60 protein-coding genes and 1 tRNA gene (2 of these 61 only partly in view) are annotated in these 53,187 nt (G+C 63.4%); 29 read left to right on the forward strand and 32 right to left on the reverse strand.

What is annotated here, in order from left to right:
* On the forward strand, positions 1–1,692 hold the 3' portion of the coding sequence (locus HWQ56_RS20935) for a response regulator (protein WP_158155566.1). The gene continues 630 nt to the left of window position 1, outside the view; only the last 1,692 of its 2,322 coding nucleotides appear in the window; its start codon lies beyond the left edge, outside the window; its stop codon occupies positions 1,690–1,692.
* On the opposite strand, the gene HWQ56_RS20940 is transcribed toward HWQ56_RS20935, so the two are convergent.
* The 3 genes from HWQ56_RS20940 to msrB form a co-directional block, all read right to left on the reverse strand.
* On the reverse strand, positions 1,649–2,122 hold the full coding sequence (locus HWQ56_RS20940; protein WP_158155567.1) for a MarR family winged helix-turn-helix transcriptional regulator: 474 nt from the start codon (positions 2,120–2,122) through the stop codon (positions 1,649–1,651). The genes HWQ56_RS20935 and HWQ56_RS20940 overlap by 44 nt on opposite strands.
* On the reverse strand, positions 2,119–2,604 hold the full coding sequence (locus HWQ56_RS20945; protein WP_158155569.1) for a glutathione peroxidase: 486 nt from the start codon (positions 2,602–2,604) through the stop codon (positions 2,119–2,121). The genes HWQ56_RS20940 and HWQ56_RS20945 overlap by 4 nt, the downstream gene beginning before the upstream one ends.
* A 116-nt stretch (positions 2,605–2,720) precedes the next feature.
* A complete protein-coding gene (gene msrB, locus HWQ56_RS20950) occupies positions 2,721–3,122 on the reverse strand; it encodes a peptide-methionine (R)-S-oxide reductase MsrB (RefSeq protein ID WP_158155571.1) in 402 nt (133 codons plus the stop codon).
* Between the two features lie 166 nt (positions 3,123–3,288).
* On the opposite strand from msrB, the gene HWQ56_RS20955 reads away from it, so the two are divergent.
* Positions 3,289–4,500: a pyridoxal phosphate-dependent aminotransferase gene (locus HWQ56_RS20955; protein ID WP_158155573.1), complete on the forward strand. Its 1,212-nt coding sequence runs from the start codon at positions 3,289–3,291 to the stop codon at positions 4,498–4,500.
* A 266-nt stretch (positions 4,501–4,766) separates the two neighbouring features.
* Positions 4,767–5,654 carry a protease HtpX gene (gene htpX, locus HWQ56_RS20960; RefSeq protein ID WP_158155575.1) on the forward strand — a complete coding sequence of 296 codons (888 nt, stop codon included), beginning with the start codon at positions 4,767–4,769 and terminating at the stop codon, positions 5,652–5,654.
* Between the two features lie 71 nt (positions 5,655–5,725).
* Here the strand turns inward: htpX and HWQ56_RS20965 are convergent, their stop codons facing one another.
* Positions 5,726–6,379 (reverse strand): thiopurine S-methyltransferase, encoded by a 654-nt coding sequence (locus HWQ56_RS20965; protein ID WP_158155577.1) that lies wholly within the window; start codon positions 6,377–6,379, stop codon positions 5,726–5,728.
* A 103-nt stretch (positions 6,380–6,482) separates the two neighbouring features.
* On the opposite strand from HWQ56_RS20965, the gene HWQ56_RS20970 reads away from it, so the two are divergent.
* On the forward strand, positions 6,483–7,250 hold the full coding sequence (locus tag HWQ56_RS20970) for a DODA-type extradiol aromatic ring-opening family dioxygenase (RefSeq protein WP_158155579.1): 768 nt from the start codon (positions 6,483–6,485) through the stop codon (positions 7,248–7,250).
* A gap of 543 nt (positions 7,251–7,793) precedes the next feature.
* Here the strand turns inward: HWQ56_RS20970 and HWQ56_RS20975 are convergent.
* Together HWQ56_RS20975 and HWQ56_RS20980 are read right to left on the reverse strand one after the other, a co-directional pair.
* The gene (locus HWQ56_RS20975) at positions 7,794–9,458 is read right to left on the reverse strand and encodes a DEAD/DEAH box helicase (protein WP_158158933.1); all 1,665 of its coding nucleotides are present in this window, start codon (positions 9,456–9,458) and stop codon (positions 7,794–7,796) included.
* Positions 9,459–9,830: 372 nt separating this feature from the next.
* Positions 9,831–10,532, reverse strand: a complete 702-nt coding sequence (locus HWQ56_RS20980) for a spermidine synthase (protein ID WP_158158937.1) — start codon at positions 10,530–10,532, stop codon at positions 9,831–9,833.
* 178 nt (positions 10,533–10,710) lie between these two features.
* On the opposite strand from HWQ56_RS20980, the gene HWQ56_RS20985 reads away from it, so the two are divergent.
* Positions 10,711–12,057, forward strand: a complete 1,347-nt coding sequence (locus HWQ56_RS20985) for a class II 3-deoxy-7-phosphoheptulonate synthase (RefSeq protein WP_158158935.1) — start codon at positions 10,711–10,713, stop codon at positions 12,055–12,057.
* Positions 12,058–12,132: 75 nt separating this feature from the next.
* Here the strand turns inward: HWQ56_RS20985 and HWQ56_RS20990 are convergent, their stop codons facing one another.
* Entirely contained in the window at positions 12,133–13,341 is a 1,209-nt protein-coding gene (locus HWQ56_RS20990) for a winged helix-turn-helix domain-containing protein (protein WP_176571691.1), read from the reverse strand.
* 57 nt (positions 13,342–13,398) lie between these two features.
* On the reverse strand, positions 13,399–13,635 hold the full coding sequence (locus tag HWQ56_RS20995) for a DUF1127 domain-containing protein (protein ID WP_233270889.1): 237 nt from the start codon (positions 13,633–13,635) through the stop codon (positions 13,399–13,401).
* A gap of 93 nt (positions 13,636–13,728) precedes the next feature.
* On the opposite strand from HWQ56_RS20995, the gene HWQ56_RS21000 reads away from it, so the two are divergent.
* The 3 genes from HWQ56_RS21000 to HWQ56_RS21010 all read left to right on the forward strand — a co-directional run bounded on the left by HWQ56_RS21000 (position 13,729) and on the right by HWQ56_RS21010 (position 15,832).
* On the forward strand, positions 13,729–14,583 hold the full coding sequence (locus HWQ56_RS21000) for a LysR substrate-binding domain-containing protein (RefSeq protein ID WP_176571693.1): 855 nt from the start codon (positions 13,729–13,731) through the stop codon (positions 14,581–14,583).
* Between the two features lie 132 nt (positions 14,584–14,715).
* Positions 14,716–15,189 (forward strand): MarR family winged helix-turn-helix transcriptional regulator, encoded by a 474-nt coding sequence (locus tag HWQ56_RS21005; RefSeq protein ID WP_158156525.1) that lies wholly within the window; start codon positions 14,716–14,718, stop codon positions 15,187–15,189.
* Between the two features lie 223 nt (positions 15,190–15,412).
* Complete coding sequence (locus tag HWQ56_RS21010) at positions 15,413–15,832, forward strand: organic hydroperoxide resistance protein (RefSeq protein WP_176571694.1); 420 nt, start codon at positions 15,413–15,415, stop codon at positions 15,830–15,832.
* A 526-nt stretch (positions 15,833–16,358) separates the two neighbouring features.
* Here HWQ56_RS21010 and HWQ56_RS21015 read toward each other — a convergent pair.
* Both HWQ56_RS21015 and earP read right to left on the reverse strand, forming a co-directional pair.
* Positions 16,359–16,928 (reverse strand): elongation factor P, encoded by a 570-nt coding sequence (locus HWQ56_RS21015; protein ID WP_027977430.1) that lies wholly within the window; start codon positions 16,926–16,928, stop codon positions 16,359–16,361.
* A 47-nt stretch (positions 16,929–16,975) separates the two neighbouring features.
* Positions 16,976–18,109, reverse strand: coding sequence for an elongation factor P maturation arginine rhamnosyltransferase EarP (earP, locus tag HWQ56_RS21020; protein ID WP_176572458.1), 1,134 nt, complete (start codon positions 18,107–18,109; stop codon positions 16,976–16,978).
* Positions 18,110–18,222: 113 nt separating this feature from the next.
* Between earP and HWQ56_RS21025 the strand changes: the two genes are divergently transcribed.
* The 3 genes from HWQ56_RS21025 (at position 18,223) to HWQ56_RS21035 (ending at position 19,915) form a co-directional block, all read left to right on the forward strand.
* Positions 18,223–18,591 carry a hypothetical protein gene (locus tag HWQ56_RS21025; RefSeq protein ID WP_176571695.1) on the forward strand — a complete coding sequence of 123 codons (369 nt, stop codon included), beginning with the start codon at positions 18,223–18,225 and terminating at the stop codon, positions 18,589–18,591.
* 1 nt (position 18,592) lies between these two features.
* The gene (locus HWQ56_RS21030; protein WP_176571696.1) at positions 18,593–19,075 is read left to right on the forward strand and encodes a GreA/GreB family elongation factor; all 483 of its coding nucleotides are present in this window, start codon (positions 18,593–18,595) and stop codon (positions 19,073–19,075) included.
* Positions 19,076–19,165: 90 nt separating this feature from the next.
* Complete coding sequence (locus tag HWQ56_RS21035) at positions 19,166–19,915, forward strand: 3-oxoacyl-ACP reductase family protein (RefSeq protein ID WP_176571697.1); 750 nt, start codon at positions 19,166–19,168, stop codon at positions 19,913–19,915.
* On the opposite strand, the gene HWQ56_RS21040 is transcribed toward HWQ56_RS21035, so the two are convergent.
* Positions 19,867–20,787 carry a LysR family transcriptional regulator gene (locus HWQ56_RS21040; protein ID WP_158159205.1) on the reverse strand — a complete coding sequence of 307 codons (921 nt, stop codon included), beginning with the start codon at positions 20,785–20,787 and terminating at the stop codon, positions 19,867–19,869. The genes HWQ56_RS21035 and HWQ56_RS21040 overlap by 49 nt on opposite strands.
* Positions 20,788–20,892: 105 nt before the next feature.
* Between HWQ56_RS21040 and HWQ56_RS21045 the strand changes: the two genes are divergently transcribed.
* The 3 genes from HWQ56_RS21045 to fabI all read left to right on the forward strand — a co-directional run bounded on the left by HWQ56_RS21045 (position 20,893) and on the right by fabI (position 23,631).
* On the forward strand, positions 20,893–22,116 hold the full coding sequence (locus tag HWQ56_RS21045) for an MFS transporter (RefSeq protein WP_176571698.1): 1,224 nt from the start codon (positions 20,893–20,895) through the stop codon (positions 22,114–22,116).
* Positions 22,117–22,164: 48 nt separating this feature from the next.
* Positions 22,165–22,530: a hypothetical protein gene (locus HWQ56_RS21050; protein ID WP_176571699.1), complete on the forward strand. Its 366-nt coding sequence runs from the start codon at positions 22,165–22,167 to the stop codon at positions 22,528–22,530.
* A gap of 306 nt (positions 22,531–22,836) precedes the next feature.
* On the forward strand, positions 22,837–23,631 hold the full coding sequence (gene fabI / locus HWQ56_RS21055) for an enoyl-ACP reductase FabI (RefSeq protein ID WP_176571700.1): 795 nt from the start codon (positions 22,837–22,839) through the stop codon (positions 23,629–23,631).
* Here fabI and HWQ56_RS29150 read toward each other — a convergent pair.
* Positions 23,578–23,844: a DUF1203 domain-containing protein gene (locus HWQ56_RS29150; protein ID WP_245217794.1), complete on the reverse strand. Its 267-nt coding sequence runs from the start codon at positions 23,842–23,844 to the stop codon at positions 23,578–23,580. The genes fabI and HWQ56_RS29150 overlap by 54 nt on opposite strands.
* Positions 23,845–24,166: 322 nt before the next feature.
* Between HWQ56_RS29150 and HWQ56_RS21065 the strand changes: the two genes are divergently transcribed.
* On the forward strand, positions 24,167–24,775 hold the full coding sequence (locus tag HWQ56_RS21065; protein WP_176571701.1) for a DMT family transporter: 609 nt from the start codon (positions 24,167–24,169) through the stop codon (positions 24,773–24,775).
* A 168-nt stretch (positions 24,776–24,943) separates the two neighbouring features.
* Here the strand turns inward: HWQ56_RS21065 and HWQ56_RS21070 are convergent, their stop codons facing one another.
* From HWQ56_RS21070 to HWQ56_RS21080, 3 genes are all read right to left on the reverse strand, one after another.
* Complete coding sequence (locus HWQ56_RS21070; protein WP_176571702.1) at positions 24,944–25,291, reverse strand: type II toxin-antitoxin system ChpB family toxin; 348 nt, start codon at positions 25,289–25,291, stop codon at positions 24,944–24,946.
* Positions 25,288–25,542, reverse strand: a complete 255-nt coding sequence (locus tag HWQ56_RS21075) for an AbrB/MazE/SpoVT family DNA-binding domain-containing protein (protein ID WP_176571703.1) — start codon at positions 25,540–25,542, stop codon at positions 25,288–25,290. Before HWQ56_RS21075 ends, HWQ56_RS21070 begins: the two co-directional genes overlap by 4 nt.
* A gap of 355 nt (positions 25,543–25,897) precedes the next feature.
* A tRNA-Ser gene (locus HWQ56_RS21080) sits at positions 25,898–25,987 on the reverse strand.
* 271 nt (positions 25,988–26,258) lie between these two features.
* Between HWQ56_RS21080 and HWQ56_RS21085 the strand changes: the two genes are divergently transcribed.
* The 3 genes from HWQ56_RS21085 (at position 26,259) to HWQ56_RS21095 (ending at position 28,833) form a co-directional block, all read left to right on the forward strand.
* Entirely contained in the window at positions 26,259–26,948 is a 690-nt protein-coding gene (locus HWQ56_RS21085; protein ID WP_158156716.1) for a crotonase/enoyl-CoA hydratase family protein, read from the forward strand.
* A gap of 119 nt (positions 26,949–27,067) precedes the next feature.
* The gene (locus HWQ56_RS21090) at positions 27,068–27,787 is read left to right on the forward strand and encodes a lysophospholipid acyltransferase family protein (protein WP_158156718.1); all 720 of its coding nucleotides are present in this window, start codon (positions 27,068–27,070) and stop codon (positions 27,785–27,787) included.
* A gap of 74 nt (positions 27,788–27,861) precedes the next feature.
* On the forward strand, positions 27,862–28,833 hold the full coding sequence (locus tag HWQ56_RS21095; protein WP_158156720.1) for a magnesium and cobalt transport protein CorA: 972 nt from the start codon (positions 27,862–27,864) through the stop codon (positions 28,831–28,833).
* A 31-nt stretch (positions 28,834–28,864) separates the two neighbouring features.
* Here the strand turns inward: HWQ56_RS21095 and HWQ56_RS21100 are convergent, their stop codons facing one another.
* Positions 28,865–29,575 (reverse strand): amidotransferase, encoded by a 711-nt coding sequence (locus tag HWQ56_RS21100; protein ID WP_158156722.1) that lies wholly within the window; start codon positions 29,573–29,575, stop codon positions 28,865–28,867.
* Positions 29,576–30,186: 611 nt separating this feature from the next.
* Here HWQ56_RS21100 and HWQ56_RS21105 point away from each other — a divergent pair.
* Complete coding sequence (locus HWQ56_RS21105; protein WP_158156724.1) at positions 30,187–30,597, forward strand: rhodanese-like domain-containing protein; 411 nt, start codon at positions 30,187–30,189, stop codon at positions 30,595–30,597.
* Positions 30,598–30,675: 78 nt separating this feature from the next.
* Here HWQ56_RS21105 and HWQ56_RS21110 read toward each other — a convergent pair whose 3' ends face one another.
* The 9 genes from HWQ56_RS21110 to HWQ56_RS21150 all read right to left on the reverse strand — a co-directional run bounded on the left by HWQ56_RS21110 (position 30,676) and on the right by HWQ56_RS21150 (position 38,734).
* Positions 30,676–31,479: a transglutaminase family protein gene (locus HWQ56_RS21110; RefSeq protein WP_158156726.1), complete on the reverse strand. Its 804-nt coding sequence runs from the start codon at positions 31,477–31,479 to the stop codon at positions 30,676–30,678.
* A complete protein-coding gene (locus tag HWQ56_RS21115; RefSeq protein ID WP_158156728.1) occupies positions 31,476–32,426 on the reverse strand; it encodes an alpha-E domain-containing protein in 951 nt (316 codons plus the stop codon). Before HWQ56_RS21115 ends, HWQ56_RS21110 begins: the two co-directional genes overlap by 4 nt.
* A 12-nt stretch (positions 32,427–32,438) precedes the next feature.
* The gene (locus HWQ56_RS21120) at positions 32,439–33,848 is read right to left on the reverse strand and encodes a circularly permuted type 2 ATP-grasp protein (RefSeq protein WP_158156730.1); all 1,410 of its coding nucleotides are present in this window, start codon (positions 33,846–33,848) and stop codon (positions 32,439–32,441) included.
* Positions 33,849–34,068: 220 nt separating this feature from the next.
* The gene (locus tag HWQ56_RS21125; protein WP_027977410.1) at positions 34,069–34,410 is read right to left on the reverse strand and encodes a ribonuclease E inhibitor RraB; all 342 of its coding nucleotides are present in this window, start codon (positions 34,408–34,410) and stop codon (positions 34,069–34,071) included.
* Between the two features lie 217 nt (positions 34,411–34,627).
* Complete coding sequence (locus HWQ56_RS21130; RefSeq protein ID WP_158156732.1) at positions 34,628–34,864, reverse strand: hypothetical protein; 237 nt, start codon at positions 34,862–34,864, stop codon at positions 34,628–34,630.
* A 195-nt stretch (positions 34,865–35,059) separates the two neighbouring features.
* Positions 35,060–37,138, reverse strand: a complete 2,079-nt coding sequence (locus HWQ56_RS21135; RefSeq protein ID WP_176571704.1) for an LTA synthase family protein — start codon at positions 37,136–37,138, stop codon at positions 35,060–35,062.
* A gap of 230 nt (positions 37,139–37,368) precedes the next feature.
* Positions 37,369–37,560 carry a PLDc N-terminal domain-containing protein gene (locus HWQ56_RS21140; RefSeq protein ID WP_176571705.1) on the reverse strand — a complete coding sequence of 64 codons (192 nt, stop codon included), beginning with the start codon at positions 37,558–37,560 and terminating at the stop codon, positions 37,369–37,371.
* Positions 37,561–37,617: 57 nt separating this feature from the next.
* The gene (locus HWQ56_RS21145; RefSeq protein ID WP_176571706.1) at positions 37,618–38,148 is read right to left on the reverse strand and encodes a hypothetical protein; all 531 of its coding nucleotides are present in this window, start codon (positions 38,146–38,148) and stop codon (positions 37,618–37,620) included.
* Between the two features lie 61 nt (positions 38,149–38,209).
* Positions 38,210–38,734 (reverse strand): ankyrin repeat domain-containing protein, encoded by a 525-nt coding sequence (locus tag HWQ56_RS21150; RefSeq protein ID WP_158156740.1) that lies wholly within the window; start codon positions 38,732–38,734, stop codon positions 38,210–38,212.
* A 338-nt stretch (positions 38,735–39,072) separates the two neighbouring features.
* On the opposite strand from HWQ56_RS21150, the gene HWQ56_RS21155 reads away from it, so the two are divergent.
* The gene (locus HWQ56_RS21155) at positions 39,073–39,351 is read left to right on the forward strand and encodes a DUF3509 domain-containing protein (RefSeq protein WP_158156742.1); all 279 of its coding nucleotides are present in this window, start codon (positions 39,073–39,075) and stop codon (positions 39,349–39,351) included.
* 137 nt (positions 39,352–39,488) lie between these two features.
* On the opposite strand, the gene HWQ56_RS21160 is transcribed toward HWQ56_RS21155, so the two are convergent.
* The 3 genes from HWQ56_RS21160 to aroC are packed head-to-tail and all read right to left on the reverse strand — an operon-like array spanning position 39,489 to position 42,291.
* Entirely contained in the window at positions 39,489–40,034 is a 546-nt protein-coding gene (locus HWQ56_RS21160) for a 1,2-dihydroxy-3-keto-5-methylthiopentene dioxygenase (RefSeq protein WP_158156744.1), read from the reverse strand.
* Positions 40,031–41,200 (reverse strand): MFS transporter, encoded by a 1,170-nt coding sequence (locus HWQ56_RS21165; RefSeq protein WP_176571707.1) that lies wholly within the window; start codon positions 41,198–41,200, stop codon positions 40,031–40,033. Before HWQ56_RS21165 ends, HWQ56_RS21160 begins: the two co-directional genes overlap by 4 nt.
* Entirely contained in the window at positions 41,200–42,291 is a 1,092-nt protein-coding gene (gene aroC / locus HWQ56_RS21170; protein ID WP_158156748.1) for a chorismate synthase, read from the reverse strand. The genes HWQ56_RS21165 and aroC overlap by 1 nt, the downstream gene beginning before the upstream one ends.
* 135 nt (positions 42,292–42,426) lie before the next feature.
* Here aroC and HWQ56_RS21175 point away from each other — a divergent pair, with 135 nt between their 5' ends.
* Positions 42,427–43,380 (forward strand): alpha/beta hydrolase, encoded by a 954-nt coding sequence (locus HWQ56_RS21175; protein WP_176571708.1) that lies wholly within the window; start codon positions 42,427–42,429, stop codon positions 43,378–43,380.
* Positions 43,381–43,480: 100 nt separating this feature from the next.
* Positions 43,481–44,281, forward strand: a complete 801-nt coding sequence (locus HWQ56_RS21180; protein WP_176571709.1) for a hypothetical protein — start codon at positions 43,481–43,483, stop codon at positions 44,279–44,281.
* 890 nt (positions 44,282–45,171) lie between these two features.
* On the opposite strand, the gene prmB is transcribed toward HWQ56_RS21180, so the two are convergent.
* Entirely contained in the window at positions 45,172–46,080 is a 909-nt protein-coding gene (prmB, locus tag HWQ56_RS21185; RefSeq protein WP_158152694.1) for a 50S ribosomal protein L3 N(5)-glutamine methyltransferase, read from the reverse strand.
* A gap of 189 nt (positions 46,081–46,269) precedes the next feature.
* On the opposite strand from prmB, the gene HWQ56_RS21190 reads away from it, so the two are divergent.
* From HWQ56_RS21190 to HWQ56_RS21210, 5 genes are all read left to right on the forward strand, one after another.
* Positions 46,270–46,860 carry a cysteine hydrolase family protein gene (locus tag HWQ56_RS21190; protein WP_158152693.1) on the forward strand — a complete coding sequence of 197 codons (591 nt, stop codon included), beginning with the start codon at positions 46,270–46,272 and terminating at the stop codon, positions 46,858–46,860.
* A gap of 133 nt (positions 46,861–46,993) precedes the next feature.
* Positions 46,994–47,314: a hypothetical protein gene (locus HWQ56_RS21195; RefSeq protein ID WP_158152692.1), complete on the forward strand. Its 321-nt coding sequence runs from the start codon at positions 46,994–46,996 to the stop codon at positions 47,312–47,314.
* A gap of 35 nt (positions 47,315–47,349) precedes the next feature.
* On the forward strand, positions 47,350–47,907 hold the full coding sequence (locus HWQ56_RS21200) for a Smr/MutS family protein (protein WP_176571710.1): 558 nt from the start codon (positions 47,350–47,352) through the stop codon (positions 47,905–47,907).
* 70 nt (positions 47,908–47,977) lie between these two features.
* The gene (gene folE, locus HWQ56_RS21205; protein ID WP_158152690.1) at positions 47,978–48,523 is read left to right on the forward strand and encodes a GTP cyclohydrolase I FolE; all 546 of its coding nucleotides are present in this window, start codon (positions 47,978–47,980) and stop codon (positions 48,521–48,523) included.
* 16 nt (positions 48,524–48,539) lie between these two features.
* Positions 48,540–48,908: a glutaredoxin domain-containing protein gene (locus HWQ56_RS21210; RefSeq protein WP_176571711.1), complete on the forward strand. Its 369-nt coding sequence runs from the start codon at positions 48,540–48,542 to the stop codon at positions 48,906–48,908.
* Between the two features lie 71 nt (positions 48,909–48,979).
* Here the strand turns inward: HWQ56_RS21210 and HWQ56_RS21215 are convergent, their stop codons facing one another.
* Together HWQ56_RS21215 and HWQ56_RS21220 are read right to left on the reverse strand one after the other, a co-directional pair.
* Positions 48,980–49,576 (reverse strand): glutathione S-transferase family protein, encoded by a 597-nt coding sequence (locus HWQ56_RS21215; RefSeq protein WP_158152688.1) that lies wholly within the window; start codon positions 49,574–49,576, stop codon positions 48,980–48,982.
* Positions 49,577–49,585: 9 nt separating this feature from the next.
* Positions 49,586–50,755, reverse strand: coding sequence for an aminotransferase-like domain-containing protein (locus HWQ56_RS21220; protein WP_158152687.1), 1,170 nt, complete (start codon positions 50,753–50,755; stop codon positions 49,586–49,588).
* A gap of 81 nt (positions 50,756–50,836) precedes the next feature.
* On the opposite strand from HWQ56_RS21220, the gene HWQ56_RS21225 reads away from it, so the two are divergent.
* Complete coding sequence (locus tag HWQ56_RS21225) at positions 50,837–51,271, forward strand: MarR family winged helix-turn-helix transcriptional regulator (protein WP_158152686.1); 435 nt, start codon at positions 50,837–50,839, stop codon at positions 51,269–51,271.
* Between the two features lie 120 nt (positions 51,272–51,391).
* On the forward strand, positions 51,392–52,582 hold the full coding sequence (locus HWQ56_RS21230; protein ID WP_176571712.1) for a benzoate/H(+) symporter BenE family transporter: 1,191 nt from the start codon (positions 51,392–51,394) through the stop codon (positions 52,580–52,582).
* A 73-nt stretch (positions 52,583–52,655) separates the two neighbouring features.
* Here HWQ56_RS21230 and HWQ56_RS29510 read toward each other — a convergent pair whose 3' ends face one another.
* Positions 52,656–53,187 carry the 3' portion of a methyl-accepting chemotaxis protein gene (locus HWQ56_RS29510; RefSeq protein WP_425331976.1) on the reverse strand. 341 nt of this gene lie beyond the right edge of the window, so 532 of the gene's 873 nt are visible here — the last part of the coding sequence; its start codon lies off the right edge, out of view — the gene reads right to left on this strand; its stop codon occupies positions 52,656–52,658.

Consider the following 53,187-nt stretch of genomic DNA (forward strand, 5'->3'; position numbering starts at 1 on the left):
CCCGGCCACGAGCACGACGAAATAGGCGTGCTCGTGCGCGCGGCCAACCAGCAGTTCGTCAGCATGAGCACCGAGATCCAGCAACGGCGCACCGCCGAAAACCGCCTGACCGAGTACCTGGCCGAGCTGGAAAACATTGTCTCGGCGCGCACCACTGAGCTCAAGGCCAGCAACATCCGCCTGAGCCTGTCCAACGAGGAACTGGAAAACGCCCGGCGCACCGCCCTGGACATGGCCCAGGCGCGCGCCGCGTTCCTGGCCAACATGAGCCATGAGATCCGCACCCCGCTCAACGGCCTGCTGGGCATGATCGCCCTGTCACTGGACAGCCCCCTGACCGCTGAACAGCGCCAGCAGCTGTCCATCGCCCATGACTCGGGCAAGGTGCTGGTGGAACTGCTCAACGACATTCTCGACCTGTCGAAATTCGACGCTGGCCAACTGGAACTTGAACGTATCCCGTTCGACCTCGGCGCCCTGGTGGAAGACACCGCCAACCTGCTGTCTCAGAACGCCGCGCCGAGCGTGGAATTGACCTGTCTGATCGCCCCGACCTTTCCCTCCATGGTACTGGGCGACCCGACGCGTGTGCGGCAGATCGTCAGCAACCTGCTGTCCAACGCCTTGAAGTTCACCCGCTTCGGCCGTGTCGACGTGCGCCTGAGCACCTACCCCGGCGGCGTCAGCATCGAGGTGTGCGACACCGGCATCGGGATTGCCCAGGAAGCCCAGGTCAAGATTTTCCAGCCTTTCACCCAGGCGGGCGCCGGCATCACCCGCCAGTTCGGCGGCACCGGCCTGGGCCTGGCGCTGACCAACAACCTGTGCGAGGCTATGCAGGGCCGCCTGAGCATCAGTTCCGAAGCCGGTTTCGGCAGCCGCTTCAGCGCCGACCTGCCGCTGCTGACCCATACCCCGGCGATCACGCCGCCGCCGCTCAAGGGCAATGTGCTGGCCATCAGCCCCGCCAGCAGCGGCCTGGCCGAACTGCTGGAAAACCTGTTGCCCGGCTGGGGCCTGGATTACCAGCGCCTGGGGACCGACGCACCGCTGGAAGGTCTCAAGCCGGACCTGTTGATCACCGACTGCCTGGACTGCCTGTTCGGCCTGCGCCCGGCCATCGACGCGCCGATTCTGCTGGTGACCGCGTACGGCAATTTCCTCCCCACCGAACAGGCCACGGCCCTGAGCCCCCTGCAACAGCAGGCGCGCCCCCTGGCCCGCAACGCCTTGTACCAGACGCTCAGGCGCACCCTGCTGGGCGACGAGCCGAGCCAGCAGCAAGCCTTTGAGCGCGGCGAAGTACCCCAGCGACGGGCGCGCATCCTGTTGGTGGAAGACAACCCCGTCAACCAGCTGGTGGCCAAGGGCATGCTCAGCAAACTGGGCTGCGAGGTGACGGTGGCGGCCCACGGGGGCGAGGCGCTGGCCGCGCTGGAAGACCGCGAGTACGACTTGGTACTGATGGACTGCAACATGCCGGTGATGGACGGCTATGAAGCCAGCCGCCGGATACGCCAGAGTGGCCGCTGGCCGCAGATGCCCATCGTCGCCCTGACCGCCAACGCCATGCCCGAGGAACGCGAGCGCTGCCGCGCCGCGGGCATGAGCGACTACCTGGCCAAACCGTTCCGGCGCGAAGAGTTGATCACCCTGATCGACCACTGGGTGCCGATCCCCCCAGCGTCGTGAGCCTGGCCAGCAGATGCTCAAGGCCGGCTTGCAGCGGTTGCAACTCGTTGAGGTCCAGGCCGCTGGCGCAGATCAGCTGCTGGCGCAGCTCGCTTGCCCTTCCATTCAAGGCCAGGCCCTCGGCACTCAGGCTCAGGTGCACCTCGCGCTCATCCTGGGCCGCACGACGACGCCTCACCAGGCCCATCTGCTCGATACGCTTGAGCAACGGCGTCAAGGTGCCGGAGTCCAGCATCAGCCGCTCCCCCAGCGCCTTGACCGTCGGCTGCTCAGGCTGACTTTCCTGCCACTCCCACAACACCAGCATGGCCAGGTATTGCGGGTATGTAAGGCCCAGGGCATCGAGCATGGGCTTGTAGCCACGGGTCACGGCCCGGGAAGCGGCGTACAGCTTGAAGCACAGCTGGTCATCCAGCAGCAGGCCGTTCATTTGAGCAAGGCTTGGATCTCGCTATCCAGCTCCTGAGGCTTGGTGGTCGGGCCGAACCGCTTGACCAGCTTGCCGTCCTTGCCGATCAGGAATTTGGTGAAATTCCACTTGATACCTTTGGAACCCAACAGGCCCGGCGCCCGTTGTTTCAGCTGCACGAACAGCGGGTGGGCGTCAGCGCCGTTGACGTCGATCTTTTTGAACAGCGGGAAGCTGACCCCGAAGTTCAGCTCGCAGAACTGTGATATTTCACCGTCGCTGCCCGGTTCCTGCTTGCCGAACTGATTGCAGGGAAAGCCCAGCACCACCAGCCCCTGCTCCCTGTAGTCCTGCCATAGCTGCTCCAGGCCTTTGTACTGGGGGGTGAAGCCACATTTACTGGCGGTATTCACCACCAGGATGGCCTTGCCGTGGAAGTCGGCCAGGGTCTTCTGCTCCCCGGTGATGGTGGTGCAAGGGATATCCAGCAAAGCGTCGGTCATGGCAGGTGCTCCTCGGAATGAGAAAACAACCATAGCGCGCAATTCAATTGCACACAATTTATTTACCCGGTCTGCACCCCGCAGGGGCTGACTTGCCAGCCCCTGCGGGCCACGGGTTACTCAGCGGCGCGAGGTACCAGGTTCAGGCACACCGAGTTGATGCAGTAGCGCAGCCCGGTGGGCGGCGGACCATCCGGGAATACGTGACCCAGGTGGGCATCGCAAGTAGCGCACGTGACTTCAGTGCGGATCATGCCATGGCTGGTGTCGCGAATCTCGACCATGGCGCTGTCTTCGATCGGGGCGTAGAAGCTGGGCCAGCCGCACCCGGAGTCGAACTTGGTGGTCGAATCGAACAGCGCGGCATCACAGCACACGCAATGGTAGACGCCATCGGTCTTGGTGCTGTTGTACTTGCCCGTGAAAGGCCGCTCGGTGGCCTTGAGGCGGCAGACGTTGTATTGCTCGGGGTCGAGCATCGCCTTCCATTCTTCTTCGGTCTTGGTGAACTTGGTCATCGGGTTACCTCGGCAGCGGAAAAACCCCGATCTGTCCCTTTTCCGGGGATCGGGTGGCACGTATGATTGCGCCTTGTTCAGACCCCAGTCTGTCACCCACGCCAGGCGCATTCAATTTCATTTTCATGGCGCCACTTCGCGGCACTTTTTTCCTTGGGACTCCATCATGCAGGTCAGCAAATCGAACAAGCTCGCCAACGTCTGCTATGACATTCGCGGGCCAGTGCTCAAGCACGCCAAACGCCTGGAAGAGGAAGGCCACCGCATCCTCAAGCTGAACATCGGCAACCCGGCCCCCTTTGGCTTCGAGGCGCCGGAGGAAATTCTCCAGGACGTGATCCGCAACCTGCCCACCGCGCAAGGGTACAGCGACTCCAAGGGCCTGTTCAGCGCCCGCAAGGCCGTGATGCAGTACTACCAGCAGAAGCAGGTGGAAGGTATCGGCATCGAGGATATCTACCTGGGCAACGGCGTTTCCGAGCTGATCGTGATGGCCCTGCAGGCCCTGCTCAACAACGGCGACGAAGTACTGGTACCGGCGCCCGACTACCCGCTGTGGACCGCCTCGGTGGCCCTGGCCGGCGGCCATGCGGTGCACTACCTGTGCGACGAGCAGGCCAACTGGTGGCCTGACCTGGATGACATCAAGGCCAAGATCACCCCGAACACCAAGGCCATGGTGATCATCAACCCGAACAACCCCACCGGCGCGGTGTATTCGAAGGAAGTGCTGCAAGGCATGCTGGAAATCGCTCGCCAGCACAACCTGGTGGTGTTCTCCGACGAGATCTACGACAAGATCCTGTACGACGACGCCGTCCACATCTGCACCGCGTCCCTGGCGCCGGACCTGCTGTGCCTGACCTTCAACGGCCTGTCCAAGTCGTACCGCGTGGCGGGTTTCCGCTCCGGCTGGATCGCCATCTCCGGGCCCAAGCACAACGCCCAGAGCTACATCGAAGGCATCGACATCCTGGCCAACATGCGCCTGTGCGCCAACGTGCCGAGCCAGCATGCGATCCAGACGGCGCTGGGCGGCTACCAGAGCATCAATGACCTGGTGCTGCCCAATGGCCGGCTGCTGGAGCAGCGCAACCGTACCTGGGAACTGCTCAACGACATTCCCGGCGTGAGCTGCGTCAAGCCCATGGGCGCGCTCTACGCGTTCCCGCGCATCGACCCCAAGGTGTGCCCGATTCACAACGACGAGAAGTTCGTGCTCGACTTGCTGCTGTCGGAAAAGCTGCTGGTGGTGCAGGGCACGGCGTTCAACTGGCCATGGCCGGACCACTTCCGCGTCGTCACCCTGCCGCGGGTCGATGACCTGGAGCAGGCCATCGGGCGTATCGGCGGCTTCCTGAAGAACTATCGCCAGTAACCGAGCCGTCGAAACACTTCCCCTGCCTCCTGTGGGGGCTGGCTTGCCAGCTCTCACGGACGCAGCCGCCTGAACGGGGCTGCTACGCATCCGGTAACACATCTCCTCACAACCGTTGATCACGCCACCCCACGGCGGTAGCGCTCCGCTGTCTAGAATCCAGGTTGTGACACAGTTTGAAATAGTCGCCTTGTTGAATAGCGGGGCCCCGCCCCTTATATACCGGACAACGTGACAATTTCTTCCGTCAGGAGTACGTAACAACCATGATGCGCATCTTGCTGTTTCTTGCCACCAACCTTGCGGTCGTGCTGATTGCCAGCATTACCCTGAGCCTTTTCGGCTTCAACGGGTTCATGGCGGCCAACGGCGTGGATCTGAACCTCAACCAACTGCTGGTCTTCTGTGCCGTGTTCGGCTTCGCCGGCTCGCTGTTCTCGCTGTTCATTTCCAAATGGATGGCGAAGATGAGCACCAGCACGCAGATCATCAGCCAGCCGCGTACCCGCCACGAGCAATGGCTGCTGGCGACCGTGGAGCAACTGTCCCGCGAAGCGGGCATCAAGATGCCCGAGGTCGGCATATTCCCGGCCTACGAGGCCAACGCCTTCGCCACCGGCTGGAACAAGAACGACGCCCTGGTCGCGGTCAGCCAGGGCTTGCTGGAGCGTTTTTCGCCCGAAGAAGTGAAAGCGGTGCTGGCGCACGAGATCGGCCACGTGGCCAACGGCGACATGGTCACCCTGGCGCTGGTGCAGGGCGTGGTGAACACCTTCGTGATGTTCTTTGCCCGCATCATCGGTAACTTCGTCGACAAGGTCATCTTCAAGAATGAAGAGGGCCAGGGCATCGCCTACTTCATTGCCACCATTTTCGCCGAGATCGTCCTGGGCATCCTGGCCAGCATCATCGTCATGTGGTTCTCGCGCAAACGCGAATTCCGCGCCGACGACGCCGGTGCCCGCCTGGCCGGTACCGGGGCCATGATCAGCGCGCTGCAGCGCCTGCGCTCGGAACAGGGTGTGCCAGTGCACATGCCTGACACCCTCACGGCCTTCGGCATCAATGGCGGCTTGAAGCACGGCCTGGCCGGCCTGCTGATGAGCCACCCGCCCCTGGAAGACCGCATCGAGGCGCTGCGCCGCCGCGGTTGAAGCCTACCCCCCTGCGGGCCTTTGCCAAGTCTCGACGGGTCCTGCAGGGGGGTGATCCGCAACCGCCAGGGTTACCTGGATAGCTGATAGACCCGCTCATCGAGGTAGTCCGCGCCTGCATTGCGCTGCTTGGGGCTCTCGGCCAGCACATCCCTGCACGCCACCTGCCGCACCGTCCAATCGCTGCCATACAGCGCCCGCACTTCATCCTCCAACACAGCGAACGGCGGCCCGGGCAACAGCGCCTGGTCATATTCCAGCGTCACCAACAGCCCCGCGCGGGCTTGGGGCAGGATGCTGGCAAGGTGCCGCACGTAGCGTTCACGCATGGGCGGCGGCAAGGCGATCAATGCCGCGCGATCGTACAGCGCGGTGCAACTGGCCACGTCGGCAGCCGTCAAAGCGAAGAAATCACCACACCACAGCTGTACATCGCCAGCCTGATAGCACCTGAAGGCCCCACGGGTCTGAACCTCGGGTTCAAGCCCCTGCTCGGCGAAGAACGCCTCGACGGCCTTCTGCGCCAGCTCCACGCCGACCACGCGCATCCCCTGCCCCGCCAGCCAGGCCAGGTCCAGGCTCTTGCCACACAGGGGCACCAGCACCCCCACACCCGATGCCAGCCCCAGCCCAGGCCAATGGGCCTGGAGATAGGGGTTGACCGCTGCCTGGTGAAAACCAATCTGGTTCTGCTGCCAGCGCGCCTGCCAGAAATCCGCCTGCATGCCTGCTCCTGAAAAAATCGATCAAATGGCCCTAAAACTTATATTAGATTTAGATCATTCAGTGGCCGAAGATAATCTCATCTTAACGCTCAGGACTTCCATCATGCTCCCCAGCCTGTTCATCTCCCACGGTTCGCCCATGCTTGCCCTGGAGCCCGGCGCCAGCGGCCCGGCGCTGGCCCGGCTGGCCGCCGAACTGCCGCGGCCCACGGCCATCGTGGTGGTATCGGCGCACTGGGAAAGCAACGAGCTGCTGGTTACCGGTAACCCTCGCCCGGACACCTGGCACGACTTCGGCGGCTTCCCGCCCGAATTGTTCGCCGTGCAGTACCCGGCGCCGGGCGAGCCCGCGCTGGCGGCACGCATCGCCCAGCGCCTGACTGAGGTGCGCCTGCCCGCGCGCCTGGACCCCAAGCGGCCCTTCGACCACGGTGTCTGGGTGCCGCTGTCGCTGATGTACCCGGCAGCCGATATTCCCGTGGTGCAGGTCTCGCTGCCCAGCCGCCTGGGGCCACAATTGCAGTTACTGGTGGGGCAGGCCCTGGCCGGGTTGCGCGGCGAAGGCGTGCTGCTGATCGGCTCGGGCAGCATCACCCACAACCTGCGCGAACTGGACTGGCACGCCAGCCCTGAACAGGCCACCCCGTGGGCCAAGGCGTTCCGCGACTGGATGCTGGAAAAGCTTGAAGCAGACGATGAAGCCGCGTTGCTCGACTACCGCCAGCAGGCGCCTCACGCGGCGCGCAACCATCCCAGCGATGAGCATTTGCTGCCGCTGTACTTCGCCCGCGGCGCGGGTGACCGCTTCAGCCTTGCCCATGCTGGCTGGACACTCGGGGCCCTGGGAATGGACATCTATCGGTTCGATTGAGGTAAACCACGCCCTACCGTTGGACAAAAAAAAGGCTCTTCACGCAATCCCGGGGAAGTTGGTGGTGCCTTCAAAGATCTGTAGTGAACAAACAAGGCGGACCAGGTGATGTCCCAGGCATAACTGGCCCGAAACAGATGTGGGACCAGGCTTGCCTGGGAAGCGCCGTGCGGACGGCGCTCGATTTCAACAGCGACACAACAACATCGTCTGGCGCCTGGCGGCCCTGATGCGATCTCCAGCCAGGAGCTCCGCTGGGTCTTCTATTGGCCCGTCTTGCAACCGCAATCAGGCCACTAGGTGCATGTCTTGGTTTTTCCTGCGCCCTTGAAACCGAGCGCCGCCCGCGCGGCGCTTCCCAGGCAAGCCTGGTCCCACATCTGTTTCGGGCCAGTTATGCCTGTGAGATCACCTGGTCCGCTCCGTTTGCTCATTGCATATCGGTAGTGGCGCCGCAACTTTCCCAGCAATCCGTGAAGAACCAAAAAAAATCCCCGGCACCAGGCCGGGGATTTTTCATTTCAGATCAGCCGCAAGGCAGGATCAGTCTTCGCGATAACGACGCAGCTTGAGCTGCTTGCCGGCAACGCGAGTGTCCTTGAGCTTGGCCAGCAGCTTCTCCAGGCCTTCCTCAGGCAGTTCGACCAGGCTGAAGCTGTCGCGTACCTGGATACGGCCGATGGCTTCGCGGGCCAGGCCGCCTTCATTGAGGATGGCACCCAGCAGGTTCTTCGCGGCGATGCCGTCGCGAGCGCCCAGGGCGGTACGGCAGCGGGCACGGCCTTCGCCCAGAGGCATTGGCGCGCGACGCTCGCGGTCGCCACGCTCAGGACGGTCACCACCGGTACGCTCACGTGGCGCGCTGGTCGGAACCAGTGGCTGCTCACGCTCTACGGCTTCCAGGGTTAGCGCCTGGCCATTGGTGGCCTTGCGCAGCAGGGCGGCGGCCAGCGCACGCGGCGAGCAACCGATGTCGGCCGTCAGGCGGTCCAGCAGGTCGCCATGGGTCGCTTCCGCATCACCGACCAGTGGCGCCAGGCCGTTGGTCAACTTCTTGATACGGGCATCCAGCACGGCCTGGGCGTTCGGCAGGCGAACTTCGGCAACCTTCTGACCGGTCACACGCTCGATGACCTGCAGCATGCGGCGCTCACGCGGGGTGACCAGCAGCAGGGCGCGGCCTTCGCGACCGGCACGGCCAGTACGGCCGATACGGTGAACGTAGGATTCCGGGTCGTACGGCATGTCGACGTTGAACACGTGAGTGATGCGCGGTACGTCCAGGCCACGGGCAGCGACGTCGGTCGCGACGACGATGTCCAGGCGGCCATCCTTCAGCGAGTCGATGACGCGCTCACGCTGGTTCTGGGCAATGTCGCCGTTCAGGGCGGCAGCCTTGTAGCCTTTGGCTTCCAGGGCGCTGGCCAGGTCCAGGGTCGCTTGCTTGGTACGCACGAAGGCGATCAAAGCGTCGAACTCTTCCACTTCCAGCAGGCGCAGGACAGCAGAAGTCTTCTGGTCGGCGTGAACCAGCAGGTGAGCCTGCTCGATCGCGGTGACGGTCTGGGTCTTGCTCTGGATCTTGACGTGTTTCGGGTCTTTCAGGTGACGCTCGGCGATCGCACGGATGGACTGCGGCAGGGTAGCCGAGAACAGTACGGTCTGACGGCTTTCAGGCATGGCCTTGAAGATGACTTCCAGGTCATCCATGAAGCCCAGCTTGAGCATTTCGTCGGCTTCGTCGAGAACCAGGTGGTTCACGGTCGCCAGGACCTTCTCGTCGCGACGCAGGTGGTCGCACAGACGGCCAGGGGTAGCCACGACGATTTGCGCGCCGTTACGGATAGCTTTCAATTGCGGGCCCATCGGGGCACCGCCATACACGGCCACTACGGTTACGCCAGGCATCTGCTTGGAGTAGGTTTCGAATGCAGTGGCTACTTGCAGCGCCAACTCACGGGTTGGCGCCAGGATCAGGGCTTGCGGCTCGCGCTTGCTCGGGTCGATGCGATTCAGAATCGGCAGTGCGAAGGCAGCGGTCTTACCGGTACCTGTCTGCGCCTGGCCGATCATGTCATGACCTTCCAGGATGATTGGGATCGATTGCTGCTGAATAGCCGACGGCTCTTCGTAGCCGGTCGCGATGACGGCTGCAACAATATTCGGGTTAAGTCCGAGAGCGGCGAAGCCGCCGGTTTCCTGGGTCATGGGTCTGCCTCTAAGTGCATCCGCAAAGACCCATGCTCCAAAGCTGCGCATGCCTTGTAAGACTCGAGAGTCACCCTGGCAGCTTTGTCGGCGGGGATTTGCGAAAACGATTGAATGAAAAAAAAGAATCGTCAGGAAGAGTCCGCGGAACGGACGTGCAGTCGAAGTTGCCTTCGGGGGATTGCGCTACCTAGACGCGGCCTGATCAAAGACCGGCGCGCACTATACCTGAAAACGCCGTGTACGTGAGAGTTTTTTATCAGCATCGGGCCGCCGAAGCCGCGCTGCTCACAGGCTTCGCGCGCCGCCGCCCGAGGCAGACGGCACGCGAACTTAATCGTTTCACCTGTTGGCGCCCTGCCGGGCCGCGGATCAGGACGCGGGGCGCAACTGAGCGATCAGCGCCTGCAACGAATACCCCAGGCGCGGCATGAGGGCCTCGGCGCGGTCTTTCAGGCGTTCCAGATCCAGGTCCTGCTCCAGGTCGGCCGGGACGATCAGGATGACATTACCCTCGGTCACCGGCAGCTCCCAGTAGTGGCGGTGGTACAGCCCGCGCAACAGGGCCGCGCCCAGTGGCTTGCCGTCATCACCGGCCCACTGGTTGATGACCAGCCAGCCACCGGGGTTCAAGCGCTTCTGGCAGTCTTCCAGGAAGCGCCAGGCCAGGTGGCCGACGCCGGGGCCGTGGTCGGTGTACAGGTCGACGAAGATCAGGTCCGCCGGCTCTGCCGTGGGCAGCAGTTCCAGCGCGTCGCCGGTGCGGATATACAACCGCGGGTCATCGTCCAGCCCCAGGAACTCCATCGCCAGGCGCGGCACGTCGGGGCGCAGCTCGATGGCCTCCACATCTTCCAGCGGCAGGAACTTCAGGCAGGCCTGGGTCAGGGTGCCGGCACCCAGGCCCAGGAACAGTGCGCTTTCCGGCTGTTCATGGCACAGGGCGCCGATCAGCATGGCGCGGGTGTAATCGTACTCCAGCCAGCTGGGGTCGGCGGTAAACACGCAGCTTTGCTCGATGGCATCGCCAAACTCCAGAAAGCGGTAATCCTCCACTTCCAGCACGCGGATCATGCCAAACGGGTCATGCACTTCAGCCAGCACACGCTCGACGCGCTCGCGGGGTACTTCGGGTTCGTTGTCTTGCACCACGGGCGCTCATCAAACTGGAAAAAACCGATTGTCGCATCTGGGGGGAAAGCTGCAAGCTGCGAGCTTGCAGTTCCCACTCCCTGAACAAGAAGAGCCCGTGATGAGCCAACCCTGGACCCCCGAGAGCTGGCGCGCCCTGCCGATCCAGCAACAACCCCATTATCCCGATGCCGCGCGCCTGGCACAGGTCGAACAGACCCTGGCCAGCTACCCGCCCCTGGTGTTCGCCGGTGAGGCCCGGGAACTGCGCCGCCAGTTCGCTGAAGTCACCCAGGGCCGCGCCTTTCTGCTGCAAGGGGGCGACTGCGCGGAGAGCTTCGCCGAATTCTCCGCGGCCAAGATTCGCGACACCTTCAAGGTGCTGCTGCAAATGGCCATTGTCATGACCTTCGCCGCCGGCTGCCCGGTGGTCAAGGTGGGGCGCATGGCCGGGCAGTTCGCCAAGCCGCGCTCGGCAAATGACGAAACCATCGACGGCGTGACCCTGCCGGCCTATCGCGGCGACATCGTCAACGGCATCGGCTTCGACGAAAAGAGCCGCACCCCGGACCCCGAGCGCCTGCAGCAGGCCTACCACCAGGCCACCGCCTCCCTGAACCTGCTGCGTGCCTTCGCCCAGGGTGGGTTCGCCGACCTGCACCAGGTGCACAAATGGAACCTGGACTTCATCGCCAACTCGGCGCTGGCCGAGAAATACCACCAACTGGCCGACCGCATCGACGAAACCCTGGCCTTCATGCGCGCCTGCGGGCTGGACAGTGCGCCGCAGCTGCGCGAGACCAGCTTTTTCACCGCCCACGAAGCATTGTTGCTGAACTATGAACAAGCCTTCGTGCGCCGCGACAGCCTGACCAACGACTATTACGATTGCTCGGCTCATATGTTGTGGATCGGCGACCGCACCCGCCAGCTAGACGGCGCGCACGTGGAGTTCCTGCGCGGGGTGCACAACCCCATCGGCGTTAAAGTGGGCCCCAGCATGAAACCCGAGGACCTGATTCGCCTGATCGACACCCTCAACCCCGACAACGACCCTGGCCGCCTGAACCTGATCGCCCGCATGGGCGCGGGCAAGGTGGGCGAACACTTGCCCGCGCTGATCCGCACCGTGCAAGCCGAGGGCCGCCATGTGCTGTGGAGCTCGGACCCCATGCACGGCAACACCATCAAGGCCAGCAGCGGCTACAAGACCCGTGACTTCGCGCAGATCCTCAGTGAAGTGAAGCAGTTCTTCCAGGTGCACCAGGCCGAAGGCAGCTATGCCGGCGGCATTCATATCGAGATGACGGGGCAGAACGTGACCGAGTGCATCGGCGGCGCGCGGCCGATTACCGAAGATGGTTTGTCAGACCGGTACCACACCCATTGCGACCCGCGCATGAACGCCGACCAGTCGCTGGAACTGGCGTTCATGATTGCCGAGACGCTCAAGCAGGTTCGGCGCTAGAGCCGCGTCGCGGCCTCCCGGATTTCGCCCGTCCCTGTGGGACCGGGCGAAGCCCGGGAAAAGCGCAACACCGTTTCAATCGACCAACCCCTGCAATCCATGACCGCGCTGGCACTCAACCCGCACACGCGCCAACCCCAGCCACACCGCCATCGCCTTCAATTGCACCGCCAACCCCTGCAGCGCCGCTTCGTCCAACCCCCCGGCTTCCTCGTGCACCGCCAGCACGCGCAACTCCCCCGCCGCCCGCGCCGCCCGCACATCCACCCGCGCGACGATGCGCTCACCGTGCAGGAACGGCAGCACGTAGTAGCCGTACACCCGCTTGTGCGCCGGGGTATAGATTTCCAGCCGATAGCGAAAATCGAACAGGCGCTCGGTGCGGTCCCGCTCCCATACCAACGAATCGAAGGGTGACAACAATGCGCTGGCGTCTACCTGCCGGGGAATACGCACCTGGCGCAGGCAATAGGCCGGTTGCCGCCATCCTTGCACCTCGCAGCGTTGCACCTGCCGGTCTTCCACCAGCTCGGCCAGATGCCGCCGCGCATCGCCGGGGTCGAGGCGAAAATAATCGCGCAGGTCCCGTTCGGTCGCCACCCCCAAGGCCGTAGCGGCGTGCAGCAGCAACTGCCGATGGGCTTCACCGACTTCCAGCGCCGGCCGCTTCAGCACGGCACCGGGCAGCACACGCTCGGGCAGGTCGTAAAGGCGCTCGAAGCCACGGCGGCCGGCCACGGTGACCAGGCCGGCGGCGAACAACCATTCCAGCGCATGTTTCTCGGCACTCCAATCCCACCAGGGCCCGGCGCGCTCTTGCCGGGTGGACAGGCTGCCCGCCCCCAACGCGCCTCGTTCGCGCACCGTGTCCAGCACCCGCGCCACCACGGTTTTCTGCTCGACACCGAAGCGCGCCAGCTCTTTATAGATGCCCTTGCCCTGCGCCGCCCTTGCCATGCGCCAGGCCATGGCCGGGTACAGCGCCAAGGGCATCAGCGAGGCCTCATGGCCCCAGTATTCGAACAACTTGCGCTGGCGGCCACGCCCCCAGGCCAGTTCGTCGAACAGGGCCTGGGGGTAATCGCCGAGGCGGGAAAACAGCGGCAGGTAATGGGAACGCACCAGGGCGTTCACCGAATCGATTTGCACCACGCCCAGGCGCTGCACCGTCTGCAGCAAGTGGGTCGGCGCCAGCACCGATTGCCGTGGGCGCGGGGCGAAACCCTGGGCGGCCAGGGCCAGGCGCCGGGCCTGGGCAATCGACAGGGACAGGGGCTGAGGCATGCACGACTCCTTGTGGGCTCGCCCTACAGTAGCCCTGCCCTTCGCCGCTTGCCAAGGTTACTTCTTCAGCGGGTCGTCCCAGAACCGCCGTTCGGTTTCCTGGGCAACATCGGCGCGGCTCATGCCGATATCCTTGAGCATGTCATCGCTCATCGCCGCCAGTTGCTGCCGTTCCCACGCCAGTTGCCGCCAGCGCCGCACCCTGCCCGTCAGGCGCTGCCACACGCCCGCGACAGAGCTGCCGCTGAACGGTACACGCACCACCAGTACATACCCTTTTTGACCTTTCATCATCCGACCCTCCAGTTGGGGATGACTGAGTGTCGCGCCGGGCTTAAGATCAATCCAACGAATGTTTCTTATGGCTCCCATCTTGGAGTTTGATGAATGTCCCAGTACCAAAGCATCGATTCGGAAGTACTGCGCACCTTCGTCGCCATCGCCGACGAAGGCGGCTTCACCCGGGCCGGCGAGCGCGTGAACCGCACCCAGTCGGCGGTGAGCATGCAGATGAAGCGCCTGGAAGAAGACATCCTCCAGCGCCAACTGTTCGAGCGCGACGGGCGCCAGGTGCGCCTCACCGCCGAAGGCCAGATCCTGCTGGGCTACGCCCGGCGCATCCTGAAACTGCACAGCGAGGTGTTCACCACCCTGCGCCAACCGCACATGGTGGGCACGGTGCGCATCGGCACCCCGGATGATTACGCCATGCGGTTTCTGCCCGGCATTCTGTCGCAGTTCGCCCAGGCGTACCCGCTGGTGCAGGTAGAGGTGCACTGCGAAAGCTCGAAACAGTTGATGGCCCGCCAGGACCTGGACCTGACCATCGTCACCCGTGAGCCCGGCACCGAAATCGGCCAACTGCTACGCCAAGAGCGTTTCGTCTGGGCCCAGGCGCAGGGCTTCACGCCCCATGAGCAAAACCCGGTGCCGTTGGCGATGTTCAACAGCGACTGTTTCTGCCGGGCCTGGGCATGCCATGCCCTGGACGCTCGGCAAAAACCCTACCGGGTGGCCTACACCAGCCCCAGCCTGGCGGCGATCATGGCAGTGGTGAGCGCGGGCCTGGCCGTCACCGCCCAGTTGCAGAGCCTGATCACCGCCGACATGCGCATTCTGGGCGAGGCCGAGGGCCTGCCGCTGCTGCCGATGGCCAGCATCGTCTTGCTGCGCAACGACGGTAGCCGCAGCGACATGACCGAATGCCTGGCCGAGCATATCGCCGATGGTTTCAAGCGCTGATCATTTAACGAACTCTCGGCGATGTTCACCGCTCAAACCTTTCAACACGCCATAGAAAGGCTAAGGCGGATTAGCTGGCGCATTAAACACCTTGACGCTAAATTCGCCGCCACCATTGAATCAAGGATCAGCATGAACGCCGACCGCCCCACTTCCAGCGCTGCCGAAGGCCATTGCGACGATCTGCTGCTCGACAGCCAATTGTGCTTTGCCCTCTATTCCACCTCGCTGCTCATGACCAAGGTCTACAAGCCGTTGCTGCAGGCACTGGACCTGACCTACCCGCAGTACCTGACCATGATGGTGCTATGGGAAAAGGACGGCCTCACAGTGGGTGAAATCAGCACGCGGCTGCTGACCGACCCAGGATCGTTGACCCCGCTGCTCAAGCGGCTGGAAGCCGAGGGCTTGCTCAGCCGCACCCGTAGCCGCGAGGACGAACGGGTGGTGATTGTCGAGCTGACTGACCAGGGACGGGCGCTGCGCGAAAAGGCCAAGAGTATTCCGGGCTGCATCCTGGCGGCCACGGGCGGTTCGGTGGAACGGCTGCGCCAGTTGCAGGGTGAGTTGCTGGAGCTGCGCGGCAACTTGCACGACAGCCTTTGAGGCTGCCCCCTTTTAGGCGCCGGTTTGCAAGCGAGTGGTTGAACCGCTCAAAGCTTAAGGGCTAACCGGCGCCGACCCCGACCATACACCCTGCCGACCGACCGTTCATCGTGACCCTCAACCTATTATCTTGCGCGCAAACTATTAACGCGCTAATTTAGTTGTGTACCCGGACAAACGCGCCCTTCGGCGCCACCCCTATCAAGCAGAACGAGGTGTCACCATGCAAACGCTCTACACCGCAACCGTAACCGCTACCGGTGGCCGCGACGGCCGTGCTGTATCCAGCGACAACATCCTGGACGTCAAACTGGCCACCCCCAAGGCCCTGGGCGGCGCCGGCGGTGAGGCCACCAACCCGGAACAACTGTTCGCCGCCGGCTATTCGGCCTGCTTCATCGGCGCCCTGAAATTCGTCGCAGGCCAGTCCAAGCGCGCCCTGCCGGCTGACACCCAAATCACTGCCGAAGTCGGCATTGGCCAGATCCCCGGCGGCTTCGGCCTGGACATCGACCTGCGCATCAGCCTGCCGGGGCTGGAACAAGCCGACGCCCAGGCACTGGTGGACGCCGCCCACCTGGTGTGCCCGTACTCCAACGCCACGCGGGGCAACGTCGATGTGCGCCTGCACGTCAGCGTCTGACCAAACAGCGCCCACAAAAAAGGTTCTTCACGGATTCTCGGGAAAGTTTGTCGCACCACTGCAGATCCACAGTGAGCAAACAGAGCGGATCAGGTAATGTCCCAGGCATAACTGGCCGGAAACAGATGTGGGACCGGGCTTGCCCGGGAAGCGCCGCGCGGGCGGCGCTCGATCTTAACAGCGACACTACAACATCGCCTGGCACTTGGAGGCCCTGATGCAATCCCCAGCCAGGAGCTCCGATGAACATTTTTTCGGCCTGCCTTGCAATTGCATCAAGGCCACCAGATACATGTCTTGGTCTTTTCTGCGCCCCTGAAATCGAGCGCCGCCCGCGCGGCGCTTCCCGGGCAAGCCCGGTCCCACATCTGTTTCGGGCCAGTTATGCCTGTGAGATCACCTAGGCCGCCTTGTTTGTCCACTAAAGATCTTCGTAAGTACAAGCAACCTTCCCGGCATTCCGTGAAGAACCACAAAAAAGCCCGACTCAAGGTCGGGCTTTCGCGTCGCAAGGGCTGGGCCAGAATTACTTGGCGCGGCCTTTGTACGAACCGCCTTCGCGGGTATCGATCTCGATCATGTCGCCGATCTCGATGAAGTCGGCAACGCTCAGCTCGGTGCCGTTCTTCAGTTTGGCAGGCTTCATGACCTTGCCGGAAGTGTCGCCACGCGCCGAACCTTCGGTGTAGTCAACCTGACGCACGATAGTGGTCGGCAGCTCTACCGAAACCAGGCGGCCTTCGAAGAACACGGCTTCGCAGACGTCGGTCATGCCTTCTTCAACGAACGGCAGAACCGATTCGATGTCTTCGGCGTTCAGTTCGTACATGGTGTAGTCAGTGGTGTCCATGAACGTGTAGGAGTCACCGCTGATGAAGGACAGGGTGGCTTCCTTGCGATCCAGGATCACGTCGTCCAGCTTGTCGTCGGCACTGTAGACGGTTTCAGTCTTGTAGCCGGTCAGCAGGTTCTTCAGCTTGGTCTTCATGATCGCGCTGTTACGGCCCGACTTGGTGAATTCAGCTTTCTGAACCAGCCAAGGGTCGTTGTCGATACGGATCACGGTACCGGGTTTAAGCTCTTTACCAGTTTTCATTGCGGATATCCGAATTTGGATGGATTTACAAAAATCTAGGCCGCGTATCATATCCAATTTCGGTAAAAGTTCACCAGCGCCGATGCAAGATCAGGCTGAGCGGCTTGTTTTTCGCACCACTTCTGCGCATTCGCCTGCAGCTCATCCCAGTGCGCCAGCACCTGCCGCCACGGCTCGGCCATGCTCAACCCCTGGTTCCAGGCGCGCCACAACAACGTCAGCGCTTGCCCGGCGGACGGGCTGAGATTCTCGACGTAGAGCGCCAGGAAGGCTTCGAGCTTTTCCCAATGGGCGTACTCTTCCTGCTCGTAAATGTGCCATAGCAGCGGCCTGCCGGCCCACTGGGCGCGCACGAACGAGTCCTCCCCGCGCACCGCGTTGAAATCGCAGCACCACAACAGCCGGTCGTACTGGTCCTGGCGGACGAACGGCACGACCTGCAGGGTAACCCCGCCGCGCTGATGAACGGCACCAGGTGGCAAAGCGCCCACGCCCAGCCAGGCCTGCACATCCCCCAGGATCCGCCCCTGGGGCACCAGCACGCGGGTGGGCTGCGAATCGTCCGCCAGGGTATCGAGCCATTCGGCCAGGCTGGCGTTTTCATAGGCGAACAGCGAGATCAGACGCTCACCGGCCGCCGTGTCGACCCCCAGGCTGGCGAGAAACGCCTGGCGTGCCTGCGCGTCGCCTTCAAACGCCTGGCGTTGCGCCAACAACCCGGCCTCGCGCAACAGCCCGCCGGTCTTGGCCTCGAAGCCCGGGAAAAAGAAGTACTTCTGCAGCCGGTCAGGCTGGGGCGACGGCAAACCGTGGCAGCCCGACACCCAGGTCTCGGCGCTGAGGTATTCAAGGTTCACCCACAAGGCCGGCGTCGCGCGCGCCGCCATGGCGTGCCGATAGTCGGCGGGCAGCTTGCACCCAAAGGCTTCGACCACCACGTCAGCCGCCTCCACCGCCTGCCATTGCTGCGGCCACTGGCAGATTTCCACGCCTTCCTGCCATTGGCTGGCCAAGTGTGGGTCAACGCTGGGCCACAATCGCTCGAAGGCCTTGAGGTCATCTACCCACAGGCGCACGGCCAATCCGTGCTCGGCCACCAGTTGCCGCGCCAGGCGCCAGGTCACCCCGATATCGCCGTAGTTATCCACCACCACACAGAAAATGTCCCAGGAGGTTTTCACACCCGCTTTCATCCCGCCCTCCAGGCAAATCGGCCATTGTAGAGGCAAAGTCGCCGCCAGCGGCCACACTCATGCGACAATCATAGCCTTGCCCACCCCGCCAGGAGGCCGCCATGCCCTACCGCCCCAACCACCGTCAACTGCTGGTCACCCTCAACCCCGCGCAACTGGTGGGCTGCATTGCCCTGGGTATCTGGCTGGGCTTCCTGGCCATCGCCCTGACCACCTGGCTGGGCTACAAGCTGTTCCTCAATGCCCCCTTGCCCATTACTACCCCGGCGCCCCCGCCCCCGGCCATGAACGCCCCCGGGGGCGAGTCACCCATGTTCGAGCAGTACCAGAACAACCTGCGCCGCCAGGAACAGAGCCAGGGCGACGCGCAGAGCCACAACCAGGACCCCAAGTGCCAGTTCTGGCTGCAACAGGACCGCACCGCACCGACCGACAAGAGCCGTACCAATGTACTCAAGTTCTGCAACTGACATGGACAAGCATGCCCTGCGGCAACTGATCGTCGAGCGCCTGGCCGAAGATTTCGACGTACTGCAACGGGCTGCGCAAACCGCCTACGAAACGGCTACCCACGAAGAAAATGTGGCGGAAAACAAATACGACACCCTGGGGCTTGAAGCCTCTTACCTGGCGACCGGCCAGGCGCGGCGCATGGAAGAAATCCGCCAGGCAATGGGCCTGTACCAACAGCTGACCCTGCGCGACTACGACCCGGCGCGCGGCATTCAGGTGGGCGCGCTGGTGACGCTCGAAGCGCTGGACGGTGCCGTGCAGTGGTTGTTTCTGGGGCCGGAAGCGGCCGGGCTGAAAGTGCCGGTGGGCGAACGCCTGGTCACCGTGATTACCCCGCGCTCGCCACTGGGCCAGGGGCTGGTGGGCAAATTCGAGGACGACGAGGTGGCGATTGTCGTGGCGGGCATTCAGCAGACGTTCACCGTGACGGATGTGCGCTAGGCACCCAGCCGCCCACGGGCCCGCTGCCAGGCCGCGACGTGGTCTACAGTGAAAGCCTCACTTGGCCCCCGTGAAAACCTGGAGATCCCCATGTCGAACACCCAACCGTTCACCGGTAAAGTCGCCCTCGTCCAGGGCGGCTCGCGCGGCATCGGCGCCGCCATCGTCAAGCGCCTGGCGGCCGAAGGCGCCGCGGTGGCGTTCACCTACGTCAGCTCCCAGGCGCCGGCACAGGCCCTGGCGGACGGTATCACCGCCCTAGGCGGCAAGGCGCTGGCCATCAAGGCTGACAGCGCCGACGCCCAGGCCATCCAGGACGCCGTTACCCGTACCGTGGACACCCTCGGCCGCCTGGACATCCTGGTCAACAATGCCGGCGTGCTGGCCCTTGGCCCGTTGGACGAATTCAGCCTGGAAGATTTCGACCGCACCTACGCCATCAACGTGCGCAGCGTGTTCATCGCCAGCCAGGCGGCTGCCCGGCACATGACCGAGGGCGGGCGCATCATCAATATTGGCAGCACCAATGCCGACCGCATGCCCTTCGCGGGCGGCGGCGCCTATGCCATGAGCAAGTCGGCGCTGGTGGGCCTGGTCAAGGGCCTGGCCCGCGACCTGGGGCCGCGCGGCATCACCATCAACAACGTGCAACCGGGCCCGGTGGACACCGACATGAACCCCGCCAACAGCGAGTTCGCCGACAGCCTGATGGGCCTGATGGCGATCAACCGCTACGGTCACGTGGACGAAATCGCCGGCTTCGTCAGCTACCTGGCCAGTGACGAAGCGGGCTATATCACCGGCGCCAGCCTCACCATCGATGGTGGTTTTGGCGCCTGACCGGCGAGCGCCTGTTCCAGCATCGCCACGAAGGCCGCAGCCGCAGGGCTGGGCGTGTGCGACCACACGGCATAGACGCGCCGCGACGGCGCGTCGCTGATCGGCAGCGCCGCCACGCCCGCAAAGCCCTGGGCCACCCCGGCCGGCACCAGCCCCACGGCCAGGCCATGCTGCACGAACTGCTCCACCAGGCGCATGTCGGTGATCTCGAACTGCACCTGGTGGGCCACCTGGGCGGCGGCGAATGCCTCATCGGTCTGGCGGCGGGCGCCCGTGCCCGCGGCAAAGTCCACCAAGGGCTGGTCGGCCAATTGCGCCAGCGCCAAGTGGGGCAAGCGTGCCAGCGGGTGGTCCGGGTGCACCACCGCCATCAATTCCTCGTCGCCCAAGGCCCGCGTGGCCACGCCCTGCACCGCGGCGCCAGGCCATACGCCAATCAGCGCGACATCCATGCGCCGGGCGCGCACCTCGTCCACCATCCATTCGCTGCGCCCCACATTGAGGTGGATATGCACATCGGGGTACTGCTGGTGAAACGTCGCGATCAGCGCCACCACATCCAGACCGGTCAGCGACGAAATCATCCCCAGGCTCAGCCGCCCGCGCACCTGCCCACAGGCCGCAGCCACCTCGTCGCCAATGCGCCGCGTCGCTTCCATGGCCGCCCGCGCACTGTGAACGAACGCCTCCCCCGCCGGGGTCAGCGCCACACGCCGGGAAGTGCGCTCGAACAACTGCGCGCCCAGTTGCCGCTCAAGCCGGGCGATCTGGTGGCTCAGGGCCGACTGCACGGTGTGGCAGCGCTCCGCCGCACGCGTAAAACTACCCTCTTCGGCCACGGCCAGGGCGTATTCGATCTGCTTGAGGTTCATCACGACTATCTCGTTCTACGATCGTTTCGATGACAACAATACATTTGTGTCATGGATCCACACTACCGATACTCGCCCCATCTTCCACTGCCTTGGAATACCCCCATGCCCGCCTCCCGTGAAACCCCATTGAGCAGCGCCCTCATCTTGCTGATGGCCATCGCCACCGGCCTTACAGTAGCGAGCAACTATTACGCCCAGCCACTGCTGCACACCATCGCCCAGCACCTTGGGCTGAGTACGGCGACGGCCGGCACCATCGTCATCACCGCGCAACTGAGCTATGGCGCCGGGCTGTTCCTGCTGGTGCCGCTGGGCGACCTGCTGGAACAGCGCAAGCTGATCGTCGGCATGACCCTGCTCAGCGCCGTCGGCCTGCTGATCAGCGCCTTCGCCCCCAGCCTGCCGGTGTTGCTGCTGGGCACGGCCATGACCGGGCTATTCTCGGTGGTCGCCCAGGTGCTGGTCCCCATGGCCGCCAGCCTGGCTAACCCGGAGCGCCGCGGGCGCGTGGTCGGCACATTGATGAGCGGTTTGCTGCTGGGCATCCTGCTGGCTCGTACCGTGGCGGGGCTGGTGTCGTCGTTGGCGGACTGGCGCGCCATCTACCTGTTGGCCGCCACGCTGCTCACGGTATGCGCCATCGCCCTGGGCTGCTCGTTGCCGCGCCGCCAACAGTCCGCCGGGCTCACCTACCCGCAACTCCTCGGCTCAGTGCTGGCGCTGTTCGTCGAAGAGCCCGTGCTGCGCTTGCGCGCGATCCTCGGTTTGCTGTCGTTCTGCCTGTTCGGCCTGTTCTGGACGCCCCTGGCCTTCCTGCTGGCCGCACCACCCTACGGTTATTCCGACGCAGTGATCGGCCTGTTCGGCCTGGCGGGTGCGGCCGGCGCCCTGGCCGCCAATGCCGCCGGCCGCCTGGCCGACCGTGGCAAGGGCCACCTGGCCACCCTGGGCGGACTCGTCGCGCAGTTGGCCGCCTGGCTCATACTCGCCTTTGCAGACCACTCGCTCGCGGCGCTGCTGGTAGGCGTGCTGGTGCTCGACCTGGCGGTGCAGTTGTTGCACGTCAGCAACCAGAACGCGGTTTACGCCCTGCGCCCGGAAGCCCGCAACCGCCTCAACGCGGGTTACATCACCTGCTATTTCATCGGCGGCGCCCTGGGCTCGACCCTCGGTGCGCAACTGTATGAGCGGCTGGGGTGGATGGGCATCGTCGGCGCTGGCGTGGTCATCAGCCTGGTGGCCATGGGCATCTGGCTCACCCGTGAAACAGCTGGCAACGTGCGACCGCACACTTCGTCGCCCGACATTGACTTGCCCCAGCGTTAAGCTATTCCGAAGGGTTGAATATCAATGCATTCAACCTGGAAATCCCTCATGAAGCTCACAATAAAAGCTGGAGATTTCTTGCAGTGCGAAGGCGAATACAGCAATGGATCGCTCACGCTCAAAACGGCCACCCACCCCTCCCCTGGCGAACGCATTCCCGTCAGCCGCATCAAGAACATCACGGTCGCCAACCATGAGATCAACCGCAGCCTCGGCGGCGCGCTGGGCTGGGGCATGGCCGGCGCCCTGGTGCTGGGGCCGGTCGGCCTGGTGGCGGGGTTGTGGCTGGGGGGCAAGGAAGAGCAGGTGACGTTCATCGCGACCCTGAAGGACGGGCGCAAGCTGACGGCGGTGGCTGATAGCCGTACGTTTTCCAAGCTTAATGGGACGTTGAATGAGCGGCGGGTTTCCTGATGTATTCCCTGGAGGCGGGACGGAGGTATACCAGGCGATGCGTCCAACTGGGAGGCTGCTTGGGAGGTACCTTGACCAATGGCGCCTCGGGTAGCCCGCTTCAATGGAGGCTTGTGTCCAAAGCCGCCCGTAACGACAGGCTCCCATCTGCCAACTGCAGAATACCATCGCTCCCCCACAGATATCCCGGCCAGCAAAATGTAACCCGACATCCATTTGTTTCGTCGGATAGCCAAATGCGCCCTGCTCACCCCCTACGGGACGCAGCGAGGCGATAAAGGACTGTCGTAAATCAAGGAGCAACATATGGGTATTCTCACCGGCAAGCGCGTTTTAATCGTTGGCGTGGCCAGCAAATTGTCCATCGCGTCGGGCATCGCCGCCGCAATGCATCGCGAAGGAGCTGAACTGGCTTTCACTTACCAGAATGAAAAGCTCAAGGCGCGCGTGGAAGAGTTTGCCAGCGAATGGGGCTCCAACGCCTCGCTGTGTTTCCCCTGCGACGTGGCCAGTGACGTGGATATCGCGGATGTATTCAACAAGCTTGGGCAGCAGTGGGACGGCCTGGACTGCATCGTGCATTCTGTTGGCTTCGCGCCCGGCGACCAACTGGAAGGTGACTTTACCCAAGCCACGACTCGCGACGGGTTCCGCATAGCCCACGACATTAGCGCCTATAGCTTCATCGCCCTGGCCAAGGCCGGACGCGCCATGATGGAAGGCCGCAACGGCAGCCTGTTGACCCTGTCCTACCTCGGCGCAGAGCGCACCATGCCCAACTACAACGTCATGGGCATGGCAAAGGCCAGCCTGGAGGCCGGTGTCCGCTACCTGGCCGCCAGCCTTGGCCCCCAAGGCACCCGCGTGAACGCCGTATCGGCCGGCCCGATACGCACCCTCGCCGCTTCCGGCATCAAGAACTTCCGCAAGATGCTGGCCGCCAACGAAGCCCGGACGCCGCTGCGTCGCAACGTGACCATCGAGGAAGTGGGTAACGCCGGTGCGTTCCTGTGTTCGGACCTGGCGTCGGGTATCAGCGGCGAGATTCTATATGTGGATGGTGGTTTCAATACCACGGCCATGGGTGATCTGGGCGAGTAACGGGTTAGCCGAATATAGGTGCAGGTAAGGATGCCCTAGGTCCGTCCCCCGTGCAGCGCAAGACCTGATCAAGGCCAAGCACTCTATCCGTCCGGAGTAGCACCCTTGCTTGGCATGGTGGACATGGATGTAGCCGACCTTCGGGTCGGCAAACATCCGCGCAATGATTGCCTCAATCTCTGTGCGGGCTACCACTTCGGCATCAATCCTCATTGCGCCCTGCGCATAAGCTCACAGCGACAACCTTCGAATCCGCATCGACTCAGGGATTTGGTCTACCACGTCATAAGCCTGCATGCGCCTTCCCGAACGAAGATCGTGTGTGACGTTCGTTAGCGCGTCTTTGCCAGGTGGCAGACGGTTAAGCAACAGCACCCTTTTGCCTATGTCGGCGTCTGTCAATTCGATACGGTCAGGGAAACCGGGGTGGTTATCGACTTGGTAGCGAATAACCCCCAGCGCGGCCAAGTCATGCTGCGGTAGGTCGAACAATTCCTAAAAGGGTTGGGGGGAAAGGCCGGTTATACGGAAGGTCATGTGCGTCTCCTATTGGTTGCCAACCAATCGAAACGCAACGGATGCTAATTGCACTATCCGTTTGTTGCTCAGTTACTTCGCGGCCGCCCGTTTGGGGGCGGCACGACAGACCGGCGACGGGGCTGATTGGCGCGGCGATCTGCTGATTTTTGGCTGTGTGCTGAGCTGGGTAGCCTATAGCCTGTTCGGCAAGTCGGTGGTCAAGGAGATCGGCGCGCTTCATACGGTGACCTACTCGATCTGGGCCGGCGCGGCGATGCTGACCATCACCGCCATTGCCAAGGGGCAGTTCAGCCTGGACCTAGTGAGGGCGCTGCCTGCCAACGAGCTGTTGAGCCTGACCTACCTCGGGGCCGTTGGCTCGGCGCTGGCGTACATCTGGTTCTACAACGGCATCCAGGTCATCGGCGCTAACCGCGCGGGGGTGTTCATTGCGCTAAATCCGTTGACCGCGGTGCTGCTGGGGTGGGGGCTGCTCGATGAGCACATCAGCGTTTATACCGCGATGGGAGGGGCGTTGGTGATCGGCGGTATTGTGGTGTGTAACAAACCGGTTTCTTCAACGGAGACAACCTGGTTCCGGTCTGGCTTTTTTGTCCGGCATTGAAGCGCAACGCTGCAAGGGCGATTGCCAAAATATTGGATGCTTCACGCTTGTTGCGGTCCATCAGCTCGGGACGGCCAACCCAGAACGCGGCGAAAGGCGCTTAGGTGTCCATTGCCGGCTTCTGTGATTACTGGCGGGACGATTTCGTTTACTCATTCGTCGTTTGCTTTACTCAATCAGTACTTGAATGCGGGCCAATACATCGTCCATCACCACCTCAGGGACCGCCTCTACGCGCTTGCCCCCACGGGCCTCAAGGTCAACAGTGCGGAGTTGATTGCACAACACCACGCCCTGCGACTCGGTGCCGGAACCGCTCAGCGGGACGGCAAAACCGGCATAGCGGGCAAAATCCCCGCCTTGAGTGATGGGTGCAATCAGAACCAAGCCCGAGACGTTGAAAGCCGCAGGCGAAATGATCAGCGCCGGACGAAAATCGCCTTGCTGCTCACGGCCAGCGGTGGGATTCAGGTTCAGGCGCACAATATCACCACGGTTGAATGTGGCCCGCTTCACGCTTCACGCCCAACCGCTGACATGGCATTCCACGCTGCCATGTCGGCAGGCGCCGCCGCGCTCAGATCGCACTGCGCCATCAGCTCGGCCAGCGAATAATGCGGCTTGGCCTTCACAGGTTTGAGGGTCATAACCTCGGCAGACACATCGAGTTTCAGCACATCGCCACTGGCCAGATTCATCAGCTTCAGCACTGTTGCTGGCAGGCGAATCGCCGCGCTATTACCCCATTGCTGCACTTTGACTTCCATCACACCCCCCCTATAATGTTTACACATTGTAGATACCAAGCACGGCACCAGCAAGCGTTTTGTATAAACATAGTATCTACAATGCCCGCTGAAAAGCGCGTCGTATAGTGGCTTGATCCGCTGTCAGATACGGCTTCAAATGGTCAAGATCGGAATGCCCAAGAATCATTTGAACCGTCTCAACGTCACGAGTGGCGGCCAGCACCTTTGCTGCAGGTGAGCGTCTGCCACTGAGCGACGATCCCTGCTTGATACCGGCCTGCCGGTAAAGCCTCCCCCACGTATGGGCCGTGATATTTTTCAGAAACGCAAAAACGAAAAAGCCCTGAATAATCAGGGCTCTTTCGTTCAAATGTGGCGGTGAAGAAGGGATTCGAACCCTTGATACAGTTTCCTGTATACACACTTTCCAGGCGTGCTCCTTCAGCCACTCGGACACTTCACCGTTTCTCTTCAAACATGTTCTGTCTGTCGAGGCGCGCTAATGTAGTCGAAAGCTTTTCCGATGGCAAACATTTTTTTCAGATTTTTCATGCGGTTATGCCCTTTCGGGTAAAAACGCCTGTATTCACGGCAAACCGGCCACCGCGGCGCTGTGCACGCGCAGGCACGGGGCCCAGGCCGTGGCGCGTGACCGGGCAGTCAGTCACGGCGCTTTACCTGGGCGGGCGGGCTGAGTAACGTCTGCGGCAAAACCTAATAAAGGAATACCCGTCATGAGCGAGTTGATCGACTACCAACTGGACGATGGCGTCGCCACGCTGACCTTGAGCAACGGCAAGGTCAATGCGATTTCCCCCGACGTGATCGCTGCGTTCAACGCGGCGCTGGATCGCGCCGAGCAGGACCGCGCGGTGGTGATCATCACCGGGCAGCCCGGCATCCTGTCCGGGGGCTATGACCTCAAGGTCATGACCGCGGGCCCGCAACAGGCCATCGGCCTGGTTACCGCTGGCTCTACCCTCGCCCGCCGGTTGTTGTCGCACCCCTTCCCCGTGGTTGTCGCCTGCCCGGGCCATGCGGTGGCCAAGGGCGCCTTCCTGTTGTTGTCGGTGGACTATCGCATTGGCGTCGAGGGGCCGTTCAGCATTGGCCTGAACGAAGTGCAGATCGGCATGACCATGCACCACGCGGGTATCGAGCTGGCGCGCGACCGGCTGGGCAAGGCGGCGTTCCACCGCTCGGTGATCAATGGTGAAATGTTCAACCCGCGCAGCGCGGTGGAGGCCGGCTTCCTGGACGTGGTGGTGGGCGCCGAGCAACTGCGCGACACCGCCCTGGCCGCGGCGCAGCAATTGAAGAAGATCAACATGAGTGCCCACCGCAAGACCAAGCTCAAGGTGCGCAAGGCGCTGCTGGACCTGCTGGACGACGCGATCATTCGTGACCAGGAGCATCCGCTCTGACACGGCCTCAAGCTCCCACGCCGGCACCCGCGGCTGTGTAGATGTGGTCCATTTAGTTAATTGATCCAATCCCGCACGTGACCTTACACTCCAGCGCTCTGCCAAAGGTGAGTCGCTGGATGCTTTTTATCGTTCGCATGTTTCTGATGGGGCTGCATTTTCTTGCCGTGGGCGGCGTGGGCTTGCTGATTGGCCTGTGCCGCCCCTTCCACCCCGACAACAGCCGGGTGTTCGCCCGCCTCTATTCACGCCCTGCCATCAGGATTCTGGGGCTGACGCTGGACGCTCAGGTGCGCCCTTTGTTCGAACAGCCGCCCGGCTGCGTGATCATCGCCAACCACCAATCCAACTATGACCTGTTCGTGCTGGGCCAGGTAGTGCCGCGCCGCACGGTGTGCATCGGCAAGAAAAGCCTCAAGTGGGTGCCCTTCTTCGGCCAGCTGTTCTGGTTGGGTGGCAACGTGCTGATCAACCGCGGCAACGCCTACCAGGCGCGCCGCGCCTTGCAGACCACCACTCGCACCTTGAAGCGCGATACGTCCATCTGGGTGTTTCCGGAGGGCACGCGCAACCAGGGCAGCGAATTGCTGGCCTTCAAGAAAGGTGCCTTTCAAATGGCCATCGATGCCGGGGTGCCTATTGTGCCGCTCTGTGTCAGCCGCTATGCCCGCAGCGTGCGCTGGAACCGCTGGCGTGCCGGGCGCGTGGCGGTGCGCTCGCTGCCGGCCATCCCCACGCAGGGGCTGACGAGCAAGGACATCCCGGCGCTGATGCAACAGTGCCGCGAACAGATGCAAGCGTGCATCGACGAACTGGAACGACAGCTGCAGCACGCTTGAACCCTGCGCGGCTTGCCGACTCTGAACACAGAGACCAAGCTGCATTGACTGCCACCAGTACAAGAAGCCAAGCCATGGGTAGAGTGGTTGCCGCGGCGGTATACAGCGCCGGAAAGAAAGTCGTGGACATCAGCCTGGACGATGGCGCGGCCTGGGCCAAGAGACCCGGGCACTTCGTCTGGATCGGCCTGGAGCAACCCAACGCCGCCGAACTGGCCACCCTGCAACGCCAGTTCGGGCTGCATGAACTGGCGATCGAAGACGCGCTGGAAAAGCACAGCCGCCCCAAGCTGGAAACCTTCGGTGACGCGCTGTTCATCGTCACCTATTCGCCGGTACGGCTGGACGGCAAGCTGGAGTTCATTGAAACCCACATCTTCGCTGGCAAAGGCTATGTCATCACCGCCCGCAACGGCCATTCGGCGTCGTATTCCCTGGTGCGCCAGCGTTGCGAAGCCCGGCCGTTGCTGCTGGAGCACGGTGAGGATTTCGTGCTGTACGCTTTGCTGGACTTCGTCACGGAAAACTACCAGCCGGTCAGCGAGGCCATTCATGCCGAGATCGAGCAGATAGAAGCCAATGTACTGGCCGACTGCCTGCGCGAGGCCGATGTGCAGCGCTTGCACAGCCTGCGCCGGGAACTGCTGCGGCTGCGCCGTTATGTGGCGCCCATGGTGGAGATCAGCGAGGAGTTGCAGCGCCTGTCCTTCCCCTTCATCGACAAGAACATGCGCCCGTATTTCCGCGACGTGGAGATCCATGTCACCCGGCAGATGGAAGACCTGGGCACCATGCGTGACATCGCCAGCCAGACCATCGAGGTGGGCATGCTGCTGGAGTCTTCACGCCAGAGCATCGTGCAGCGCAAATTCGCGGCCTGGGCGGCGATCCTGGCGTTTCCCACGGCGGTGGCCGGCATCTACGGCATGAACTTCCAGAACATGCCGGAGCTGCACTGGCAGTACGGGTATTTCGCGGTGCTGGGGGGCATTGCGGTGGGGTGCACCGCGCTGTACATCAGCTTCAGGCGTTCGGGCTGGCTTTAGTAACGGGAGCTGGCTGGCCAGCTCCTGCCGGTTACTGCTGCGCCACGAAGCGCAACATCCACTCACCGACCACGGTGCCCTGGTGCTCGCGCGCCAGGCTGGCCACTGCGGCGCTGTGCACGGCCTGGCCCAGGCTCTGCACGCGCAGGTCGAGCAACGCGCGGGAGTAGTCGTGCTGGAATTCCGGGTGGCCCTGGAAGCACAACACCTGGTTGCCGATGTGGTACGCCGCGTTCGGGCAGAATGCGCTGGAGGCGACCACAGTGGCCCCTTCAGGCAGCGCGGTCACTTGGTCCTGGTGGCTGATCAGCAACGCCAGCTCGCTGGCCGGTGGGTTCATCCATTCGGCCTGGGTGTCGACCTTGTAGTCATGCACGCCCACGCCCCAGCCCTGGCTGGCACGCTCGGCACGCCCGCCCAGCAGCAAGGCCAGCAACTGGTGGCCGAAGCATACGCCCAGCAGCTTGTCGCCCCGCTTGTAACGCTCCAGCAGGTACGTCTTGAGGGTTTGAATCCAAGGGTCGGTACCGAACGAGTCGGCCTTGCTGCCCGTGACCAGGTAGGCGTCGAACACCTCGTCGTCAGCCGGGTAATCACCGTTCAACACGTTATGAATGACGAATTGCGCCGCGATGGGCTGGCGCGCGAACAACTGCTCGAACATCCGGCCGTAGCCCTGGTATTGGTCGACCAGCTCCGGCCGCAGGACATCGGTTTCCAGGATGCAGATACGTAACGACATAGAAAAAGTACCCGACACAGTAAGAGGCAACAGTGCACGGCGCTGAGACTGCGCGAAACCGGGGCCGCTGGCAAGCCCAGCGGAGCATGAACCATCCTGCCCTACCGTTCGGCGGCGCCTGACGAGTGGTCATTCCGGGTTCACGTACGATAACCGGCAACCGGCCTCTCTAGCATGGGAATCACTGGGTCGTTCCCCTGAACAATAGACAATTTGGCAATGGTGTCGCGATATGAACAGACGAAAGCGTTCTAAGGCACAGCCTGCGGGGGCCCTACTGTTACAAATATCGCCTTGGGTGGCTCGACGTGGCGGCAGTTCAGGTCGAGCAGGCGATCGCGACATCAGGTGCACGTCTTCGCCTGGCCAACAAGGCCCGCAGTCGGCGCAAAGGAAGAATAACAAGAAGGCAGCCAACCATGCTCAAACACGACAAAGTACGTCAGGCCGGCATTATCGTCGTCATTACCACGCTGTTGCTGATTCTCCCCAACCTCTCTCGGCTGTTCGGGTGACCCACAGTCAGGCTACCGGATAAAAATTGCCGCCCTCGCTTTCGAGGGCTGTGCATCTGTGCCAATCTTCCAGCCTGAACCCTTGGAGATTGGCCCATGCGCAGATGGATTGCCCCCCTCGTATTACTGATGAGCGCCCACGCCAACGCCTACGTCGACATCGACGAAGCGGTGGACCAGATAGGCAATGGCGTGGTCATTCTCGATGTGCGCAACAATGACCAGTTTGCCGCCGGCCATATCAACAATGCGCTGCAGGTGGACATCGCGCTTCGCCCTCTGTCTTCCAGCGACACCGATGCGCGCGGGCTGGCGTACCAGCTGGCCAAGGTGATCCAGAACAAGAGTCAGGTGGTGGTGATGTACAGCGACACCGATGCGAACGCCAACAAGGCCGAAGCGGCATTGAAGAAGGCTGGCTTCCTGAGCATCGTCAACGGTGGCAATTACATGGACTTGAACTCGGCGCTGTTCCGGCTGTGCCAGAAGGACAACTTCTACTGCTGAGCTGCGGTGCCTGCCGGCACTGGCTGGCTCGCGAGCTTTAGCATCTGCAAAGCTCGCTGGCTGGCCAGCACCTGCCCGTCATTGAACCTGGATCTGCACCTGGGTGGTCGGCGTCACCACCACCTTGGCGTGCATCTGTTCGAAGCCACCGCCACGGCGCATGCCGCGTACCGGGCAGGCATCCAGGTAGTCCAGCCCCACCGCCAATTTCAGGTGCCGCTCCGGCTTGGCCAGTTCGTTGGTCACATCGAAACTGTACCAGGCATCGTCCAGCCAGGCTTCCGCCCAGGCATGGCTGGCCAGGTGCTCGCTGTCGCCGCTGAACAGGTAACCTGACACGTAGCGCGCCGGCACCCCCAGGCTGCGGGCGCAGGCCAGGAATGCATGGGTGTGATCCTGGCAGACGCCGGCACGGGCCGCGAACGCCTGGGCCGCGCTGGTGCCCACCTCGGTCGCGCCGGGGGTGTAGGTCATGTGCTGGTTCAAGGCGTGCATCAGGTCGATCAGCGCGCTACGGTCGCTGCGCTGCTTGCATTGCTGGTCGGCGAAGGCCCGCAGTGCCTCGTCGGCCTCGGTAAGGCGGGTGAAGCGACGAAACGGCAGCGGCGACTGCGCTTCATGCTCGGCCTCGCGCGTTTCGTCGATGTCCACCTGGCCACGGGCACCGATGATGATGTCGTGGTGCGGCTCGTCCAGGGTCAATACATGGAGGATATTGCCGAACGGGTCCAGCTGCGCGCGCACATGGCGCGGCAGGTCCAGTTGCCAGCTGAGCACGTGCTGGCGCTCGCTGTCGTGCGGGGTCAGGCGCAGGTACTGGATGCTGGCGCGCACCTCGTCTTCGTAGTGGTACGCAGTCTCGTGGCTTATGGAGAGTCTCATACAGCCTCCAGGTAGGAACTGTGAATGGCGTTGCCCAATTCGGCGACCTTGGGGATGAATTCGGTGAGCCAGGCGTGCAGGCCTTCGTCGAGAATCTCGCCGATGCCGGTGTAGCGCAGGCGCGCGTCCAGCTCGGCGGCCAGGCGTTGGGCCGGGCGACCGTTGAGGCCCGGCAGCGAGGCCAGGATCTGGTCGATTTCCTCGGTGCACGCACGCAGCGAGCGCGGCACGTCGGCACGCAACAGCAACAGCTCAGCCACGTTGTGGGCCGATGGCGCGTCGCGGTAGATCTCGGTGTAGGCCTCGAACGACGACAGGGCACGCAACAGGGCGCTCCACTGGTAGTAGCTGCGCGCCGAGCTCTCGTCCACCGACTCGGCTTCGTCACCCAGCATTTCGTAGCGGGCATCCACCAGCCGCAAGGTGTTGTCGGCGCGCTCGATGAAGGTACCCAGGCGAATGAAGCGAAACGCGTCGTTGCGCATGATGGTGCCGTAGCTGGCGCCGCGAAACAGGTGCGAACGCTCCTTGATCCATTCACAGAAGCGGCTTAGGCCATAACGCCCCAGGCCCTGCTCGGCGATGCCGCGGATTTCCAACCAGGTGGAGTTGATGTTTTCCCACATGTCGGCAGTGATGCGCCCACGTACGGCATGGGCACTGGCGCGGGCCGCGCCCAGGCAGCTGTAGATGCTGGCCGGGTTGCTGGCGTCCAGGGCGAAAAAGTGCAGCAGCCGTTCGGCGTGCAGCTTGCCATGGCGCTCCAGGTAGTCGTCCAGGGTGCCGGTGATCAGCAGCGGCATGGCCATTTCATCCAGGCCGTCACCGCGCCCGTCCTGTGGCATCAGCGACAGGGAATAGCTGACGTCGAGCATCCGTGCGAGGTTTTCGGCCCGCTCCAGGTAGCGCGACATCCAGTACAAGTCAGAGGCAGTTCTACTCAGCATTGGCAGGCATCCTTAATCCTCGACCACCCAGGTGTCCTTGGTTCCGCCACCCTGGGACGAGTTGACCACCAGCGAGCCCTCGCGCAGCGCCACGCGGGTCAGGCCGCCGGGCACCACACGGGTTTCGCGGCCGGCCAGGACGAACGGGCGCAGGTCGATATGGCGCGGGGCAATGCCGTTTTCGACGAAGGTCGGGCAGGTCGACAGCGACAGCGTCGGTTGCGCGATGTAAGCATGGGGCCGGGCCTTGAGGCGGGCACGGAAGTTCTCGATCTCGGCGGCGCTGGCCGCCGGCCCCACGAGCATGCCGTAGCCGCCGGAACCCTGGGTTTCTTTGACCACCAGTTCGGGCAGGTGCGCCAGCACGTGGGACAGCTCTTCGGGTTTGCGGCACTGCCAAGTGGGCACGTTCTTGAGAATCGGCTCTTCATCCAGGTAGAAACGGATCATGTCGGTGACATAGGGGTACACCGACTTGTCGTCGGCCACCCCGGTGCCGATGGCGTTGGCCAGAATGACGTTGCCCGAGCGGTACGCAGCCAGCAGCCCCGGCACGCCCAGCATCGATTCCGGGTTGAAGGCCAAGGGGTCCAGGTAGGCATCGTCCAGGCGCCGGTAGATCACATCCACGGCCTTGGGGCCATCGGTGGTGCGCATGTACACCCGGTCGTCACGCACGAACAGGTCGGCGCCTTCCACCAGTTCCACGCCCATCTCCCGCGCCAGGAACGCATGCTCGAAGAACGCACTGTTGAAGCGCCCGGGGGTCAGCACCACCACGCTGGGGTTGTCGATGGGGCTGGAGCTTTTCAGGGTGTCGAGCAACAGGCTGGGGTAGTGGTCGATAGGGGCGATGCGCTGGGCGGCGAACAGCTCGGGGAACAGGCGCATCATCATCTTGCGGTCTTCGAGCATGTAGCTCACGCCGCTGGGGGTGCGCAAATTGTCTTCCAGGACGTAGTAGCTGCCGTCGCCGTCGCGCACCAGGTCTACCCCGGAAATGTGCGAGTAGATATCGCGGTGCAGGTTCAGCCCCTGCATCGCCAGCTGGTACTGCTCGTTGGCCAGCACCTGTTCGGCGGGGATGATCCCGGCCTTGATGATGCGCTGGTCGTGATACAGGTCGGCCAGGAACATGTTCAGCGCCTTCACGCGCTGGATACAGCCACGCTCCACCACCCGCCACTCGCTGGCCGGGATGCTGCGCGGAATGGTATCGAAAGGAATCAGCCGCTCGGTGCCCTGCTCATCGCCATAGAGCGTGAAGGTGATACCGGCGCGGTGGAACAGCAGATCGGCTTCCCGGCGCCGCTGGGCCAGGAGTTCTTCGGGGGTGTCGGCCAACCAGCGGGCGAACTCCCGGTAATGCGGGCGGACAACGCCGCCGGCATCGTACATCTCATCATAAAAGGTGCGGATCATGCCGTACTCCTTGTCACCCGGACACCAAGGCCATCGCAAGGCCCGTGCCAGCGGCATAAACGCTTATAAAACAATCGGTTGGCTAAAACCGCGGCGAACGACGCACCATTCCTGTGCGTGTTCCACCACAACCGGCTTGTGGACGCTTCATTGCGAAGCGTCCTAAGGATAGCCGCAAGCCCCACGTTGTCAGCGTGAGGCTCGAACCTTTCACCTGATTTTATGCTTGAAGCCGTTGGACCTGATGCTTGACGCCCCACCCTTCGATCTCACCGCCCAGCGGTTCGATGACGGCCTCGAAGTCTTGCTCGAACTCGCCGATGCCGCCATAGGTGGCGTACATCACCTTGCTGAGTTCCAGGTACCAGGCGCCGTCGTCCCGTTCACTGACCTGCGCATTGAGTGATTCACCCTGAAACTTTCCCGCCGCCGTACGCGCACGTTTCTCGTCCGGGAACACGGCATAAAACTCGATGGGGTGGATGCTGGCGAAATCGAATCCGCCTTCTTTCATGCGGCGCAGCACATGGGTGCTGATGTCTTCTTGATAGGCTGTGCTCATGGATCGTCCTCCTCATCATTGATGGATAGACTTTCAGTACTTCCAGGACCTCCGTTGACAGATGACTGCAAAGGGAATACGCGACCCGCTCGGGTCACCCGGAAACAAGCATGAAGCTGACAAGACAAGGTCACGACCAACGGTATTGGCCGCCCTCGGTTGCAGAGTAGCGCGAAGGCAGCGCCTGTGCCAGAGGGTCAGGCGCACGGGATGAGGATCAGTCGACTGGTGTCACGGAAACGATTTCCATGGCATTCATCTCCTTGAGCGCTTTCGCCGCCGGTTCCGGGGCGCGGTTGTCGAAGTCGTTCAGGTCGGCCTTCGCCAGCACGGGCCGGTAGTAGGCACGTACATGCCGGGCCGCTTCATCCTTGTCGGGACGCTGATCAGCATCGATTTGCAGGTTCAGTTGCTGACCATGCTCATCGATAAAAGCGATTTGCCACTTTTTCATCAGGATCTCCTCGGCAGACTGAGGCAACCGCCTCACTTAACTTGACCGGGGGACGGGAGCATCGTTCCAAGGGAGTGCCAAATGGCAGCGCAGGCCCTGAAACGACAGCGGGGGCTGGCTTGCCAGTGAGCTTTCAGCACGAAAAGCTCGCTGGCAAGCCAGCCCCCACCGGGGCCAGCATTGAATCACGACACGTTATTTCTTCGAGTCGGCAACTCCCGCGGTGTTGTCCAGCAGGCTCTTGGTGGCCGTCTGGATGAACGAGTCGAGCTTGTGCAGCAGGTCGGCCTGGTCAGGCTGATCGGCGATAGGCTCGGCTTTCGGGTCGCTGCCCAACTGGAAGCGGAACATGCGCGGCGGCATGTCCTTGGGCTGCACCAGGATCCGGTCGCCGGTGATGATGGCCACGGTCTGCTCGTTGCCCGACGGCTTGATCACGCCGAAGCCCTTGTCGCCTTCAGGCAGGTTCAGCAGGTCACGGCCCCAGCACTGGTTGCGGGTTTCGCCACCGAGACGGCCCATGATGGTCGGCACGATGTCGATCTGGGTACCCACGGTGTGGTTCACCGCACCGAATTTTTCCTGCAGGCCTTCACCGATCATCAGCATGGGCACGTTGAAGCGGCCTAGGTCCATTTCGGTGATCTGCTGCTCGTTGCCGAAACCATGGTCGCCGACGACGATGAACAGCGTGTCCTTGAAGTACGGCTCTTTCTTGGCCTTCTCGAAGAACTGGCCCAGGGCCCAGTCCGAGTAGCGCATGGCCGTCAGGTGCTGGTTCAGCGGGCCACGATCAGTGACCTGGGGCACCGGCAGCGGCGACGGGATGGCATACGGGGTGTGGTTGGACAGGGTTTGCAGCAAGGCATAGAACGGCTTGCCGGCCTTGTCACGCTTGGCCAGTTCCTCGGCGCCACGGTCGAACATATCCTGGTCGGACACGCCCCAGGTAGGGTCGGAGAACACCGGGTTGACGAAGTCATTGCGGCCGATGAAGGTGGTCATGCCCTGGTTGGCGAAGAAGCCCGACTGGTTGTCCCAGGCGAAATCACCGTTGTACACGTACACGTCATCGTAGTTGCGCGCACTGAGCAGCTCCGGCAGGCCCGACAGCTTGTGGGCGCCTTCGGGGGTCTGCATCAGGTATTCGAAGCCCGGCAGGTTGGGGAAGCAGCCCATGGTGGCGAACATGCCCTGGTGGGTATGGGTGCCGTTGGAGAAGAAGTGGTCGAACAGCACGCCCTGCTTGGCCAACTGGTCGAAATACGGGGTGATGTTGCCCGGTGCGCCCAAGGCACCCACCGAGTGACCGGCGAAGCTTTCCATCAGGATCACCACGACGTTCTTGTAGCCCAGCACGTTCTGCGCCGGTGGCGTGAAGTCACGGCGCACGGCGGCAGTGTCAGCGTCCACCAGCTTGTCGTTGGTGGTCAGCAGCATGTTGCGCACGGTCTGCTGGGCATCATCCTCGGGGATGGTGGCTTTCCAGATGTTGTCGCGCTCGTCGGAGAAGCTGCTCTTGGCGGCGCCGATCAGGCTCAGGGTACCGTTGAGGCCCAGCTGGTTGGCGAAGTTCGAATCAGTGGTGTAGGCATCGCCCCAGCGCAGCGGCGGGCCCTGGCGCAGGGTGCCGCGGGCGGCGACCACGGCCACGGCCAGCAGCACCACGAACATGGCCACGCGGCCATACCACGGCGCCACCGGGCGGCGGCCACTGGCGACGTAGTCGGTACGCGGGCGGGTCATGCGGTCGATGCCCTTGAACACCAGGCTCAGCAGCCAGGTGACAATCGCCCAGGCCACCAGGTAACGCACCACGGGGTAGCCGTACCAGAGCATGCTCAGCACGGTCTTGGGGTCTTCCTTCACGTACTGGAACACCAGGCCGTTGAGGCGCTGGTGGAATTCACGGAAGAAATCCAGTTCCATCAGGCCCAGGAACATCATGATGCTGGAGGTGATGGTCAGCCAGAAGCGCCACAGGCCGCGGCGCGCCATCAGCCAGGGCACCAGGGTGGCGATCACCAGCGGAATGAGCGTGTAGACCACCAGGCGCACATCGAAGCGCAGGCCATTGCCGAATGCTTCGACAAAGGTGGAGGCCGGGGTGTCGAGGATCATTTCACGGTTGTAGATCAGCAATGCCAGGCGCAGCAGGCTGAGCAGCACCATGATGGCAAGGCCGCTGAGCAAGGTGTAGGCAAGGTGGGATTTGACGGTCGGCTGCCGGCGTTTATACGCCTGCGCCGGTTCCAAGGCGTCCGTGATGGCCATGTCGATTGAAGATCCGTGGATGGGTTTATTGGAATCGTGAAACACGAGGCGGCAAATGGTGCATCAAGATGGCAAGTGATGCACTGCAATTTTTAGACAGCGTCGCCCGCTTCCCGGGCTTCGCCCGGCCCAAAGGGTGGCTCGCATAACCCTGTGGGACCGGGCGAAGCTCAGGAAGCGGGCGATACAGGTCCCACCCTCAAGTGGCGTGAGGTAGCACCAGGTAACAATTAAAGGCGCACGTTGCCCCGGGGGCCGGCGATGGCCCAGATGATCAGGCCCAGCACCGGCAGCAGCAGGATCAACAGCACCCACAGCACTTTCATGCCCACTTCGGCACTGCTCTTGACCACATTGATGATGGCCCAGATATCGAGCGCGAGGATGATCAGGCCAATCAGGCCGTTGAACATGGAACCCATGGCAGACGCTCCAGGAAAGGGATTCCCCCTTCAGCGTAGCGCCACGGCGACAAACCGTCAGACGTGGACGGCGACTTTCAGCGCTTCCAGCGACGGCGCGGCCGCGATGTTCAGGCCTGCGCACAATTCCAGCACCCGTTCCACGTCCTTGCCGAATACCAGCACGCATTGCAGTTCGTCATCCAGCGGCTGGCTGAAATTCACCAGCGTGTAACCGCCATCTTCCTTGGCGAGGCTGCTCATTTGCACCTGGATGCGATTCAGCGCAGTGAGCGGCTCGACCTTCGCCAACTGCTTGGCCTTGAAATTGAACGTCACGCCCGCGCCGAACGAGTCGGTGATCTGCTGGAACAGGTCCTGGTATGTGTCGGCCTGGAACAGCACGGTGTCAGGCAGGCTGCCAACCACCACCCATTCGCCCAGGGCGATGGGAAAACTGTCGTCGTAGTTGATGTCCGGGTTGGCGGCCAGGAAGGCGTCGGGGTCGGCGTAGGCTTGGGCAGCCTCGTCGGCGATGCGGGCAATGTCCGCTTCGCCCAGGCAGCCCGAGCTGATCTTGGTGATGAGTTCAATCAGTTGGTCTTTCATGGGGCGGCCCGCGGCGGTCAAAAAGGGCGCAAAGGATAGCCGCATTCGCGCCCCGAGGGTATCAGGCCGTCAGTTTGGCCAGCTGGGCGGCGGTGTCCTGGGCGCCCATGGTCTGCGCCGCGGCCAGGGCGGTGGCGCCGTTGGCGTCCTTGGCGTGGGGGTCGGCACCCTGGCTCAACAGGTAGTCGACGATGGCGGTACGGTTGAACATGGCCGCCATCATCAACGCGGTGCGGCCGTCGCCGCCAGCGCCTTCAACGCTGGCGCCACCTTCCACCAGCAGTTTGACCGTGGCCAGGTCGCCCTTGAAGGCCGCCCCGGCGATAGGGCTCTGGTTGTTGTCGTTGCGGATCTCGGGGTCGGCCTGGTGCGCCAGCAGCACCCGTACCGCGTCCTGGTGGCCATGGTAGGCCGCAAGCATCAGCAGGGTGTCGCCCTTGTGGTTGCGCAGGTTCACCGGCAAGCCGTTGGCCAGCAGGCGGCCGAGCATGTCGGCGTCGCCCTTGCGCGCCACGTCGAATACCTGCGCGGCAAACTCGGCGGCTTCATCGGCGGTCATCTGGCGGGCTTCACGGGTGTCGGTCATGGGCTATCTCCTTGGCTAGTGACGAGCAGTGTCCGGTGACGCCGACAGCGGGTCAACAGAACCTGCCTATGGACGGCGCCAATGGAATTTATTGGCAATTCGTTGTCATAGACCATAGGGACTCAGGAAAAGTCTCCCTGCCCTCCTCCCCGGTTCGTCCTGAACCTGTCGCGCAAAATGCCGTGCAACAAATGACCATTCATGCATTTTGCACGAAAGCAAAAATTACCTTTTCGCTCAACCCCCCGGTTTTACGGGGCCAAACCGTGATGGCAAAACTGGCACGGGCGCTGCACTCCTTACTCACAGGTTTGCCAACCAAAGAGCCAGGAGCTGACATGAACTTTATTCAAGAAAAATTCGCTTCCGTATTCGCCGGCTACGACGTCACCACTCAACCTCGTCCGGATGGCGCGGTATTGCTGACCCTGCGCGACAATGAGGGCAAGGTGACCCGTCGCTCGATCTCCTACCAGCAATTGCACACGGCCGAGCAACTGACCTGGGTGATCAGCGCGATCCGTCGCGACCTTGCCGGCCAGGCCAGCGAACTGCCTGCCATCAACATGCTGCAGAGCCAGAACCGCTTCGCGCTGCCTACCTACCACTCCGCGTAATGCCCAGGCTTCAGGCCCAACCTTGTGGGAGCAGGCAAAGCCACGGAAAGGGACACCGCACACTCTGAGCCAGTGCGCTGGGTCTCGTTCCCCGGCTTTACCCGGTCCCACAAGCGCCAGCGGGCGCTTGTTTTGCCCTAGGTATCCAGACCCGGAAAACAGCGCGCGAGTTCCGTTCCGGTGTACTGGGCTGCCTGGTCCTGAGGCTGCTCGAACAAGCGAATCACGACCAGCCGCGGCGCCTCGCCCATGTCGAACCAGCGCGCCATGCCCGCTGGCACGGCAATGAGATCGTGCTTTTCGCACTGCACGGCATACACATAACCCTCGATGTGCAAGCTCAACAATCCCCGTCCCGCTACGAAATACCGAACCTCACGGCCAGCATGGCTGTGCTCGTCGAGAAATTTCTCACGCCATTGCTGACGTTGCGGGTGGTCGCGGTCCAGGCTGATGACGTCCGCGTGGGGCGTGCCCCATTCGCTCATCAAGGGGTCGAGCACCGCGGCCAATGCCTGCAACACCTCGTCCTGGCCAGCGCCAGCCTGCACGCTTGCCTGCAGAGGCCGGCGCTCGAACCGCACCCCGTGTTCGGCCAGTGTCGCGGCAATGTCTTCGAAATGGGTGAGAACCTTGTTGGGAAGGTCGGGTGTGGACACCGAGTAGACGGACAGAATGCTCATGGCGGCGTTTCCTCTGCAAGCCGGGTGACGATGATGGCAGCCGCAGCCAGCGCGGCGAGGCTGGCCAGGGCGAAGGTCCAGGTGGGCCCCAGGGTGTTCCAGCTGTAGCCGGAATACAACGCACCCAAGGCGCCGCCCGTGCCAGCCAGGGCCGCGTACAACGCCTGGCCCTGGCCTTGCTGACGGGGGCCGAACGTGCGCTGCACGAAGTGGATGCATGAAGCATGGAAACTGGCGAAGGTGGCCGCGTGCAGCACCTGGGCGAAAATCAGCCACCCCAGGTATTCGGCGGCACTGCCCAGCAGCCACCAGCGCAGCGCCGCCAACAGGAAACTGGCCGCCAACACGCGACGTACCGAATAGCGCCCCAGAAGGCGGCTCATGCCCAGGAACATCAGCACTTCGGCCACCACCCCTACCGCCCACAGCACGCCGATGACCGCACGGCTGTAGCCCAGGTGCTCCAGGTGCAGGCTGAGAAAGGTGTAGTAAGGACCATGGCTGACCTGCATCAAGGCCACGCAGGCATAGAAGGCCAATACCCCGGGCGCCAGCAACTGGCGCAGGAAGCCTTCACCGGTCAGCCGCCGGGCATCGACCCGAGGCTGTACGTTGGGGACCCAGAAACTGCTGACCACGATGCCGGCCATGATCGTTACCAGGGCATAGGGGTAGACGTCCAGGCTCCACCACTCGTACAACCGGCCCATGACCACCACCGTGAGAATGAACCCGACGGAGCCCCACAATCGCACCTGGCTGTAGCGTGCCGGCTGCCCGTGCAAATGGGCCAGGGTGATGGTTTCGAACTGGGGCAGCACCGCGTGCCAGAAAAACGCATGCAAGGCCATGACCATGGCCAGCCAGGCGTAGGTCTTGCTAATGAAAATCAGCGAGAAGCACCCCAGCGTGCAGACAGCGCCAAAACGCACGATGGCCAGGCGCTGGCCGGTGCGGTCACCCAGCCAGCCCCACAGGTTCGGGGCCACGCAACGCATGAGCATGGGGATGGCGACCAGCTCGCCAATTCGCGCGCTGCTGAACCCCAGGTGGTCGAAGTACATCGCCAGGAAGGGCGCGGTGGCGCCCAGCAGCGCGAAATAGAACAGGTAGAACCCCGAGAGCCGCCAGTACGGAACCCCGCCAGCCCCGGGGGCCGGGGCCATTACAGCTGGCCCAGTACCGGGGTGGTGACGCGCACGTCGGCGTTCTGGCCGCGATGGCGCAGCAGGTGGTCCATCAGCACGATGGCCATCATGGCTTCGGCGATCGGCGTGGCGCGGATCCCCACGCACGGGTCGTGACGGCCCTTGGTGATGACTTCTACCGGGTTGCCGTGGATGTCGATGGAACGCCCCGGGGTGGTGATGCTCGAGGTCGGCTTCAGCGCCAGGTGCGCCACGATCGGCTGGCCCGAGGAAATGCCGCCCAGGATGCCGCCGGCGTTGTTGCTGAGGAAGCCTTCCGGGGTCATTTCATCACGGTGCTCGGTGCCACGCTGGGACACGCACGCGAACCCGGCACCGATTTCAACGCCCTTCACCGCGTTGATGCTCATCAAGGCGTGGGCCAGTTCCGCGTCCAGGCGGTCGAAGATCGGCTCGCCCAGGCCCGGCTTGACGCCCTCGGCCACCACGGTGATCTTGGCGCCCACCGAGTCCTGGTCACGGCGCAGCTGGTCCATGTAGGCCTCCAGCTCCGGTACCTTGTCCGGGTCGGGGCTGAAGAACGCATTGTCCTCTACCGAGTCCCAGCTCTTGAACGGGATTTCGATCGGGCCCAACTGGCTCATGTAGCCACGAATGATGATGCCCTGGGTAGCCAGGTACTTCTTGGCGATGGCGCCAGCGGCCACGCGCATGGCGGTTTCGCGGGCGGAACTGCGGCCACCGCCGCGGTAATCGCGCTCACCGAACTTGTGGTGCAGCGTGTAATCGGCGTGGGCCGGGCGGAACAGATCCTTGATGGCCGAGTAGTCCTTGGACTTCTGGTCGGTGTTGCGGATCAGCAGGCCAATGGAGCAGCCGGTAGTACGGCCCTCGAACACGCCGGACAGGATCTCGACCTCGTCGGGTTCCTGGCGCTGGGTGGTATGGCGGCTGGTGCCAGGCTTGCGCCGGTCCAGGTCGCGCTGCAGGTCGTGCAGGGACAGCTCCAGGCCGGGCGGGCAGCCGTCGACGATGGCGACCAGCGCCGGGCCATGGCTCTCGCCAGCGGTGGTGACAGTGAACAGCTTGCCGTAGGTATTGCCGGACATGCAGGACGCTCCGCGAATTCAGCCAAATCAGATCGGACATGGAGTATACGCACGCTGGCCGCCTGATTCATCCCTGGATGTGCGAACCTTCGCCCATGGTATAAGTCCAAGCCCCATCCTCCCCATACTGGCTTGATGATGCTACGTTTTGCTGCCCTCCTGATTCTGCTTGCAAGTCCCCTGCTGCAGGCGGCCCCCGTGGTTTCCCAGCGCCCCATCGACCTGGACACCGGCACCGGCGTGCTGCATGGCTCGCTGCTATTGCCGGTGTCCGACAAACCGGTGCCGGTGGTACTGATCATTTCCGGCTCAGGCCCCACCGACCGCGACGGCAACAACCCGCAGGGTGGGCGCAACGACAGCCTGCGCAAGTTGGCCATGCTGCTGGCGCGGCATGGCATCGCCAGCGTGCGCTATGACAAGCGCGGGGTGGCCACCGGCCTGCCGCTGGCGCCGGATGAGCGCACCTTGAGCGTAGAAGGCTACGTGGCCGATGCCCAGGCCTGGGCACGCCAGCTCAAAGCCGACCCGCATTACGGCCCGTTGATCCTGCTGGGCCACAGCGAAGGCGCCTTGATCGCCACCCTGGCCGCCCCCGACGCTGGCGCCGCGGCAGTGATCTCCGTGGCGGGCAGCGGCCGGCCGCTGGACCAGGTCATCGCCGAGCAACTGAAGGGCCGCCTGCCGCCCGACCTGGAACAGCGCAGCACTCAGTTGCTGCAACGGCTCAAGGCCGGCCAGTACGACGGCGATGTGCCGGCCCCCTTGCAAGTGATCTTCCGCCCCAGCGTGCAGCCTTATCTGGTGTCGCTGCTGCGCCAGGACCCCGCCGCCGCGTTCGGCCGCCTGAAAGTTCCGGCACTGATCATCCAGGGCCGCAACGACATTCAGGTGGGCGTGGCCGACGCCCGTGCGCTCAAGGCGGCCAAGCCTGATGCACAGCTGGTAGTGGTGGACGGCATGAACCATGTGATGCGTATCGTCGACAACAACCTCAAGGCCCAGGTGGCCTCCTACAACAACCCCAACCTGCCCCTGGCCGACGCCTTGGGTAACGCCCTGACAGGTTTCATCGGCAAGATTCACTGACCACGGCAAAAACCGCGCAAGTATCGGCAAACCCTGCCGATACGCCGATGCAGGTATCCACTTTGATACCCGCAGCGCTGCGCGAAAGAGGATCGCCGTGATGACCGAGACGCAAACACCAGAGTCACCTGAAGTGGCCGTTGGACCTGACCAGGCTCCCGCGCCAGTGGAATTGCCGTGGGCGGACGTGGTGCCCGAGCACTTCAAGATGCTGCGCCTTGTGCCTTTGACGGTGGACCGTGTGACCGGCGCACGGCCCTTGCGCTTCGTGCAGTTCGGCCGCGCCGAGCGCCACGGCAAGGATTACAGCCTGCTGCGCATGGACATCCAGCTGCCGGCCCAGAAGGTGCGCAAAGACCAGAACCGCCTGGAAGTGTGGGCAAACCACCAGACCCGCACCCTGAGCGTCGGCCCCGAAACGGGTCTGCAGATGGAACCGCTGAACCGCGGCCTGGGCCGCTTCCTGATGGCGCAGGGGGTTATCTGGGCCCAGCGCAAGTGGGCCAATTACCGGTTCGAGGGTGCCGCGCTGGCCAGCAAGGACGGCCTCAACGAAGACACCCGCCTGCGCCGCGACCACGTGCTCAAGAGCCAGGGTTTGACGGTCACCTACACCGACGCCCAGCACCTCAAGGGCAGCTATGGGGATGTGCAGGTGGGCGAATTGATCGCCACCTGGAACGGCGAGAAGGTGCAGATGGTGGACATTCTCGACGCCGCCAACATGCTACAGCTGGCAGAGCAGAACCTGCAGGAACAGGAAGTGAAACTGCGCCAGCAGGAAGAACGGGTCAGCAAGCTCAAGCGCGAAGACAGCGGATTGCGCTTTACCATCAGTTGCCTGGTGGCGTTCGCCGTGTTCCAGGCCGGCTTGCTGATCTGGATTGCGACCCACCGCTAGCCCTCCCCTGCAGAAGGCGCGGAACCCACCGCCCACCCTGTGGGACCGTGCGCAGCTCGGGAAAAGCGCCCTGCGGGGTGTCAGGCGTTGCGCGGTGAACCCTTCCCGAGCTTCGCCCGGTCCCACAAGGCAACACCCCGAACCCACCGCCTACCCTGTGGGACCGGGCGCAGCTCGGGAAAAGCGCCCCGCGGGGTGTCAGGCGTTGCGCGGTGAACCCTTCCCGAGCTTCGCCCGGTCCCACAAGGCAATACCCCGAACCCACCGGCAACCCTGTTGGACCGGGCGCAGCTCGGGAAAAGCGCCCCGCGGGGTGTCAGGCGTTGCGCGGTGAACCCTTCCCGAGCTTCGCCCGGTCCCACAAGGCAACACCCCGAACCCACCGGCAACCCTGTGGGACCGTGCGCAGCTCGGGAAAAGCGCCCCGCGGGGTGTCAGGCGTTGCGCGGTGAACCCTTCCCGAGCTTCGCCCGGTCCCACAAGGCAACACCCCGAACCCACCGGCAACCCTGTGGGACCGGGCGTAGCTCGGGAAAAGCGCACCGCAGGGTGTCAGGTGTTGCGCGGTGAACCCTTCCCGAGCTTCGCCCAGTCCCACAAGGCAATACCCCGAACCCACCGGCAACCCTGTGGGACCGTGCGCAGCTCGGGAAAAGCGCCCCGCGGGGTGTCAGGCGTTGCGCGGTGAACCCTTCCCGAGCTTCGCCCGGTCCCACAAGGCAACACCCCGAACCCACCGCCAACCCCGTTGGACTGGGCGCAGCTCGGGAAAAGCGCCCCGCGGGGTGTCAGGCGTTGCGCGGTGAACCCTTCCCGAGCTTCGCCCGGTTCCACAAGGCAATACCCCGAACCCACCGGCAACCCTGTGGGGCCAGGTGCCGCGTGGAGGGTCAGATACGCGAAGCGAACAGCGCCTGGTGTTCGCGGCACTGGGCGGCGCTGAGCATGAACACGCCGTGCCCGCCGCGCTGGAATTCCAGCCAGTGGAAATCCACTTCCGGGTATAGCGCTTCGACGTGCACCTGGCTGTTGCCCACCTCAACGATCAGCAGGCCTTTCTCGGTCAGGTGGTCAGCCGCTTCGGCCAGCATGCGCCGCACCAGGTTCAGGCCATCGTCGCCACAGGCCAGGCCCAGCTCCGGCTCGTGCTGGTACTCGTCGGGCATGTCGGCGAAGTCTTCAGCGTCCACGTACGGCGGGTTCGACACGATCAGGTCAAAGCGCTGCCCCGGCAGGCCATCGAAGCCATCGCCCTGCACGGTATACACACGCTCTTCCAGGCCATGGCGCTCGATGTTCTGGTTGGCCACTTCCAAGGCTTCGAACGACAGGTCGGCCAAGGCCACTTCGGCGTCCTGGAACACGTCGGCGCACGCGATGCCGATGCAGCCCGAGCCGGTGCACAGGTCCAGGATGCGCGCCGGCGGATTGGCCAGCCACGGCGAGAAGCCGTCTTCGATCAGCTCGCCAATGGGCGAGCGCGGAATCAGCACGCGCTCGTCGACGATGAACGACATGCCGCAGAACCAGGCTTCGTTGAGCAGGTAAGGCACCGGCACGCGGTCTTCGATGCGGCGTTTGAGCAGCGCCTGGATATGCGCGATCTCGTCTTCTTCCAACCGGCAGTCCAGGTAGCTGTCGGCGATCTGGAACGGCAGGTGCACCGCGCCCAGCACCAGCAGGCGGGCCTCGTCCCAGGCATTGTCGGTGCCGTGGCCGAAATACAGCTCTTCCCCATGGAAACGGCTGACAGCCCAACGAATGTGGTCGCGCAGGGTGCGCAGGCGGGAAGTGATCACGGCAGACTCCTTTGGATACAGCCGCGCATTCTAACAGCGAAGGCCGGGGAATGGGCGCCCTGCTGGCTTTTCGCCCGGCCACGCCACCCGGCAATCGCCCGGATTCTGCACAGTGGTTGTGCGAAGCGATTCACAGAACGGCTCCAGCAGTGGAGAATGTGGCAAAAGCCCTATCCAAAGGAGCCCCCGATGTCCGATACAAAGACGATGTTCCAACTGACTGGCCGCGGCCATCCCCCTGCCGATCTCAGCCGTGCCAGCCTGGTGATCATCGACGCCCAGCGTGAATACCTCAAGGGCCCCTTGGCCCTGGTGGGTATCGACGAAGCGGTGGCCAATATCGCCCGCCTGCTCAAGGCCGCGCGCGCCGCCCACCGCCCCATCGTGCACGTACGCCACCTGGGCACCGTGGGCGGCCTGTTCGACCCCCAGGGCGACCGCGGCAAGTTCATCCCGGGCCTGGAGCCGCTGGGTGACGAGCCGATCATTGAAAAGAACATGCCCAACGCGTTCAACAACACCGCCCTGCACCAGACCCTGCAGGAAAAAGGCCCCATCGACCTGATCGTCTGCGGGTTCATGACCCATTCGAGCATCAGCACCACCGTGCGCGCGGCCAAGGACTACGGCTACCGCAGCACCTTGGTGGAAGATGCCTGCGCTACCCGCGACCTGCCCTTCAAGGATGGCGTGGTGCCTGCCGCCACCGTCAAGCAAGTGGGCATGGCCACCATGAATGACAACTTCGCCTGCGTGGCGCAGACCGACGACCTGGTCTGACCCGTCATGATCCGGCGGCCGTGCCTGCGGCCGCCCATCCGATAAAAGCACTCATTTCCTCAAATTGCGCCGCAGGTCGGAACCCCGACGCCGCTGGCGAGTCGAAGGCCGGATATTCACTGAGGAAATCGGAATGAAGTTATCCGATGGTTTTGACGCTCGCCGCCTGCGCCCGCGCGGCCCCCGCAACTGGGGCACCCGCCTGGGGCAGGCCTTCGCGGCCGTGCTCGCCACCCTGGGCGTGCTGCTGGCCCTGGCCGGCGCCGCCAGCCTGTTCGGCCACCCCCCGGCCCTGGGCGACCTGAATGCCAGCAAGACCGGCGCCAGCCTGCTGGTGGTCTTCGGCCTGTTGCTGCTGTACCTGGGTGTGGGCCTGTGGCGCCGCTGCCGTCGTCGTCGCCAGCGCAGTCGCGAACTGAACCTGGCGCCGCACCTGATGAAAAAGCACGATTGACTCGCGTAAACTAGGCCTCCGTAGTGGAGGCTGACATGCAAGACGACGATTTTTCCCTGTTCAGTAGCGAGATGCGCGGCGTCAAGCCGATCAAGCATGACCGCGCCGACACAGGCAAACCCAAGCCCGACCGCCAGCAGCTGGCCGCCGCCCGCCAAGCGGCGACCGTGCGCCAGGACGCCACCACCGTCGACGGCCTGTCCGACCAGTTCGTGATTGACGTGGGCCCCGAAGACGACCTGCACTGGGCCCGCGACGGCGTCCAGGAAAGCCAGATGCGCAAGCTCAAGAGCGGCCAGATCCCGTTCGAAGGCAGCCTGGACCTGCACGGCATGACCGTGGAAAAAGCCCGCGAGACCCTCTGGGCCTTCCTGGCAGAGGCCACCAAGTTCGAAATCCGCTGCGTGCGCGTGACCCACGGCAAGGCCGTGCGCCTGGATGGCAAGCGCCCGATGATCAAAAGCCACGTCAACACCTGGCTGCGACAACATGCCCAGGTGCTGGGCTTTACCTCGTGCCAGGCCCGCCACGGTGGCGCGGGCGCCGTGTACGTGATGCTCAAGCGCACCATGCTCGAAGGGCGCGACGAGTAAAGCTTGCGCTTGCAGCCACGCGGCCGTCGCCGTAACCTTCGCGTTTGCAAAAATTCCCACAGGTAGATCCATGTCCCTGGAACAGCACTACACCGCGATTCTCGGCAAACTCGGCGAGGACGTATCCCGCGAAGGCCTGCTCGACACGCCAAAGCGTGCCGCCAAAGCCATGCAGTACCTTTGCCGCGGTTATGAACAAACCCTGGAAGAAGTGACCAACGGCGCCCTCTTCAGCTCCGACAACAGCGAGATGGTGCTGGTCAAGGACATCGAGTTGTACTCGCTGTGCGAGCACCACCTGCTGCCGTTCATCGGCAAGGCTCACGTGGCCTACATTCCCAGCGGCAAGGTGCTGGGCCTGTCCAAGGTAGCGCGCATCGTCGACATGTACGCCCGTCGCCTGCAGATCCAGGAAAACCTCAGCCGCCAGATCGCCGAGGCGGTCCAGCAGGTGACCGGTGCCCTGGGCGTCGCGGTGGTCATCGAGGCCAAGCACATGTGCATGATGATGCGCGGCGTGGAGAAGCAGAACTCGTCGATGATCACGTCGGTGATGCTCGGCGAGTTCCGCGACAACGCCGCGACCCGCAGCGAATTCCTCAGCCTGATCAAGTGATCGGAAGGACACCGGCATGTTGATGAAAGCCTTGCGCGTGGGCCTCGGCCAGTTGATCGTGGTCGGCGACCTGCTGACCCGTGGCGGCAAGCTCAAGCGCAGCCCCGAGGCACAAGCGGGCGTGGAGCAGCAGGCCCGCGGTCTGAGCCTCTACCAGTTCCACGCCTGCCCGTTCTGCGTGAAAACCCGCCGTACCCTGCACAAGCTCAATGTGCCCGTGGTGCTGCGCGACGCCAAGAATGACGAACAGCACCGCCAGGCGCTGCTCAACGAAGGCGGCCGCGTCAAAGTGCCGTGCCTGCGCATCGAAGAGAATGGCATGACCACCTGGATGTACGAATCCAAGGTGATCATCGCGTACCTCAACAAGCGCTTCGCGGCCTAGATCGCTTCCTGCCTTTCGACGCTTCGCCCGGCCACGCACGTGCGTGACCGGGCGCAGCTCGCGAAGACGATCTACATCGCCACATGCCCAGGCTGCGCCTGAACCCGCTTGAGCCAGGCCTCGATGCCCGGGTACGCCGACAGGTCGAACCCGCCCTCATGGGCCACATGGGTGTAGGCATACAGCGCGATATCAGCGATGGAATACTGGTCCCCCACCAGGAACGGCGTCAGTTGCAACTGCCGCTCCATCACCCGTAGCGCCTTCTTGCCCCGCACCTGGCAATCTTCGTATTCCTTGAGGCGCTCCTGGGGCATGTTCAGGTACAGCTGAATGAACCGCGCCACGGCGATGTAGGGTTCGTGGCTGTATTGCTCGAAGAACTGCCACTGCAGCACCTGGGTGCGCAACCGCGGCTCGCTGGGCAAGTACGGCGTGCCGTCGGCAAGGAAGTTGAGGATGGCGTTGGACTCCCACAGGCAGGTGCCGTCTTCCAGCTCAAGCACCGGGATCTTGCCATTGGGGTTCTTGGCCAGGAACTCCGGGGTCTGGGTGTCGCCACCCAGGATGTCGATGTCCACCCATTCATAGGGCAACCCCAGCAGGTGCAGCATCAGCTTGACCTTGTAGCAGTTACCCGAGCGGTGATCGCCATAAACCTTGTACATAAACCCTCCTTAAGCGGCCGCCTGGGCAGCCTGAGCCTGACGGATAACCTGTGCCAACCGCGACAGCCCTTCATGCAGGCGGTGCGGGGCGACGTGACTGAAATTCAACCGCAGGCAACCCGGATTGGCGGCCGGGTCGGCGAAAAACGGCTCCCCGGGCATGAACGCGACATCCTGGGCCATGGCCGCAGCCAGCAAGGTGCGGGTGTCGATCGGCTGTTTCAAGGTCAGCCAGAAGAATAGGCCGCCCTGGGGCACGTGCCAATCGGCCAGGTCAGTGAAGTGTTGCAGCAGCGCCTGCTGCATGGCATCGCGGCGTTCACGATAGAAATCGCGCAATCGCGCCAGGTGCTCACGATACTGCTGCGTACCCAGCCACTGCATGGCCTGCCATTGCCCCAGGCGGTTGGTGTGCAAGTCAGCCGCCTGCTTGAGCCGCAGCAGATGCGGGAACAGGTCAGGGCTGGCGATCAGGTAGCCAACCCGCAGGCCCGGCAGCAGCGTCTTGGACACGGTGCCGGTATAGATCCAGCTGGCCTGGCGCAATCGCCCGGCAATAGGCGCCGCCATGACGCCGTCATAGGTCAGCTCGCGATACGGTTCGTCTTCGATCAGGGTTACGCCGAACTCATCCAGCAACGCCGCCACCTGGCCACGCACCGCTTCGCTGTAGCGCACGCCTGACGGGTTCTGGAACGTGGGAATCAGGTACGCAAACGCCGGAGCGTGTTGCTCGAACTGGCGCCGCAGGGCAGCCAGATCCGGCCCGTCGCGCGTTACAGGCACGCTGAGGCACTGGGCGCCGAACAGCTGGAAGGTCTGCAATGCGGCGAGGTAGGTAGGGCCTTCCAGCACCACCTCGGTGCCTGTGTCGATGTACAGCTTGGCGGCCAGATCCAGCGCCTGCTGGGACCCGCTGAGCACCAGCACCTGGCTTGCCTGGCAGGCGATGCCCTGGGCTCGGGCCTCGGCCGCCAGTAACTCGCGCAGCGCGGGCTCACCCTCGCTGGGGCCGTATTGCCCCATGCAAGCGGGCATGCCGGCCCACTCGATGGCAGGCAGCATCGCTTCGGCCGGCAAGCCGCCAGCGAACGACATGACTTCCGGGCGCTGGGCCGCGGCAAGGATCTCGCGGATCAACGAACTCTTGAGGCGTGTGACACGTTCTGAGAAAGCCATGGGACCACCGCTGGCAAAGACGTCATTGAATAGGTCAAACTGCTTGACTGAACTTACGACGCCAGCCCTGGATACGTCAATATGCTTGACCTTAAAAACACCGCGACCCAACAGGTGGCCATGGAAGCGTTCTTCTACGGCTACCAGGCCTTCACCGCCAAGGCCGACGAGATGCTCGCCCGGCGCGGGCTGAGCCGTGTGCACCAGCGCATTGTGTTTTTCATCGCGCGCTACCCGGCCATCGGTGTCAGTGAGCTGCTGGAAAAACTGGGGGTAACCAAGCAGGCGCTGAACATGCCGCTGCGCCAATTGATCGAGATGCAGTTGGTCACCAGCACCGCGCCAGCCAGTGACAAGCGCAAGCGCATGCTGGGCCTGACGGCCGAGGGCGCGCGGTTCGAAGAAGCGTTGCGCAAGGAGCAGGTGAGGCTGTTGCAACGGGTGTTCGCCGAGGCTGGGCCTGAGGCGGTGGAGGGATGGCTGGCGGTCAATACCGCGCTCGGGCTGGCGCTGTAAGCGCTGTGCGAGCATTAGTTGCACTGTATGGCCAAATGTTGCGGTGGCTGTACCGCACGCTTTTCCAGGCGCAGGTTTAGGCTTTGACCCCTGCCCTCACCCGCTCAAGGATTTGCACCCATGACCGACGCCTCCCCCGCGCACCTGCGCCCGCTGGCCGACACGTCTCCTTCCGCCGTGGTGGCCGGTTTCATCGCCATGATGACCGGCTACACCAGTTCACTGGTGCTGATGTTCCAGGCCGGCCAGGCTGCCGGGCTCACCACCGCGCAGATTTCCTCGTGGATATGGGCGCTGTCCATCGGCATGGCGGTGTGCAGCATCGGCCTGTCCCTGCGCTACCGCACGCCCATCACCGTGGCCTGGTCAACGCCGGGGGCGGCGCTGCTGATCACCAGCCTGGGCCATGTGAATTACAGCGAAGCCATCGGCGCCTATATCACCTGTGCGGTCCTGGTGGTGATCTGTGGCCTGACCGGCAGCTTCGAAAAGCTGGTCAAGCGCCTGCCCTCCTCCCTGGCCGCGGCACTGTTGGCGGGCATTCTGTTCAAGATCGGCAGCGAGATTTTCGTCGCCGCGCAGCACCGCACGGTGCTGGTGCTGGGCATGTTCTTCACTTACCTGCTGGTCAAGCGGGTATCGCCGCGCTATGCCGTGCTGTGCGCGCTGGTGCTCGGCACCCTGCTGTCGGGGCTGATGGGCCTGCTGGACTTCAGCCAGTTCCACCTGGAAGTGGCGACGCCCGTATGGACGACCCCGTCGTTCTCCCTGGCGGCGACCATCAGTATCGGCATCCCGCTGTTCGTGGTGGCCATGACCTCGCAGAACATGCCGGGCATCGCCGTGCTCCGTGCCGACGGCTACCAGGTACCGGCCTCGCCGCTGATCTCGGTAACGGGTTTCGCCTCGCTGCTGCTGGCGCCGTTCGGTTCCCACGGCATCAACCTGGCGGCCATCAGCGCGGCGATCTGCACTGGCCCTCACGCCCATGAAGACCCGACCAAGCGCTACACCGCGGCAGTGTGGTGCGGCATTTTCTATGGCATCGCCGGAGTGTTCGGCGCCACGCTGGCCGCGCTGTTCGCAGCCTTGCCGAAGGAACTGGTACTGTCGATCGCTGCATTGGCCTTGTTCGGCTCGATCATCAATGGCCTGAGCATTGCCATGAACGAACCGAAGGAACGCGAGGCGGCACTGATCACCTTCATGGTCACGGCGTCGGGCTTCACCCTGTTTTCGGTAGGGTCGGCATTTTGGGGGATTGTGGCGGGTGTGTTGACGCTGATGATTCTGAACTGGCGCAAGGCCTAAGTCTCGGGTTGCTCGTTTCCGGTCCCACAGGGTACACACCCACCCCTGCAGGACCGGAAAAGGCTGGCACGGTTCAGAGCCTGAAATGCCCCACCATCCCACGCAACTCGGTACCCAACTGCGCCAACTCGATACTCGACGCCGCATTCCCGCGCATGGCCAACGCCGACTGGTCGGCACTGGCGCGAATGCTGGTGACGCTGCGGTTGATCTCCTCGGCCACCGAGCTCTGCTGCTCGGCCGCTGCGGCGATCTGCTGGTTCATCTGCTGAATCTGCGACACCGCGCTGGCGATGCTGCCCAGCGCGCTCTCGGTCTGCAGCGCGTCGGTGACCGCCAGCCTGACCAATTCACCACTGTTCTGGATCTGCGCGACCGACGCCTCGGCGCTGGCACGCAGGGTACTGACCAGCCCCTCTATCTCGGCGGTGGACTGCTGGGTACGCTTGGCCAACGCCCGCACTTCGTCGGCGACCACGGCGAAACCCCGGCCCTGCTCGCCAGCCCGCGCCGCCTCGATGGCAGCATTGAGCGCCAGCAGGTTAGTCTGCTCGGCGACGCTCTTGATCACCGCGACCACGCTGCCGATGCTCTGGATTTCGTTG

It is taken from the genome of Pseudomonas eucalypticola, assembly GCF_013374995.1.
Lineage (GTDB): Bacteria > Pseudomonadota > Gammaproteobacteria > Pseudomonadales > Pseudomonadaceae > Aquipseudomonas > Aquipseudomonas eucalypticola.

Excerpts from the sequence above, each read along its gene's own strand:
- HWQ56_RS21085 (WP_158156716.1), top strand. The coding sequence starts at position 26,259 with ATGAGCGAGTTGATCGACTACCAACTGGACGATGGCGTCGCCACGCTG.
- htpX (WP_158155575.1), top strand. The coding sequence starts at position 4,767 with ATGATGCGCATCTTGCTGTTTCTTGCCACCAACCTTGCGGTCGTGCTG.
- HWQ56_RS21215 (WP_158152688.1), bottom strand. The coding sequence starts at position 49,576 with ATGTACAAGGTTTATGGCGATCACCGCTCGGGTAACTGCTACAAGGTC.
- HWQ56_RS20945 (WP_158155569.1), bottom strand. The coding sequence starts at position 2,604 with ATGACCGACGCTTTGCTGGATATCCCTTGCACCACCATCACCGGGGAG.
- HWQ56_RS21155 (WP_158156742.1), top strand. The coding sequence starts at position 39,073 with ATGAACTTTATTCAAGAAAAATTCGCTTCCGTATTCGCCGGCTACGAC.
- HWQ56_RS21150 (WP_158156740.1), bottom strand. The coding sequence starts at position 38,734 with ATGACCGACACCCGTGAAGCCCGCCAGATGACCGCCGATGAAGCCGCC.
- HWQ56_RS21145 (WP_176571706.1), bottom strand. The coding sequence starts at position 38,148 with ATGAAAGACCAACTGATTGAACTCATCACCAAGATCAGCTCGGGCTGC.
- msrB (WP_158155571.1), bottom strand. The coding sequence starts at position 3,122 with ATGACCAAGTTCACCAAGACCGAAGAAGAATGGAAGGCGATGCTCGAC.
- HWQ56_RS21025 (WP_176571695.1), top strand. The coding sequence starts at position 18,223 with ATGCCCTACCGCCCCAACCACCGTCAACTGCTGGTCACCCTCAACCCC.
- HWQ56_RS21180 (WP_176571709.1), top strand. The coding sequence starts at position 43,481 with ATGACCGAGACGCAAACACCAGAGTCACCTGAAGTGGCCGTTGGACCT.
- HWQ56_RS21220 (WP_158152687.1), bottom strand. The coding sequence starts at position 50,755 with ATGGCTTTCTCAGAACGTGTCACACGCCTCAAGAGTTCGTTGATCCGC.
- HWQ56_RS21200 (WP_176571710.1), top strand. The coding sequence starts at position 47,350 with ATGCAAGACGACGATTTTTCCCTGTTCAGTAGCGAGATGCGCGGCGTC.
- HWQ56_RS21115 (WP_158156728.1), bottom strand. The coding sequence starts at position 32,426 with ATGCTGAGTAGAACTGCCTCTGACTTGTACTGGATGTCGCGCTACCTG.
- HWQ56_RS21175 (WP_176571708.1), top strand. The coding sequence starts at position 42,427 with ATGATGCTACGTTTTGCTGCCCTCCTGATTCTGCTTGCAAGTCCCCTG.
- HWQ56_RS21075 (WP_176571703.1), bottom strand. The coding sequence starts at position 25,542 with ATGGAAGTCAAAGTGCAGCAATGGGGTAATAGCGCGGCGATTCGCCTG.
- HWQ56_RS20970 (WP_158155579.1), top strand. The coding sequence starts at position 6,483 with ATGCTCCCCAGCCTGTTCATCTCCCACGGTTCGCCCATGCTTGCCCTG.
- fabI (WP_176571700.1), top strand. The coding sequence starts at position 22,837 with ATGGGTATTCTCACCGGCAAGCGCGTTTTAATCGTTGGCGTGGCCAGC.
- HWQ56_RS20995 (WP_233270889.1), bottom strand. The coding sequence starts at position 13,635 with ATGATGAAAGGTCAAAAAGGGTATGTACTGGTGGTGCGTGTACCGTTC.
- HWQ56_RS21000 (WP_176571693.1), top strand. The coding sequence starts at position 13,729 with ATGTCCCAGTACCAAAGCATCGATTCGGAAGTACTGCGCACCTTCGTC.
- HWQ56_RS21015 (WP_027977430.1), bottom strand. The coding sequence starts at position 16,928 with ATGAAAACTGGTAAAGAGCTTAAACCCGGTACCGTGATCCGTATCGAC.
- HWQ56_RS21045 (WP_176571698.1), top strand. The coding sequence starts at position 20,893 with ATGCCCGCCTCCCGTGAAACCCCATTGAGCAGCGCCCTCATCTTGCTG.
- HWQ56_RS21105 (WP_158156724.1), top strand. The coding sequence starts at position 30,187 with ATGCGCAGATGGATTGCCCCCCTCGTATTACTGATGAGCGCCCACGCC.
- HWQ56_RS21040 (WP_158159205.1), bottom strand. The coding sequence starts at position 20,787 with ATGAACCTCAAGCAGATCGAATACGCCCTGGCCGTGGCCGAAGAGGGT.
- HWQ56_RS21225 (WP_158152686.1), top strand. The coding sequence starts at position 50,837 with ATGCTTGACCTTAAAAACACCGCGACCCAACAGGTGGCCATGGAAGCG.
- HWQ56_RS20940 (WP_158155567.1), bottom strand. The coding sequence starts at position 2,122 with ATGAACGGCCTGCTGCTGGATGACCAGCTGTGCTTCAAGCTGTACGCC.
- HWQ56_RS20985 (WP_158158935.1), top strand. The coding sequence starts at position 10,711 with ATGAGCCAACCCTGGACCCCCGAGAGCTGGCGCGCCCTGCCGATCCAG.
- HWQ56_RS21130 (WP_158156732.1), bottom strand. The coding sequence starts at position 34,864 with ATGAAAAAGTGGCAAATCGCTTTTATCGATGAGCATGGTCAGCAACTG.
- HWQ56_RS20990 (WP_176571691.1), bottom strand. The coding sequence starts at position 13,341 with ATGCCTCAGCCCCTGTCCCTGTCGATTGCCCAGGCCCGGCGCCTGGCC.
- HWQ56_RS21095 (WP_158156720.1), top strand. The coding sequence starts at position 27,862 with ATGGGTAGAGTGGTTGCCGCGGCGGTATACAGCGCCGGAAAGAAAGTC.
- aroC (WP_158156748.1), bottom strand. The coding sequence starts at position 42,291 with ATGTCCGGCAATACCTACGGCAAGCTGTTCACTGTCACCACCGCTGGC.
- HWQ56_RS21195 (WP_158152692.1), top strand. The coding sequence starts at position 46,994 with ATGAAGTTATCCGATGGTTTTGACGCTCGCCGCCTGCGCCCGCGCGGC.
- HWQ56_RS20980 (WP_158158937.1), bottom strand. The coding sequence starts at position 10,532 with ATGATCCGCGTGCTGGAAGTGGAGGATTACCGCTTTCTGGAGTTTGGC.
- HWQ56_RS20955 (WP_158155573.1), top strand. The coding sequence starts at position 3,289 with ATGCAGGTCAGCAAATCGAACAAGCTCGCCAACGTCTGCTATGACATT.
- HWQ56_RS20975 (WP_158158933.1), bottom strand. The coding sequence starts at position 9,458 with ATGACCCAGGAAACCGGCGGCTTCGCCGCTCTCGGACTTAACCCGAAT.
- HWQ56_RS21100 (WP_158156722.1), bottom strand. The coding sequence starts at position 29,575 with ATGTCGTTACGTATCTGCATCCTGGAAACCGATGTCCTGCGGCCGGAG.
- HWQ56_RS21165 (WP_176571707.1), bottom strand. The coding sequence starts at position 41,200 with ATGGCCCCGGCCCCCGGGGCTGGCGGGGTTCCGTACTGGCGGCTCTCG.
- HWQ56_RS21065 (WP_176571701.1), top strand. The coding sequence starts at position 24,167 with ATGTGCGTCTCCTATTGGTTGCCAACCAATCGAAACGCAACGGATGCT.
- HWQ56_RS21210 (WP_176571711.1), top strand. The coding sequence starts at position 48,540 with ATGTTGATGAAAGCCTTGCGCGTGGGCCTCGGCCAGTTGATCGTGGTC.
- HWQ56_RS21230 (WP_176571712.1), top strand. The coding sequence starts at position 51,392 with ATGACCGACGCCTCCCCCGCGCACCTGCGCCCGCTGGCCGACACGTCT.
- HWQ56_RS21090 (WP_158156718.1), top strand. The coding sequence starts at position 27,068 with ATGCTTTTTATCGTTCGCATGTTTCTGATGGGGCTGCATTTTCTTGCC.
- HWQ56_RS21110 (WP_158156726.1), bottom strand. The coding sequence starts at position 31,479 with ATGAGACTCTCCATAAGCCACGAGACTGCGTACCACTACGAAGACGAG.
- HWQ56_RS21125 (WP_027977410.1), bottom strand. The coding sequence starts at position 34,410 with ATGAGCACAGCCTATCAAGAAGACATCAGCACCCATGTGCTGCGCCGC.
- HWQ56_RS20965 (WP_158155577.1), bottom strand. The coding sequence starts at position 6,379 with ATGCAGGCGGATTTCTGGCAGGCGCGCTGGCAGCAGAACCAGATTGGT.
- HWQ56_RS21190 (WP_158152693.1), top strand. The coding sequence starts at position 46,270 with ATGTCCGATACAAAGACGATGTTCCAACTGACTGGCCGCGGCCATCCC.
- HWQ56_RS21140 (WP_176571705.1), bottom strand. The coding sequence starts at position 37,560 with ATGGGTTCCATGTTCAACGGCCTGATTGGCCTGATCATCCTCGCGCTC.
- HWQ56_RS21010 (WP_176571694.1), top strand. The coding sequence starts at position 15,413 with ATGCAAACGCTCTACACCGCAACCGTAACCGCTACCGGTGGCCGCGAC.
- HWQ56_RS21030 (WP_176571696.1), top strand. The coding sequence starts at position 18,593 with ATGGACAAGCATGCCCTGCGGCAACTGATCGTCGAGCGCCTGGCCGAA.
- HWQ56_RS21035 (WP_176571697.1), top strand. The coding sequence starts at position 19,166 with ATGTCGAACACCCAACCGTTCACCGGTAAAGTCGCCCTCGTCCAGGGC.
- HWQ56_RS21160 (WP_158156744.1), bottom strand. The coding sequence starts at position 40,034 with ATGAGCATTCTGTCCGTCTACTCGGTGTCCACACCCGACCTTCCCAAC.
- HWQ56_RS21050 (WP_176571699.1), top strand. The coding sequence starts at position 22,165 with ATGAAGCTCACAATAAAAGCTGGAGATTTCTTGCAGTGCGAAGGCGAA.
- folE (WP_158152690.1), top strand. The coding sequence starts at position 47,978 with ATGTCCCTGGAACAGCACTACACCGCGATTCTCGGCAAACTCGGCGAG.
- HWQ56_RS21005 (WP_158156525.1), top strand. The coding sequence starts at position 14,716 with ATGAACGCCGACCGCCCCACTTCCAGCGCTGCCGAAGGCCATTGCGAC.
- HWQ56_RS21135 (WP_176571704.1), bottom strand. The coding sequence starts at position 37,138 with ATGGCCATCACGGACGCCTTGGAACCGGCGCAGGCGTATAAACGCCGG.
- HWQ56_RS21120 (WP_158156730.1), bottom strand. The coding sequence starts at position 33,848 with ATGATCCGCACCTTTTATGATGAGATGTACGATGCCGGCGGCGTTGTC.
- HWQ56_RS29150 (WP_245217794.1), bottom strand. The coding sequence starts at position 23,844 with ATGAGGATTGATGCCGAAGTGGTAGCCCGCACAGAGATTGAGGCAATC.